The 56269-nt window shown below is 62.7% G+C and carries 52 protein-coding genes, 1 tRNA gene and 1 pseudogene (1 of these 54 cut by a window edge); 35 read left to right on the top strand and 19 right to left on the bottom strand.

Going from position 1 to position 56269, the window contains the following annotated elements:
* Positions 1 to 1726: the 5' portion of a DUF1989 domain-containing protein gene (locus tag HFC70_RS24510; RefSeq protein ID WP_246735941.1), read on the bottom strand. The gene continues 575 nt to the left of window position 1, outside the view; 1726 of the gene's 2301 nt are visible here — the first part of the coding sequence; the start codon lies at positions 1724 to 1726; its stop codon lies beyond the left edge, outside the window.
* 569 nt (positions 1727 to 2295) lie between these two features.
* On the opposite strand from HFC70_RS24510, the gene HFC70_RS24505 reads away from it, so the two are divergent.
* The 3 genes from HFC70_RS24505 (at position 2296) to HFC70_RS24495 (ending at position 6417) form a co-directional block, all read left to right on the top strand.
* On the top strand, positions 2296 to 3270 hold the full coding sequence (locus HFC70_RS24505) for an ABC transporter substrate-binding protein (protein ID WP_168475931.1): 975 nt from the start codon (positions 2296 to 2298) through the stop codon (positions 3268 to 3270).
* An 80-nt stretch (positions 3271 to 3350) separates the two neighbouring features.
* Positions 3351 to 4454 (top strand): glycine betaine/L-proline ABC transporter ATP-binding protein, encoded by a 1104-nt coding sequence (locus HFC70_RS24500; protein ID WP_168475930.1) that lies wholly within the window; start codon positions 3351 to 3353, stop codon positions 4452 to 4454.
* A complete protein-coding gene (locus HFC70_RS24495) occupies positions 4435 to 6417 on the top strand; it encodes a proline/glycine betaine ABC transporter permease (protein ID WP_246735940.1) in 1983 nt (660 codons plus the stop codon). Before HFC70_RS24500 ends, HFC70_RS24495 begins: the two co-directional genes overlap by 20 nt.
* A gap of 52 nt (positions 6418 to 6469) precedes the next feature.
* On the opposite strand, the gene HFC70_RS24490 is transcribed toward HFC70_RS24495, so the two are convergent.
* Complete coding sequence (locus tag HFC70_RS24490; protein WP_210259428.1) at positions 6470 to 7684, bottom strand: polyhydroxyalkanoate depolymerase; 1215 nt, start codon at positions 7682 to 7684, stop codon at positions 6470 to 6472.
* Between the two features lie 122 nt (positions 7685 to 7806).
* Here HFC70_RS24490 and HFC70_RS24485 point away from each other — a divergent pair, with 122 nt between their 5' ends.
* Entirely contained in the window at positions 7807 to 8460 is a 654-nt protein-coding gene (locus HFC70_RS24485) for a glutathione S-transferase (RefSeq protein WP_168475927.1), read from the top strand.
* Between the two features lie 47 nt (positions 8461 to 8507).
* On the opposite strand, the gene HFC70_RS24480 is transcribed toward HFC70_RS24485, so the two are convergent.
* From HFC70_RS24480 to dctP, 5 genes are all read right to left on the bottom strand, one after another.
* Complete coding sequence (locus tag HFC70_RS24480; RefSeq protein WP_168475926.1) at positions 8508 to 10025, bottom strand: malonyl-CoA synthase; 1518 nt, start codon at positions 10023 to 10025, stop codon at positions 8508 to 8510.
* Positions 10022 to 11458, bottom strand: a complete 1437-nt coding sequence (locus tag HFC70_RS24475) for a malonyl-CoA decarboxylase (protein ID WP_168475925.1) — start codon at positions 11456 to 11458, stop codon at positions 10022 to 10024. Before HFC70_RS24475 ends, HFC70_RS24480 begins: the two co-directional genes overlap by 4 nt.
* Positions 11455 to 12771 carry a TRAP transporter large permease gene (locus tag HFC70_RS24470; RefSeq protein ID WP_168475924.1) on the bottom strand — a complete coding sequence of 439 codons (1317 nt, stop codon included), beginning with the start codon at positions 12769 to 12771 and terminating at the stop codon, positions 11455 to 11457. Before HFC70_RS24470 ends, HFC70_RS24475 begins: the two co-directional genes overlap by 4 nt.
* The gene (locus tag HFC70_RS24465; RefSeq protein WP_168475923.1) at positions 12768 to 13364 is read right to left on the bottom strand and encodes a TRAP transporter small permease subunit; all 597 of its coding nucleotides are present in this window, start codon (positions 13362 to 13364) and stop codon (positions 12768 to 12770) included. The genes HFC70_RS24470 and HFC70_RS24465 overlap by 4 nt, the downstream gene beginning before the upstream one ends.
* Positions 13365 to 13432: 68 nt before the next feature.
* Complete coding sequence (gene dctP, locus HFC70_RS24460) at positions 13433 to 14437, bottom strand: TRAP transporter substrate-binding protein DctP (protein WP_168475922.1); 1005 nt, start codon at positions 14435 to 14437, stop codon at positions 13433 to 13435.
* A 122-nt stretch (positions 14438 to 14559) separates the two neighbouring features.
* On the opposite strand from dctP, the gene HFC70_RS24455 reads away from it, so the two are divergent.
* Positions 14560 to 15225 carry a GntR family transcriptional regulator gene (locus HFC70_RS24455; protein WP_168475921.1) on the top strand — a complete coding sequence of 222 codons (666 nt, stop codon included), beginning with the start codon at positions 14560 to 14562 and terminating at the stop codon, positions 15223 to 15225.
* 48 nt (positions 15226 to 15273) lie between these two features.
* On the opposite strand, the gene HFC70_RS24450 is transcribed toward HFC70_RS24455, so the two are convergent.
* Entirely contained in the window at positions 15274 to 15420 is a 147-nt protein-coding gene (locus tag HFC70_RS24450) for a hypothetical protein (protein WP_168475920.1), read from the bottom strand.
* A 244-nt stretch (positions 15421 to 15664) separates the two neighbouring features.
* On the opposite strand from HFC70_RS24450, the gene HFC70_RS24445 reads away from it, so the two are divergent.
* On the top strand, positions 15665 to 16630 hold the full coding sequence (locus HFC70_RS24445) for a flagellin (RefSeq protein WP_168475919.1): 966 nt from the start codon (positions 15665 to 15667) through the stop codon (positions 16628 to 16630).
* A gap of 333 nt (positions 16631 to 16963) precedes the next feature.
* Here the strand turns inward: HFC70_RS24445 and HFC70_RS24440 are convergent, their stop codons facing one another.
* Positions 16964 to 17368, bottom strand: a complete 405-nt coding sequence (locus HFC70_RS24440; RefSeq protein ID WP_168475918.1) for a hypothetical protein — start codon at positions 17366 to 17368, stop codon at positions 16964 to 16966.
* 321 nt (positions 17369 to 17689) lie between these two features.
* Here HFC70_RS24440 and HFC70_RS24435 point away from each other — a divergent pair.
* The 8 genes from HFC70_RS24435 (at position 17690) to HFC70_RS24400 (ending at position 24316) form a co-directional block, all read left to right on the top strand.
* Positions 17690 to 17766, top strand: a tRNA-Pro gene (locus HFC70_RS24435).
* Between the two features lie 168 nt (positions 17767 to 17934).
* Positions 17935 to 18255 carry a helix-turn-helix transcriptional regulator gene (locus tag HFC70_RS24430; RefSeq protein ID WP_168475917.1) on the top strand — a complete coding sequence of 107 codons (321 nt, stop codon included), beginning with the start codon at positions 17935 to 17937 and terminating at the stop codon, positions 18253 to 18255.
* 53 nt (positions 18256 to 18308) lie between these two features.
* Complete coding sequence (locus HFC70_RS24425; protein WP_168475916.1) at positions 18309 to 19736, top strand: flavoprotein; 1428 nt, start codon at positions 18309 to 18311, stop codon at positions 19734 to 19736.
* Positions 19733 to 20983 carry an arsenite efflux MFS transporter ArsK gene (gene arsK, locus HFC70_RS24420; protein WP_168475915.1) on the top strand — a complete coding sequence of 417 codons (1251 nt, stop codon included), beginning with the start codon at positions 19733 to 19735 and terminating at the stop codon, positions 20981 to 20983. Before HFC70_RS24425 ends, arsK begins: the two co-directional genes overlap by 4 nt.
* Before the next feature lie 150 nt (positions 20984 to 21133).
* Positions 21134 to 21415: a hypothetical protein gene (locus HFC70_RS24415; RefSeq protein ID WP_168475914.1), complete on the top strand. Its 282-nt coding sequence runs from the start codon at positions 21134 to 21136 to the stop codon at positions 21413 to 21415.
* Positions 21416 to 21447: 32 nt separating this feature from the next.
* Positions 21448 to 21660, top strand: a complete 213-nt coding sequence (locus HFC70_RS24410; RefSeq protein WP_168475913.1) for an efflux RND transporter permease subunit — start codon at positions 21448 to 21450, stop codon at positions 21658 to 21660.
* Positions 21657 to 22340, top strand: a complete 684-nt coding sequence (locus HFC70_RS24405) for a response regulator transcription factor (RefSeq protein WP_168475912.1) — start codon at positions 21657 to 21659, stop codon at positions 22338 to 22340. The genes HFC70_RS24410 and HFC70_RS24405 overlap by 4 nt, the downstream gene beginning before the upstream one ends.
* The gene (locus HFC70_RS24400; protein WP_168475911.1) at positions 22337 to 24316 is read left to right on the top strand and encodes a sensor histidine kinase; all 1980 of its coding nucleotides are present in this window, start codon (positions 22337 to 22339) and stop codon (positions 24314 to 24316) included. Before HFC70_RS24405 ends, HFC70_RS24400 begins: the two co-directional genes overlap by 4 nt.
* Before the next feature lie 259 nt (positions 24317 to 24575).
* Here HFC70_RS24400 and HFC70_RS24395 read toward each other — a convergent pair whose 3' ends face one another.
* Positions 24576 to 24890, bottom strand: a complete 315-nt coding sequence (locus tag HFC70_RS24395) for a hypothetical protein (protein ID WP_210259427.1) — start codon at positions 24888 to 24890, stop codon at positions 24576 to 24578.
* Between HFC70_RS24395 and HFC70_RS27180 the strand changes: the two genes are divergently transcribed.
* The 6 genes from HFC70_RS27180 to HFC70_RS24370 all read left to right on the top strand — a co-directional run bounded on the left by HFC70_RS27180 (position 24884) and on the right by HFC70_RS24370 (position 30763).
* Complete coding sequence (locus HFC70_RS27180) at positions 24884 to 25018, top strand: hypothetical protein (RefSeq protein ID WP_256368942.1); 135 nt, start codon at positions 24884 to 24886, stop codon at positions 25016 to 25018. The two genes, HFC70_RS24395 and HFC70_RS27180, sit on opposite strands and share 7 nt — an antisense overlap.
* Before the next feature lie 276 nt (positions 25019 to 25294).
* Entirely contained in the window at positions 25295 to 27052 is a 1758-nt protein-coding gene (locus tag HFC70_RS24390; RefSeq protein WP_168475910.1) for a type I secretion system permease/ATPase, read from the top strand.
* Complete coding sequence (locus HFC70_RS24385) at positions 27049 to 28374, top strand: HlyD family type I secretion periplasmic adaptor subunit (RefSeq protein ID WP_168475909.1); 1326 nt, start codon at positions 27049 to 27051, stop codon at positions 28372 to 28374. The genes HFC70_RS24390 and HFC70_RS24385 overlap by 4 nt, the downstream gene beginning before the upstream one ends.
* A 258-nt stretch (positions 28375 to 28632) precedes the next feature.
* A complete protein-coding gene (locus tag HFC70_RS24380; protein ID WP_210259426.1) occupies positions 28633 to 29670 on the top strand; it encodes a LacI family DNA-binding transcriptional regulator in 1038 nt (345 codons plus the stop codon).
* 122 nt (positions 29671 to 29792) lie between these two features.
* Positions 29793 to 30242 (top strand): hypothetical protein, encoded by a 450-nt coding sequence (locus HFC70_RS24375; protein ID WP_168475908.1) that lies wholly within the window; start codon positions 29793 to 29795, stop codon positions 30240 to 30242.
* Positions 30239 to 30763: a hypothetical protein gene (locus HFC70_RS24370; protein ID WP_168475907.1), complete on the top strand. Its 525-nt coding sequence runs from the start codon at positions 30239 to 30241 to the stop codon at positions 30761 to 30763. Before HFC70_RS24375 ends, HFC70_RS24370 begins: the two co-directional genes overlap by 4 nt.
* A gap of 63 nt (positions 30764 to 30826) precedes the next feature.
* On the opposite strand, the gene cysN is transcribed toward HFC70_RS24370, so the two are convergent.
* The 3 genes from cysN to HFC70_RS24355 form a co-directional block, all read right to left on the bottom strand.
* Positions 30827 to 32305: a sulfate adenylyltransferase subunit CysN gene (cysN, locus tag HFC70_RS24365; protein ID WP_168475906.1), complete on the bottom strand. Its 1479-nt coding sequence runs from the start codon at positions 32303 to 32305 to the stop codon at positions 30827 to 30829.
* A 1-nt stretch (position 32306) separates the two neighbouring features.
* Positions 32307 to 33257, bottom strand: a complete 951-nt coding sequence (cysD, locus tag HFC70_RS24360) for a sulfate adenylyltransferase subunit CysD (protein WP_168475905.1) — start codon at positions 33255 to 33257, stop codon at positions 32307 to 32309.
* Between the two features lie 108 nt (positions 33258 to 33365).
* Complete coding sequence (locus HFC70_RS24355; RefSeq protein ID WP_168475904.1) at positions 33366 to 34115, bottom strand: phosphoadenylyl-sulfate reductase; 750 nt, start codon at positions 34113 to 34115, stop codon at positions 33366 to 33368.
* Positions 34116 to 34442: 327 nt separating this feature from the next.
* Here HFC70_RS24355 and HFC70_RS24350 point away from each other — a divergent pair, with 327 nt between their 5' ends.
* The 3 genes from HFC70_RS24350 (at position 34443) to HFC70_RS24340 (ending at position 36158) form a co-directional block, all read left to right on the top strand.
* The gene (locus HFC70_RS24350; protein WP_168475903.1) at positions 34443 to 35426 is read left to right on the top strand and encodes a calcium-binding protein; all 984 of its coding nucleotides are present in this window, start codon (positions 34443 to 34445) and stop codon (positions 35424 to 35426) included.
* A gap of 151 nt (positions 35427 to 35577) precedes the next feature.
* On the top strand, positions 35578 to 35856 hold the full coding sequence (locus HFC70_RS24345) for a YlcI/YnfO family protein (protein ID WP_168475902.1): 279 nt from the start codon (positions 35578 to 35580) through the stop codon (positions 35854 to 35856).
* The gene (locus HFC70_RS24340) at positions 35853 to 36158 is read left to right on the top strand and encodes a type II toxin-antitoxin system RelE/ParE family toxin (protein ID WP_168475901.1); all 306 of its coding nucleotides are present in this window, start codon (positions 35853 to 35855) and stop codon (positions 36156 to 36158) included. Before HFC70_RS24345 ends, HFC70_RS24340 begins: the two co-directional genes overlap by 4 nt.
* 3 nt (positions 36159 to 36161) lie before the next feature.
* Here the strand turns inward: HFC70_RS24340 and betA are convergent, their stop codons facing one another.
* Positions 36162 to 37814 (bottom strand): choline dehydrogenase, encoded by a 1653-nt coding sequence (gene betA / locus HFC70_RS24335; RefSeq protein WP_168475900.1) that lies wholly within the window; start codon positions 37812 to 37814, stop codon positions 36162 to 36164.
* Positions 37815 to 37913: 99 nt separating this feature from the next.
* On the opposite strand from betA, the gene HFC70_RS24330 reads away from it, so the two are divergent.
* Positions 37914 to 38225 (top strand): hypothetical protein, encoded by a 312-nt coding sequence (locus HFC70_RS24330; RefSeq protein WP_168475885.1) that lies wholly within the window; start codon positions 37914 to 37916, stop codon positions 38223 to 38225.
* Positions 38226 to 38235: 10 nt separating this feature from the next.
* A pseudogene (locus HFC70_RS27330) lies at positions 38236 to 38409 on the top strand (helix-turn-helix domain-containing protein); the annotation flags it as partial.
* Positions 38410 to 38419: 10 nt separating this feature from the next.
* Here the strand turns inward: HFC70_RS27330 and betB are convergent.
* The 3 genes from betB to betI all read right to left on the bottom strand — a co-directional run bounded on the left by betB (position 38420) and on the right by betI (position 42205).
* On the bottom strand, positions 38420 to 39883 hold the full coding sequence (gene betB / locus HFC70_RS24320) for a betaine-aldehyde dehydrogenase (RefSeq protein WP_168475898.1): 1464 nt from the start codon (positions 39881 to 39883) through the stop codon (positions 38420 to 38422).
* 2 nt (positions 39884 to 39885) lie between these two features.
* Entirely contained in the window at positions 39886 to 41415 is a 1530-nt protein-coding gene (gene betC, locus HFC70_RS24315; RefSeq protein ID WP_168475897.1) for a choline-sulfatase, read from the bottom strand.
* Between the two features lie 196 nt (positions 41416 to 41611).
* On the bottom strand, positions 41612 to 42205 hold the full coding sequence (gene betI / locus HFC70_RS24310; RefSeq protein WP_168475896.1) for a transcriptional regulator BetI: 594 nt from the start codon (positions 42203 to 42205) through the stop codon (positions 41612 to 41614).
* A 199-nt stretch (positions 42206 to 42404) separates the two neighbouring features.
* Here betI and HFC70_RS24305 point away from each other — a divergent pair, with 199 nt between their 5' ends.
* The 8 genes from HFC70_RS24305 (at position 42405) to HFC70_RS24270 (ending at position 53195) form a co-directional block, all read left to right on the top strand.
* Entirely contained in the window at positions 42405 to 43385 is a 981-nt protein-coding gene (locus HFC70_RS24305; RefSeq protein WP_168475895.1) for a hypothetical protein, read from the top strand.
* A 94-nt stretch (positions 43386 to 43479) separates the two neighbouring features.
* Positions 43480 to 45285: a bifunctional diguanylate cyclase/phosphodiesterase gene (locus HFC70_RS24300; protein ID WP_168475894.1), complete on the top strand. Its 1806-nt coding sequence runs from the start codon at positions 43480 to 43482 to the stop codon at positions 45283 to 45285.
* A gap of 181 nt (positions 45286 to 45466) precedes the next feature.
* Positions 45467 to 46534 (top strand): ABC transporter substrate-binding protein, encoded by a 1068-nt coding sequence (locus tag HFC70_RS24295; RefSeq protein WP_168475893.1) that lies wholly within the window; start codon positions 45467 to 45469, stop codon positions 46532 to 46534.
* Positions 46535 to 46541: 7 nt separating this feature from the next.
* On the top strand, positions 46542 to 47597 hold the full coding sequence (locus tag HFC70_RS24290; protein WP_246735938.1) for an iron ABC transporter permease: 1056 nt from the start codon (positions 46542 to 46544) through the stop codon (positions 47595 to 47597).
* Positions 47590 to 48348 (top strand): ABC transporter ATP-binding protein, encoded by a 759-nt coding sequence (locus tag HFC70_RS24285; protein ID WP_168475892.1) that lies wholly within the window; start codon positions 47590 to 47592, stop codon positions 48346 to 48348. The genes HFC70_RS24290 and HFC70_RS24285 overlap by 8 nt, the downstream gene beginning before the upstream one ends.
* Positions 48323 to 49639: a hypothetical protein gene (locus HFC70_RS24280; protein ID WP_368669809.1), complete on the top strand. Its 1317-nt coding sequence runs from the start codon at positions 48323 to 48325 to the stop codon at positions 49637 to 49639. Before HFC70_RS24285 ends, HFC70_RS24280 begins: the two co-directional genes overlap by 26 nt.
* A gap of 197 nt (positions 49640 to 49836) precedes the next feature.
* Positions 49837 to 50838: an NAD(P)H-quinone oxidoreductase gene (locus HFC70_RS24275; RefSeq protein WP_168475891.1), complete on the top strand. Its 1002-nt coding sequence runs from the start codon at positions 49837 to 49839 to the stop codon at positions 50836 to 50838.
* Positions 50839 to 51275: 437 nt separating this feature from the next.
* Positions 51276 to 53195, top strand: coding sequence for a glycosyl transferase (locus HFC70_RS24270; RefSeq protein WP_168475890.1), 1920 nt, complete (start codon positions 51276 to 51278; stop codon positions 53193 to 53195).
* A gap of 4 nt (positions 53196 to 53199) precedes the next feature.
* Here HFC70_RS24270 and HFC70_RS24265 read toward each other — a convergent pair whose 3' ends face one another.
* Positions 53200 to 53937, bottom strand: coding sequence for a DUF3750 domain-containing protein (locus tag HFC70_RS24265; protein WP_168475889.1), 738 nt, complete (start codon positions 53935 to 53937; stop codon positions 53200 to 53202).
* Between the two features lie 72 nt (positions 53938 to 54009).
* Here HFC70_RS24265 and HFC70_RS24260 point away from each other — a divergent pair, with 72 nt between their 5' ends.
* Positions 54010 to 55017, top strand: coding sequence for an asparaginase (locus HFC70_RS24260; RefSeq protein ID WP_168475888.1), 1008 nt, complete (start codon positions 54010 to 54012; stop codon positions 55015 to 55017).
* Positions 55018 to 55277: 260 nt separating this feature from the next.
* Positions 55278 to 55499 (top strand): hypothetical protein, encoded by a 222-nt coding sequence (locus HFC70_RS24255; RefSeq protein ID WP_168475887.1) that lies wholly within the window; start codon positions 55278 to 55280, stop codon positions 55497 to 55499.
* Positions 55500 to 55642: 143 nt separating this feature from the next.
* On the opposite strand, the gene HFC70_RS24250 is transcribed toward HFC70_RS24255, so the two are convergent.
* Positions 55643 to 56014 carry a hypothetical protein gene (locus HFC70_RS24250; RefSeq protein ID WP_168475886.1) on the bottom strand — a complete coding sequence of 124 codons (372 nt, stop codon included), beginning with the start codon at positions 56012 to 56014 and terminating at the stop codon, positions 55643 to 55645.
* Between the last annotated feature and the right edge of the window lie 255 nt (positions 56015 to 56269).

Raw genomic sequence — 56269 nt, 5'->3', positions numbered from 1 at the left:
TCGGCGCGCCGTTGAAATCACCGATGCGCCCGACCGAAAACCGGAACCATTCGAGATCGGCGACCGACGCCTGCTTGGCCGGCGTCCAGATGATGTCTTTCAGAACCTCCCGGCTCTTCGGCCCCTGGATGGCGATATTGTGCATCTGATCGGTCGAGGAGCGCACCCAGGCCTGATAGCCCATCTTTTCGGCTTGCTCGCGCAGCCAGATGCCGCTCTGGTCGTCGCCGCCGATCCAGCGGTAATTGGTGTCGCCCAGCTTGAACAGCGTGCCGTCGTCGATCATGCCGCCATGCTCGTAGCACATCGCCGAATAGACGACCTGGCCGGTGGAGAGCTTGCGCACGTCGCGGGTCAGGCAATATTGCAGCAGCGCCTCGGCGTCCGGTCCGGTCACCTCGAACTTGCGCAGTGGTGACAGATCGATCAGAACCGCCGCCTCGCGACAGGCCCAGTACTCCTCGGTCGGGCCGGTATCCGCAAAACTGTTCGGCAGCCAGTAGCCGCGATATTCGACGAAATCGCGCGTCATCTGCGACAGTCGCGCATGGAAGGCCGTCTCGCGGGTCAGCTCGGCATCGGCATCTGGGGTCATTCGGTAGGCCACCGCTCTTGAGAATTTTTCTTGACCGGAATAGGTCCGGACATGGATATCCGTGGGATTCCAGGCATTTGCCGCATCGATATCGTCCGGGCACGACGAGGAAACGCAGACCAGATCGGTCATCGCCCGCATCAGCACATAGTCGCCGGGACGCGACCATGGCTCATCCAGATAGAGCTGGTTGTTGTGATCGATATGGGTGTTGTAGAAATAGTTGATCGCTTCCCAGCCCTTGCGCGGCGGGATGCCGTAGGGTTTCAGCACGGCGTTGAAATTGTCCGTGCAATTCACATGGCCGGGATAACCCATGTCGTCGTAATAGCGGGAATTGCAGGCCGTCGCGAACGCGTCGTGACGACCCACCGTGTCCTGGACGATCTCCATCAGTGGCTCGAAATCCCGGTCGAACGCCTTCGATGGTAGGCCGGGGGTCGGGTAGCTGCGGCCGAGCAATGTGCGGGTGACCGTCGAATCGAGCGCGAGATCCAGTCCCTTGTCGACCTTGCGGGCGGAAAACGCCTGGAAATCGGTACACTGCCGGCCGGACACATCGATGATCTGAATGAACTCTCCGGCGCGAACGAAATAGGCCGTGGCCGTGGCTGCCCGCACCCGGATTTCCTGCAGCGAATCCGCCATCGGCTCCGGCAGCGTCTGCTCGTAGGACCGTTGGAGGCTTACCCGCTGCACCCTGAGTTCGATCGGCGTCGCCGTATCCTGGTTGCCCGGCTCCATGGCTTCGCCGGGAGCCGCCACGATCAACAGGCCATCGCTGGTGATGGTCAGATCCGCCCGGCTGCCGGGCATCGATTGCGTGCCGAACAGCCGCAAGGCGCCGGCCTCAGCCAGATCGACGCCGCGGCGCTTCAGCGCGGCAAGCGTTCGCGCCGCACTGTCGTCTGGCGTGGACAGGATGGCCTTCAGTCCGTCCGCCTGATTGGTAAAGGCGGTCCCCAGCCCATGGGCCGCGAACCGGCCGTCTGGATCGACAAAGCTCACCTCTGCCGCTTGCCGGCCTTCGGTATCGGTAACCGTGATACGATCGCCCGCACTGACGCGGACAACCACCGAACCGCCGCCTCTCACGCGGTAACGCTCTAGTCCCGCGGGCAGGGTGGGCATTCCGGGCCGAAGGATCCGGCTCGGCGGCGGTGGCAGCAAGCCGGCAGGAAGCCCTCCGGGATCTTTTTGCAGTATCGGCATCGGAGCCTCCATGCGCCCGAAACGTCGTCCAGTCGGGTAAACCTATACCATCCGGCCGCTCCCTCGCAAACCTCAACTATCAACCGATAGGAATATTTATTTCCCGTCACTATCACGATCAGGATCGAATTGCCCAAGGACGAGGCATCTGCTGCCCTCTCAAAAGCAACCCGCCGATCATTGCGGCAAAATGGAACGGCCGTCGTCGAAGCCCGTCAAATCAGGGCGAAATCTGCCCTTTTCGCCGTTTTCGGCGTTGTGGAATGTTACTGGGAGTGTAATAGTATTCTTCTGACGAAAGAACAGGGGCGCTTTCGGGGCCTGCGGGTCCCATTGCGTCAATGATGCCTCCGCGTCTCCAGTAGCGTGTGACTATGCGTGCCCATGCGGTACCGACGAGATCGCAAGGCTATGCACAGCGATATGGACGCATCACGTCGTCCAACGAAAAATTCGGGGAATTTCAGCAGTTAACGGGAGAATTTAGCATGGTGAGAAGCAGACTGCTTTCGAAAGTGGGCTCCGGGGTCGTCGCTCTGGCGGCGGCATCCTTCCTGGCGCCCCTTGCTTTCGCGCAAGCGCCGGAATCCAACGATCCGATCAAGATCGCACTGTTCGATTGGACCAGCGTCAACCTCAATGCCAAGATCTATGGCGGCATTCTCGAAAAGCTCGGCTACACCGTGGAATATCCAACGGCCGACTATCTCTCGAGCCTCACGACGGGCCTCACCACGGGCGACCTGACGATCGGCATGGAGTTCTGGGCAACGACAGCCGGCGAGGCGATGGCGGCGTCCGACGCCACCAAGGAGACCGAAAACCTCGGCCCCCTCGGCCCCAAGGCCAAGGAAGAATGGTGGTTTCCCGAATATATGAAGGCCAAATGCCCCGGCCTGCCCAATTGGGAGGCCCTGAAGGCGCCGGCCTGCGCTGAAGCCTTCTCGACGGCCGAGACCGCGCCCAAGGGCCGTTACCTCGGCGGCCCGGTCACCTGGGAAGGTTTTGACGACGAACGTGTCGTGTCACTGGGCCTGCCGTTCACCGTCATCCATGCCGGCACCGACGCGGCGATGTTCGCCGAACTCGACTCCGCCTACCAGCGCGAGGCGCCGATCATGCTCTGGGTCTACTCGCCTCACTGGGCACCGGCCAAATACAAGGGTGAATGGGTCGAATTCCCGGAATATACCAAGGAATGCTACACCGATCCGAAATGGGGCTCGAACCCCGATGCCAAATATGACTGCGGCAAGCCGCATGGCGATATCTTCAAATATTCCTGGGCGGGCATGAAGGAAAAATGGCCCGTCGCCTACAAGATCGCTAAGGCCTACACCATCGAAACCGAGGTGCTCAACAAGATGAGCGGCGAGATCGACCTCGACGGCAAGGCGCCGGAAGATGTCGCGGCCGAATGGATCGCTGCCAATGAAGCGACCTGGAAGGCCTGGGCCGAATAGGCTTCCCGTCTGAAACGGTGCCGGCTCCGGTCCGAGAGGTCCGGGGCCGCCTTGGTGAGCAACGGTTTCGAGGAATACGCATGAACAGTATTGCTGATGCCAGCGTCGCAACGCCTCTCGGCGTGACACGTGACCAACGGCCGATCAAGCTGGCCTGCCGCAACGTCTGGAAAGTGTTCGGCAACGACGCGCAACACTTCATCGAAACCCGCGATGGACGGGCCAGCGCCGAAGATCTGGCCAAGGCCGGTCTTGTGGGGGCGGTTCGCAGTGTCGACCTGGAAATCCGCCAGGGTGAGATCTTCATCATCATGGGGCTTTCAGGCTCGGGCAAGTCGACGCTGGTGCGCTGCATGTCGCGGCTGATCGAGCCGACCTTCGGCAAGGTGGAATTCGAGGGCAAGGACCTGCTCAAGATCTCGGACGCCGAGCTGATCGAGCTCAGGCGCCACCGCATGGGCATGGTGTTCCAGAACTTCGCCCTGCTGCCGCATCTCAACGTGCTGGAAAACATCGCCTTTCCCTTGAGCATCCAGGGCATGGGCAAGGCGGAGCGCGAAAAGCGCGCCCGTGAGGTGATCGAACTGGTGGGCCTCAACGGCCGCGAGCATTTCTATCCGCGGGAACTGTCGGGCGGCCAGCAGCAGCGCGTCGGCATTGCCCGCAGCCTCGCCACCAAGCCTGAAATCTGGTTTCTCGACGAGCCCTTCTCGGCGCTCGATCCGCTGATCCGCCGGGAAATGCAGGACGAACTGATGCGCCTGCAATCGGTGCTCAACAAGACCATCGTCTTCATCACCCATGATTTCGACGAGGCAATCCGGCTGGCCGATCGCGTTGCCATCATGAAGGACGGCCAGGTCATCCAGATCGGCACGCCCGAGGAACTGGTGATCCATCCGGCCACCGACTACGTGGCCGAATTCACCCGCGATGTGCAGCGCGCCAAGGTGGTCTCGGCCCGCAGCCTGATGCAGGCGCCAACCACCGGTAATCATGGCGGCAGCGTCCTGCCCGGCGCCCGCATCTCGACATTTGCCCCTCAGATCGTGCGGTCCGGCAAGCCGTTTGCGGTCACCGATGCCGATGGATCGTTGCTGGGCGAAGTAACGCCGAAATCCGTGATCAGCCTGCTGGCGGGTCTGGAATCCGGGGAGGATGGCCATGGCGCTGCTCGCCTCTGAGACACGCGCAACCGACGGCCGTCCCATCCCGACATGGCCGGCCATCTGGGCCGCGGCACTGGCCGCAGTCCTGGTGCTTTTCCTGTTGCGCGACACGCTTTCCTTCGCGGTCCGATATCCAGCCGATGCCGTCATCCCGGCCGCCGATTGGGTCTCGGCCCTCATGAAGTGGCTGAAGACCAATATCAGCAGCTTCACCCGCCTCATCACCGCCACGCTGGGTGTGCCGCTCGAATTTGCGCTCGATCTGTTTGCCAAGAATTTCAAGTTCGGCCATGGGCCCGAGGCGATCACCCTGCCGCGCCTGTCCTGGCTCGGCATATGCGCTTCTGCCTATCTCGCAGGTCGCGCTTTCGGCGGCGACAAGCTGGCCCTGATCGTCGGCGGTTGCTTCGTCTATATCGCCCTGTTCGGCAAGTGGACGAGCGCCATGCTCACCCTCGGGCTGATCTCGATCGCGGTGCCGTTCTGCATTTTGACCGGCCTGCTGCTCGGCATTGCCGCCTGGCGCCGGCCCTGGCTGGACAGGCTGGTGATCTCGCCGGCGCTCGACCTGATGCAGACGATCCCGACCTTTGCCTATCTGATCCCGATGTTGCTGCTGTTCGGCAACAGCCCGGTTTCGGCGATGATCGCCACCGCCATCTTCGCAACGCCGCCGATGGTGCGCGCCACCATTCTCGGCCTATCGCGCGTGCCGTCCGAAATTGCTGATTTCAGCGAGATGGCCGGCTGCACCAGACAGCAGAAACTGTGGCGCGTCCTCATTCCGTCCGCCCGTCCGACGCTGATGGTCGGCGTCAACCAGGTGATCATGCTGGCCCTCAACATGGTCATCATCGCTTCGATGATCGGCGCCGGCGGTCTCGGCTACGACGTCCTCCTGGCGCTGCGGGCGCTGAAGGTCGGCGAGGCCATGGAGGCGGGTCTGGCGATCGTCGCACTCGCCATCGCGCTCGACCGACTCAGCCAGGCGATTGCCGCGCGCCAGGCGAAGACGAGTGCCGAGACGGATGAGACCGGCCCGTTCTGGCGCCGCTATCCCAACTTGACGCTGGCCATTGTCATCATGGTCGTCACCACCGTCGTCAGCGTCTGGGTGCCGGCCTTCACGCAGCTGCCGAAATCCATGACGCTCAGCACCGCGCCGCTCTGGAAGGCAGCACTCGACTGGGCGACGATCAACCTGTTCGACGTCATCGAAGTGTTTCGGGTCACCCTCATCCTCTACGTGCTCAATCCCGTGCGCGCACTCTGCGAGAACGTTCCCTGGATGGGTGCCGTCCTGCTGCTCGGCCTTGCCGGCTACCAGCTCGGGGGGCCAAGGCTCTCGGTCACGGTCGTGCTGCTGACGCTGTTCTGCGCGGTCACCGGCCTTTGGGAAAAGACCATGTCGACGGTCTATCTCTGCGGCATTTCCGCCTTCATCGCCTGCCTGATCGGCGTGCCGCTCGGCCTGCTCGCCTCCAGGAGCGAGCGGTTCAACCGCTTCATCACGCCCGTCATCGACACGTTGCAGGTCCTGCCGTCCTTCTGCTTCATCATGCCGGTGGTCATGCTGTTTCGGGTCGGGGATGTCACGGCGATGATCGCCACCGTCTCCTTCGCCATCGTGCCGGCGATCCGCTACACCAATCACGGCATAAGGCAGGTCCCGCCCTCGCTGATCGAGGCGGCGTTGGTCTCCGGTTGCACCAGGAGGCAGACATTCTGGCGCGTGCAATTGCCGCTGGCCCTGCCGGAAATCATGCTCGGCATCAACCAGACCATCCTGATGGCGCTGGCCATGATCATCATCTGCGCGATGATCGGCACCCGCGATCTCGGTCAGGAAGTCTTCATTGCGCTGTCCAAGGCCGATGCAGGTCGCGGCATTGTCGCCGGCCTTGCCATCGCCTTCATCGGCATCATCGCCGACCGCCTGTTCAACGCCCTGAGCAGCAGGAGCAAGGCCAGGGGCTGATCGGATGGTATGCCTCGCCGACGTCTGCGACAGTCGCAGACGTCCGGAAGGCCTATTCCATCGCTAGGATCATGTTGCGCACCACGGGGTAGATCTCGGCTTCCCAGCGCCGGCCGTTGAACACGCCGTAATGGCCGACATTGGCCTGCAGATGATGCCGCTTCAGATGCGGGCGCAGGGAACGGCACAGTTCGTGGGCCGACGAGGTCTGGCCAAGCGCGCAGATATCGTCGCGCCCGCCCTCGACGGTTAAAAGGGCGGTATTGCGGATATGGCCGGGATCGACCTTGCGGCCGTGATGGGTGAAATTGCCCGTCGCCAGTTCCGCCTTCTGAAACACCCGGTCGATCGTCTCGATGTAGAATTCTTCCGTCATGTCGAGCACGGCGAAATACTCGTCATAGAAGGCCTTGATCTTGTCCGCTTTCTCCGTCTCGCCCTTGGCCAGGTGCTCGAACAGCTTGCGATGCGCCTCCTGATGGCGGTCCATGTTCATCGCCATGAAGGCGACAAGCTGCAGAAAGCCCGGATAGACCCGCCGCCCGGCGCCCCCGAAGCGGGACGGGACCGTGCTGATCAGGGAATCTTCAAACCAGGCCAGCGATTTCGAAACAGCCAGTTCGTTGACCTTTGTTGGGCTTTCGCGCGGATCGATCGGCCCGGCCATCAGCGTCATGGTGCGCGGCGTGGCGGCATGCTTCTGCTCCGACATGATGGCGACGGCCGCCAGCGTCTGCACGCAGGGCTGACAGACCGCCAGGACATGGGCGCCCGGCCCGATCTCCTCGAGAAACCGGATGATATAGTCGACATAGTCGTCCATGCCGAACCGTCCGGCCGACAGCGGCACGTCGCGGGCATTGACCCAGTCGGTCACATAGACGTCGTGATCGCGCAAAAGGGTCTGCACCGTGCCGCGCAGCAGCGTCGCGAAATGGCCGGACAGCGGTGCCACCACCAGCACCTTGGGCCGCGGCGTGTCGACATCGACGGCAAAATGCAGGAGCTTGCCGAACGGCAGGTCCAGCGCCGTCTCGATGGTCACGGGCGCGTCGCGATTGCCGATCATGACGGAGGTGATCGCGAATTCCGGACCGGTATGGATGATCTCGAAGCGCGAAATCAGCTCCATCGCTGCGCCGAAATACCGCGACATCGTGTTGACCGGTTCCCAGAACGAAAAGCCTGAGAAGGCTTGCAGCCGCCTTGCCATGTCGCGCATCGGCGCCATCAGGTCGTCATGGAACTGGTAGGTTTGATAGAGCATGAGCAAGGGACCCCGTCACCGCAGAATTGCCGCACTGCAAAAAATGCTAGTGCAACAAGGTCCACTATGCGAGAAGATTGTGAGTGAAAGCATAACATTGTCCGACAGGGATGTTCACTCCGATGGCGCATGCGACACTGACCCTCTCCTCCAAGAACTACTCCTCCTGGTCGCTGCGCGGCTGGCTGTTGTGCCGCATGGCGGGTCTCGACTTCAAGGAAGTCATGGTGGACCTCGACGACGACGCCCGTCAGGAACTGCTGTTGCTGTCGCCCTCCGTGCTCGTGCCGCGGCTGACCCATAACGGCGTGACGGTCTGGGACACGCTGGCCATCGCCGAATACCTGCACGAGATCAAGCCGAAGGCCGGGCTTTGGCCGGCCGACCAGGTGACGCGTGCCCATTGCCGCTCGGTCTCCGGCGAGATGCATTCCGGCTTCTACAACCTGCGCTCCGCCCTGCCGATGAACCTCAAGACCGTCCACCCGCGTTTCAAGATCTTCTCCGGCGCCCGCCCCGATGTCGAGCGCATCAAGGCGATCTGGACCGAGTGCCTGGAGCTCAGCGGCGGGCCCTGGCTGTTCGGCAAGACGCCCACCGTCGCCGACGCCATGTATGCGCCGGTCTGCAGCCGGTTCCGCACCTATTCGGTCGAACTCGAACCGCAACTGGCCGCCTATTGCGACACCGTGTTCTCCTGGCCCCTGATGGTCGAATGGACCGAAGGCGCCAAGGCCGAACCCGACGAGATCATCGAGCTCGAGGTGGAGTTCTAGAGCCGTTCCCGGCTTGCCAAGTCCTCGTGGCGGTTGACGTCGTGACCCTATCTTTCTTTGCGGTACAGGCCGGCATAGGTGTCGCGCAGGATGTTCTTCTGCACCTTGCCCATGGTGTTTCGCGGCAGTTCGTCGATGAAGATCACCCGTTTGGGCTGCTTGAAACGCGCCAGCCGGTCCTTCAGCCCGTTGAGGACGATATTTTCATCGAGGCTCGCTCCGGGCTTGCTGACCACCACGGCCGTCAGCCCCTCGCCGAAATCGGGGTGAGGGACACCGATGACGGCGCTTTCGACGACGCCCGGAATCTGGTCGATCTCGGTTTCGACCTCCTTCGGATAGATGTTGTAGCCGCCCGAAATCACCAGGTCCTTGCCGCGGCCGACGATGTGGACATAGCCGCGTTCGTCGATCTTGCCGAGATCGCCGGTGATGAAGAAGCCGTCGGCGCGGAACTCGGCCTGGGTCTTTTCCGGCATGCGCCAATATCCCTTGAAGACGTTCGGGCCGCTGACCTCGATCATGCCGGTCTCGCCGTCAGCCAGAGGTTTGCCGGTTTCGGGATCGGTGACGCGCAGGGAAACGCCGGGCAGGGGAAAGCCGACCGTGCCGGCAATGCGGTCTCCGTCATAGGGGTTGGATGTATTCATGTTGGTTTCGGTCATTCCATAGCGCTCGAGGATGGCGTGGCCGCTCTTTTCCGCAAAGGCGCGATGGGTCTCGGCCAGCAGCGGCGCCGATCCGGAGACGAACAGGCGCATCTTGGCCGCCGCCTGACGCGTCAGCCCGTCATGCTGCGCAAGGCGCACATAAAAGGTCGGCACGCCCATCATGACGGTCGATGTCTGCATGAGCTGCAGGGCCTCGTCCGGATCGAACTTCGGCAGGAAATACATCGACGCACCGGATAGCAGCACGACGTTGGAGGCGACGAAAAGACCATGGGTGTGAAAGATCGGCAGGGCATGGATCAGCCGGTCATCTGCCGTGAATTGCCAGACGTCGCGAAGCGTCGACGCATTCGACAGCAGATTGTCGTGGGTTAGCATGGCGCCCTTGGAGCGTCCTGTCGTGCCCGATGTATAGAGGATTGCCGCGAGGCTGTCGGGGCCACAGGACGCGTCGAGAAAGTCCGGATCCTCGTCCTGTGCCAGGTCCAGCAGCGAGCCGCCGCCGTCGGCGTCAAGGGTTTCGACAAGGGCACCGTATTTCTGGGCGATCGGCTGCAGGCCATCGCGCATTTTCGGCGTGCAGACGACCAGGAACGGCTCGGAATCGCCGATGAAATAATCGAGTTCGGCCAAGGTATAGGCGATATTGAGCGGCAGATAGACGGCGCCGGCCCGCACGCAGGCGAGATAGAGCATCAGGGCTTCCGGGCTTTTGTCGACCTGGACGGCGACGCGATCGCCGGGCCGCAGGCCAAGCCTGTCAAGCGCGCCCGCAAGCCGGCCCGACTGCTCCAGCATGTCGCCATAGGTCCAGGTCCGGCCGCCGGTCGTTTCGATGAAGAGGGCATCAGGGCGCGCAGCATGACGGATTGCATCGAAAAGATGGTTGCTCATGCGGAAATCTCCTTGCTGCCTTTGGTTTTTGTGCTCTGGGTCGAAGCCGGGTTTGCGGCCGTGAGAAGTGGTAGTGTCGAAAGGCCGCGCGACCCCTGGTCTGCCGGCACCATTCGGCGGATCGCCGGCGCTGCGACGACTTCGCCGCGACCAGCGAAGGCTTCGTGATTGGTCTCGATGTCGTCGAGCTTGTAGAGATAGTTGACCATCAGCCCATGCGCCTGCCGCATCGCGCGGGCAGACCGGTCCCCGAGCACGTTGATCCGCTCCAGCCGGGCGCCATTGCCGAGGTGGAAGCGGGCGACCGGGTCGATCACCTTGCCATTCGGGTTGCGGGCCCTGAGGAAATACCAGGCCGCCGCCGTGGTCATCAGCGGCTGGATACTTGCAACCGTTTCCGGGCTCTCGGCCCAGCCGGGCTCGTCCAGAACCGCAAGCCGTGAGCGGTCGGCCGACGACAGGATTTCCGACGTCTCCGTCTGCCGTTCGCGCGACAGCCAGGCCGCAAAGCCTGGAACGGGCGAAAGGGTGACGAAGGTATTGAGCTTTGGGAGTTCGCGCCGAAGATCCTCCACGACCTGCTTGATCAGGAAATTGCCGAAGGAAATGCCGCGCAGGCCCTCCTGGCAATTCGAGATCGAATAGAACACGGCGGTAGTCGCATCGCCGGCGCTGATCGTCGCGCGATCCTCCATGAGCAGTTCGCCGATATTCGACGGGATCGTCTTCGTCAGCGCCACCTCCACGAAGATCAGCGGATCGTCGCTGAGTTGAGGATGGAAAAAGGCAAAGCAGCGCCGGTCCTCAGGGGCCAGCCGCAGGCGCAATTCGTCCCATCCGCCGATATGGTGGACCGCTTCGTAGCGGATGATCTTTTCCAGGATATCGGCCGGGGTCGACCAACTGATCGGCCGCAGGACCAGGAAGCCGCGGTTGAACCAGGAACCGAACAGATGGGCAAAATCCGCATCCACCGCTTCCAGGTCCGGATCCTCGGCCTTTAGCTTCAAAAGGACTTCGCGCATGCGCACCAGCGTCGCGATGCCGTTCGGTGCCAGGTTGAACCGGCGGATCAGCTCCTGGCGGCGGGGTTCGGCGGCCATGTGCAGTTCCAGCAGGGCCTGCGGCCCCGGTTCGGCACGGTAGGCGTCGATCGCCTTTTCAAGCCGTTCGGCGTTCGGGCCGAAGCGCGACAGCAGAAGCTGCATGAAATCCCGCTGCCGGCCGGGATCGAAGCTCTGCCATCGATCGAGGATGGTCTTGGCGAGTGCCATGCCCGAGGCTTCCCCCCGGCTCGACAGCAGCGTCTCGCACAGGGCCTCCATCCCCTGCAACGCATCGCCATTGTCTTCGCGGGGAGCAAGCGACAGAAACCTGCGTCCGCTTTCGGCGATCGTCTGCAGCATGTCGGCGAGGAAGGTCGTGGTGTTCATTCGATCGCTCCCAGCATCTGATTGGGCAGCCATGTGGCGATATCGGGGAAGATGCACAGGATCAGGATCGCCAGGAACATGACGAGCACATAGGGCAGGGCACCCCAGAGGATATCCTTCGTCCGGATCGTCGGTGCAATGGCATTGATGACGAACAGGTTGAGACCGATCGGCGGCGTGATCAACCCGACTTCCATGTTGATGGTCAGCACGATCGCGAACCAGTAGGGGTCGAAGCCGGCCTGGGTGACGATCGGGAACAGCATCGGCGCGGTCATGACGATGACGGCAACCGGCGGCAGGAACATGCCGCAGATCAGCAGAAAGATGTTGATGATCGCCATCAGCACCCAGCGGTTGACCTCCAGATCGGCAATCACGGTGGCGACCGTCTGGGTGATGAACAGCGACGACAGGGCGAAGGCGAAGAGCTCTGCGGCCGCCATGATCATCATGATCATCACGCTCTCGCGCATCGCCGAGCCAAAGATGTTGGCAATCGGCCGGAAACGAAACAGGCGATAGGCAATGACGACGACGAGCAGGGTCAGCAGCGCCCCGGCGCCGGCTGCCTCCGATGGCGTGGCGATGCCGCCGTAGAGAACATAGAGCGTGCCGGCAATGATCAGCAGGAAGGGCATGATCCGCGGCAGGCCGGCGAACCGCTCCTTCATCGTGTAGCGGACGGCGCGGGCATCGAACTCGTAGCCCTTGCGCTTGCAGTCGATAATGGCCCAGGCCATGAACATGGCGGTCAGCATGATGCCGGGAACGACACCCGCCATGAAGAGCCGGCCGATCGAGGTTTCCGTGGCGATGCCGTAGACGATCAGCGTGACGGAGGGTGGGATCAGGATGCCGAGCGTCCCGCCGGCGGCGATTGAACCGGTGGCGACGGACGCCGGATAGCCGCGCCGCAGCATTTCCGGAATACCCATCTTGCCGATCGCCGCGCAGGTGGCCGGCGACGAGCCGGTCATGCCTGAAAAGATAGCGCAGGCTCCGATATTGGACAGCACCAGCCCACCGGGGATGCGGTTCAGCCAGCGGTCGAGGGACGTGTAGAGGTCCGAGCCTGCCGGGGACGAGGCAACGGCGGCCCCCATCAGCACGAACATCGGGATAGAGACATAGGCAAGATTGGCGATGCCGGAGAACATGGTGTCGCCGAGGATGTAGAAAATGTCGAGCCCGCTTTGCAGGAAGAGAGCGGCAAAGGCGGCAAGACCCAGCGCGAAGGCAATTGGCATGCCCGTGGCAAGGAGAACGAACAGCGCTGCAATGATCAGCAGGCCGGAAGCGGTCGGGCTCATCGGATGGACTCCTTCATCGGCCGGTTGTCCTTGTCGGGAAGGCCGGCGGGGTTGAGCAGGCCGGCGGGAAGCTCAGGCGTCAAAGCAACGGGGTCACCCTTGTCCGCCACGGTTCCCGACAGCAATGCCAGGATGTGGGCGACATATTGCAGGCACAGCATGCCGAAGCCGAGGGGAAGGGCGAGAAGGGGAACCCACAAAGGCGGCGCCCAGACGCTGGAATGCTTCCAGTTGCCGACCCACGCCTCATGGAATTGGATCCAGGTAGCGACGGTCATCAGGATACAGAAGACGAGCCCGAGCATGCTGCCGACCAGCCGCAACCTGGCACGGGCGCGATCGGCCAGCAGCAGTTCAACAACATCGACGCCGACATGTCCGCCCTTGAGCAGGACATAGGGTGCGCCGAGGAACATGGCAGCCGTGGCGCTGAACACGACGAAATCGGTCTGCCAGATCGTCGGCAGGCGAAAAGCATACCGCATGAGGATCATCTGGCAGACGACGAGCATGGATGCGACGATCATCGCCGTCGACACAACAGCAAGGGCGCGCGACAGGTTGCCGACAGCCGTGATATAGGCTTTCACCATTCTGAAAATCCTTGGGTGTTGAAAGAGGGGGCGGCGCATCGGGACGCGCCGCCAGCGTCACCTGCCGCTCATTTGACAGCTAGGGCCTTCTCGATCAGCTTGTCGCCATCCGGCACATTCGCCGCGAAGTTCTTGTAGGAGGACTCCTTGGCCACTGCGAGCCAGGCGTCGTAATCCGCCTTGGACATCTCCACCACTTCGACCCCTGCCTTCTTGTAGGCATCGATCATGATCTGGTCGCCCTTGCGGACTTCCTGGTTGAAGAAGACCTCCGCCTTTTCTCCGGCGTCCAGGATTGCCTTCTGCTGTTCGGGCGTAAGGCCGTCAAAGACCTTCTTGGATACGAGCACGGGCTCGTACATAAACCACAGCGCGTTTTCACCCGGCGCCGTCAGACATTTGGCATGCTCGAAAAGGCGATAGGAAACGAAGCTCGATGACGAGGTGTTGGCTGCATCGAGCACGCCCGTCTGCATGCCGGTATAGATTTCGGATGACGGCATCGACGAGATCGACGCACCGGCCGCCACCAGCATTTCCTCGAATGCCGGCCCTGCGGCACGGATCACCTGGCCCTTGATCGTGTCGGGCGAGGTGATGCAGCTCTTCTTGGATGCGAAAGCGCCCGACAGCCAGGCGTCGGAAATCACGATCGCGCCGGCATCCTCGATGACCTTCTTGATATCGGCCATGAAGGGCGAGTCGTTGAGACGTGCCGCGCGGTCGAAATTGCCGACGAGGCCCGGCATCAGGGTCGCCGAGAAGATCGGGTACCGGCCGGACGCGTAATCCAGCGGAAATGATGTCATGTCGAGCAGGCCGCGCGTGACGGCATTCCACTGGTCGTTCGGTTTGTAGAGCGAGGAGCCGGGAAAGACCTGGATCTCCAGGCCGACATTGGCCGCCGCCACGTCGCGGGCAATCATCTGGACCATCTCGTCGCGGATATCGCCCTTGCCACCGGGAAACTGGTGTGAGGCCTTCAGCACCGTCTGCGCGCTGGCCTGGCCGCCCAGGACGCAGGCGGCGGCAATTCCGGCAGCCAGAATCAGCTGTCTCGAAAGGTATCGCATTTTTTTCTCCTCCCTTTTGTTCCAGCCCTCCAGCTGTACATTTATATGAGTTCCCGATCTTGCACACGAAGTCAAGTATATTGTATACAAGAATTACAGTTCCTGCATACGCGAGGGGTCGCATGTCCGAAAATACGTTTCTCAAGCTGCGTGACGAGATCGAGAACCTCATTGTCACCGGGGAGTTCGCTCCGGGAGCCCGGCTGGATGAAGTGCAGCTTGCAACCCGCTTCGGGGTCTCGCGGACGCCGATCCGGGAAGCTTTGATGCAACTGGACGCCATCGGCCTGGTCGAGATCCGGCCGCGGCGCGGCGCCGTCGTCACCGATCCGGCGCCCGGGCGCGTCTTCGAGATGTTCGAGGTGATGGCGGAACTGGAGGGCATGGCCGGGGCCAGCGCTGCCCGTCGCCACGTCGAGGAGGACCGGCACGCGCTGCTTGCGGCCCATGCCAATTGTGAACGGTCAGCGGCCAGCGGCGACACGGACGCCTACTATTATGACAACGAGATCTTCCATCGCGCCATCTATGCAGCCAGCCACAGCGGATTCCTTGAGGACCAGTGCGTTGCGCTTCATCGCCGGCTGAGGCCGTACAGGCGGCTTCAATTGCGGGTCCGCAACCGCATGAAGGTCTCCTTTGATGAACATGCCGGCATTGTGCAGGCGATCTTGGCAGGCGATGCCGATCTTGCCCGAAAGCTGCTACGCGATCACGTCGTCATCCAGGGCGACCGCTTCAGTGATCTCGTTGCCAACCTGGCCAGGAGATCAGCGAAAACCGCTTGATACATTGCCTGCAAAGACGTGTGCGGCCCTTTTGTCTCCTGTTTGCCTTCAGGCGCTGACAAGCTTTGGCTTGGCGGGCTCCCAGGTGCGAACGAGAGCGCGCCCGACGGTTTTGGCAAGATAAAGCGCCTCGTTGGCCCGACTGGCCAGCCGCTTGCGGGCGGCCACCATCGCCGCGAGCCTCTTGCTGTGCATCCGCTGGCCTTGCCAATCCTTGGCTCCCGACGTTACCCCTTTCTTCATTAAGATAAAATTTCAGTAAACGTCCCGTTTACGAAATATTTATCTCATTCATAAGGCATTTTTTAACCTTAACAGATGTATAAATGAGTTGTTCAGCATCAAGTCTCGCGTTCTGAACTCCAGTTTTCCGAGTGGGTGTTGCGTATTTTTCGGTCGTATTTCCTTATCTGGTTTTCGTACTGAGTGAGTTAAGTAAATGTTGAGTATAAAAACCAATGGCGCTGCAATTGGCGCGCTCGATATACTGAGGGCCACGATCGATGGCCGGGGCGAAACGCAATCGCGGGTGACCACCGGCTATCGGGTCGCCCAGGCCTCCGACGATGCGGCCTACTGGTCGATCGCCACGACCATGCGCTCCGACAACAAGGCCCTGTCGGCGGTCGAGGATGCGCTCGGCATGGCCGGCGCCATTGTCGACACGGCCTATAACGGTGTCGACAGCGCCGTCGATGTCATGCAGGAGATCAAGACGCGCATGGTGCTGGCCCGCGAGCCGGGCGTCGATCGCGACAAGATCAATACCGAGATCGTTGAGCTGAAAGAGCAGCTGAAGACCATTACCCATGCATCAAGCTTTTCCGGCCAGAACTGGCTGTGGCGCACCGATGTCGCCGACGATGCGCCCAAGCAACTGGTCGGCTCGTTCCGCCGCGATGCCGACGGCGGCGTGACGGTGACCAATGTCGACTACGACGTGGCCGGCGTCGCCGGAACCTCCGAGGTCAATTTCCTGATCGATGATGTCAGCGGCGACAGCGGCATCCTGACCGGCTCCGGCTTTGCGGCGGAATTGGGCACGGCCAAGAGCTGGGTGATGTTCAACGGCGAGAGCGGTCCGACCTATGACGAGATGGTGCTGAACGACAGCGTCACCGATACCGAGATCGAGGAGATGATCAGCGTCATCGACGCCATGGCCGAGCGCGCCACCGATGTCGGCACGACGCTGGGCGCGCTGGTCACACGGGTGGAATTGCAGAGTGGTTTCGTAATGGATCTGCAGGATTCCATCCACTACGGCGTCGGCAAGATGGTCGATGCGGACATGGACCTCGAATCCACCCGCCTCAAAGCCCTTGAGACCAAGGAACAGCTCGGCATCCAGGCGCTTGCCATCGCCAATGCCAGCACCGAACCGCTGATTTCGCTGCTCCGGTAGCGCCATTCCAAAAGCGTGAATCCGCCGGGCTTCACAGAACACGACGGACCGCTTTAATGCGCGGCTTTCCCCCCTCTGGCTTGCCAGCCATCTCCCCGACACGGGGGAGATCGGGTGAGGCGCCGTCGATTTCTCCGATTAGATAAGCGCCCACGTCGTGTTCAGCGCCAATTTTGGCGGACGAGGGGCCAGTCTCCGGTCGATCTTTCCCCGTGTGGGAGAGATGCCCGGCAGGGCAGAGGGGGGCGAACTGGCGCTGCCGCCAGTTATTTGCCCCGCATCCGACCGGAAAAGCCAGGCCCATGGCTTGACCCATGGGTCCGATCACAAGCCTCAGGCGCCGCCCAGAAACTCTTCACAGTAGCTCGGGCCGCCGGCCTGGCCGGGCTTGTCGATGACCGTGCGGATGCCGCGGATATTGTAGTCCGGCGACACGGTCAGCTGCACTTCGCAGCGCAGGTATTCGGTGCGCCCCCGGGTCAGCATCTTGCCCTTCTTGCCGTTCGGCAGTTCCTCGTAGGTTGCCGCCACGGCGCGGGTCTTGTAGCCGCCGCGCCAGGTATAGACCGTTGCGCCGCCGACATTGCTGTCGTTGATCGGTGGGCCGAACTTGGCGAAGAAGGCGCCGGCCGGCTGGCCGTTCCAGCGGGCTTCGATTGCGTTCTTGGCTGGGCCCGACGTGGTGCAGCCGGCAAGTGCCAGCCCCAGGCCGGCCAGGGTGAGCATGCGGAAATTCATCTGTCTCGTTCCTCAAGTATTGTGCCGGAAAGTTTCGCCGCGCCCCCCGCATTGACGCTTTCCACATCGACGTCATTAGCCGCAATTGTGCGATTGTTAAATCGCGACCCGCACGATTTGCGTGAATTATTGGCGCTGATGCTTTGCGGCCACGCTGCCGTGCCTGTTCCGTTGCTTGAACCGCTGGGAGAGCGAAGGTGGCGGGCGGCAACGCACGTCTTCAAAACCTTGCCCGTCACCGATTTTTCACATTGCCGCAGGTTTTTTCAAATCAGCGCTTGTGCAACAAAAAACGCTGGTCTATAGAGGCGCCGCTGGTCACGGAGTGTAGCGCAGTCTGGTAGCGCACCACGTTCGGGACGTGGGGGTCGAGTGTTCGAATCACTCCACTCCGACCAGCTGAAAAACTCCCGAATTTCCCGATTGCTTTCTCCTTTGTCAGAACGTGCCGCAACGGACCCGATCCACCGGCACCTTTGTGCCTTGGCCCTGTCTGAGTGCTTCCTATTTCGATAAACATCGAAATAGCCTTGACGGCCGCGCATTTCGTGACTATCCATATTTCCATGAAACTCGAAGTAGCAGCATCCCAGATGGAATCCCTTGGCAATCCGACACGGCTGCGGCTGTATCGGGCGCTGGTGCGGGCCGGGTTCGGCGGCCTGCCGGTCGGCGCTCTGCAGCAGAAGTTGGATATCCCCGCCTCGACCCTGTCGCACCATTGCCGCAAGCTTGTGGATGCCGGCCTGGTGACCCAGGAGCGCCAGGGCACGACACTGATCTGCCGGGCCAATTACACGGCGATGTCGGCGCTGATCGGCTATCTCGCGGATGAGTGCTGCGCCGATGGCAGTTGCGCGGAGAGCCCGTCAAAGGCCGAAGCCTGATATTTTTTTGACCTGATAATTCGAATAAACCGGAAATATGGAAGGAGACTGACATGACGGAGCTGAGGCATTTGCCGGTCGCGGTCATCGGCGCGGGGCCCGTGGGGCTTGCGGCCGGCGCCCATCTGCTGTCGCGCGGACTGACGCCCGTCATTCTCGAGGCAAGCCCTTCGGTGGCGGCCTCCCTGCGCGCCTGGGGCCATGTCCGGGTCTTCTCGCCCTGGCGTTATATCGTCGATGCGACCGCCGGCCGGCTGCTGGAGACCTCCGGCTGGCAGGCGCCGGACCCTGAAGCGCTGCCGACCGGCGCCGAGATCGTCGAGCGCTATCTGGCGCCGCTGGAATCCCATCCAGCCCTTGCGCCGCATATCCTGTTCAACGCGGGCGTTTCCGCCGTCACCCGCCAGGGTCTCGACAAGATGTCGAATGCCGGACGGGAGGAAGCGCCCTTCGTCATTCGCTATGTCGATGGGCAGGGCGAGGATCGCCGACTGCTGGCCAGCGCCGTGCTGGACGCCTCCGGCACCTGGAACCGGCCCAATCCGGCCGGTATCGATGGCCTGCCGGTCCAAGGCGAAAAGGCAGCCGCCACCCGCGTCGCCTATGGCATTCCCGATGTGCTGGGCGAGGTCCGTGCCGCCTATCAGGACAGGCATGTGCTGGTGATCGGCAGCGGCCATTCGGCCATCAATGCCGTGCTCGCCTTGCTCGACCTGCAGGGCGAGGCTCCCGCCACCCGCGTCTCCTGGGGCCTGCGCAGCAATCGGCTGCAGCGGCTTCTGGGCGGCGGTCTCAACGATCAGCTGCCGGCCCGCGGCGCGCTCGGCCTTGCCGCCGGCCGGGCGATTGCCGACGGTCGGCTCGACCTGCTGGTGCCCTTCGATCTGCAGCGTATCGAAACCCAGGGCGAGGGCCTGCTGCTCAACGCCAGCGTCGCGGGACAGGACCGCATCCTCGCGGTCGATCGCATCATCGTCGCCACCGGCTTTCGGCCCGATCTGTCGATCGCCGGCGAATTGCGGCTCGATCTCGACCCGTCGGTGGAGGCGCCGCGCCGCCTGGCGCCGATGATCGATCCGAATCTGCACTCCTGCGGCTCGGTGCCGCCCCATGGCGTCGACGAACTCGCCCATCCCGAGGCCGGCTTCTATATCGTCGGCTCGAAATCCTACGGCCGCGCCCCGACCTTTCTGATGGCGACCGGCTACGAGCAAGTCCGCTCGGTGGTGGCCGATCTGGCCGGCGATCCGGTGGCGGCCCGGCAGGTGCATCTCGTGCTGCCGGAAACCGGCGTCTGCAGTTCGGCCGAGATCGATGGCGATGACGGCTCCGGCAAGTCCAGCTGTTGTGGCGGTCCGCCACCCGCAGGCGCCGATGCCTGCTGCGCCGCCGATGCGACGGCCAAGGCCGAAGGGGCGACCGGCTGCGGTTGTGGCACGCCTGCCGCGACGCAGCACCTTGCGCCGGAGCCTGCCGAATGAGCGAGACCGCCGCGCCGGCCCGGCTGATCTGGGCGCTCGGCGTCACGCAGATCATCGGCTATGGCTCACTCTATTATTCCTTCAGCATCCTGGCGCCTGAGATGGCCCGCGACGTGTCGCTGCCGCTCGACTGGCTGTTTGCCATTCTCTCCGTCTGCCTGCTGGCCGGCGGCATGATGGCGCCCAAGGCCGGCCGCTGGGCGGATCGCTTCGGAGCAGCGCGACTGATGGCGCCGGGCTCGCTGGCCGCCGGCCTCGCCCTCCTCGCCGCCGCGCTGGCGCCCAATGCGTTTTCGCTCGGCCTGTCGCTGGCCGCCATGGAAATCGCCTCGGCCTTCGTGCTCTACGGCACGGCCTTTGCGGCGATCGTCCAGGCCGGCGGCCGCAGCGCCCAGCGCAGCATCACCCACCTGACGCTGATCGCCGGTTTCGCCTCGACGCTGTTCTGGCCGCTGACATCAGGCCTGCACGAGCACCTCTCCTGGCGCATGGTCTACATGCTGTTTGCCGCGCTCAACATTCTGGTCTGCCTGCCGATCCATGTCTGGGTCGGCCGCCTGCCGCGCCAGGACGATCCGCAGCCCGTGGCAAAGGTTGCCTTGAGCGATCCCGCAGATGTCCCGACGGTTGTTGCCAAGCCCGCCAGCCGTCTGCCATCCGGCAATCTGCTGTTCGCCCTGATGCTCGCTGCCTTTGCCGCCGAAGGCCTCGTTCTCGCGTCGATCCTCGTGCATATGGTGCCGCTGCTCACCGCCCTTGGCCTCGGCTCCGCCGGGCTCCTCGTCTCCGCTTTGTTCGGCCCGTCGCAAGTGGCAAGCCGCCTGATCAACATGCTGTTCGGCGGACGGCTGTCGCAGACCGTGCTCGCCGTCATTGCCGCCGGCCTGCTGCCGCTGGCCCTGCTGCTCTTGACCGCCACCAGCCCCTGGCTGCCCGGCGTCATGGTCTTTGCCGTGCTGTTCGGCCTCGGTTCGGGCCTCACCAGCATCGTCGGCGGCACGTTGCCGCTGGAACTGTTCGGCCGTGCCGGCTATGGCGCGCGCCTCGGCTGGGTCACCGCGGCCCGGCAGTTTTCCTCGGCACTCGCCCCCTTCGCCTTCGCCTTTGCCCTGCAACGCTTTGGCACCGAGGTGGCGCTGACGATCGGCATCGTGCTGGGGGCCGGCGGCCTGGCGCTGTTCGCGGCTATCGCCGTGTTGAGGTACCGCGCCGTGCCGCCATCTGCCGTCGCAGCACCCGGCGAATAGCGGCTACCTCGGTGCCCCGGTGGCGGAACCACCATGAACATGGCATGGTGCAACACCGGTCTTCCCGGCACACTCCTTGACAGCATGAAACGCCTCGACCCCGTCCGGCGCGGCGGTGTTTCTGCCGTGACCCCAAAAGGAGATTTCAGCATGCATTCGTTCAAGATCCGGCTTCTGGCCATTCCGTTCGCCGCAGCGCTCGCTCTGGCAACCACCGCCTCCGCCCAGGACGCCTTCGCCGCGTCCGATGCCAATGGCGATGGCGCGCTCGACAGCGCCGAATTCGTCACCTTCATCAACATCGCCGCCAAGGCCGGCCGCGGCCAGGCCAAGAAGGTCGCCGCCAACAACATGTATGGCAGGGCCTTTGCCCGCGTCGACAAGAACCAGGACGGCCGCATCGCGCCCGGCGAGGTCGCGGCGCTGCAATAGAAACCGTCGATCCGAGAGGAACCAAGCCGGCCATGCCTCAACCCTGCATCCTTGCCGCGCTGTTTCCGGTCGCGCCGCTCGCCATGAGCGGCGCGGCCTTGGCGCTGTTTGCCGCCATGCCGCCACCCGATCTTCACGCCCCGATCGGCCTCATGCTGCTGATTGCGCTTTCGGCAAAAAATGCCATCCTGATCAGGGGTGATGCCGGTCCGGCGCGGACGTTTAAGGGAAGGGGAGGCCGATGACCCAGGCACATCAGGATCGCGAGGCTGAGACGAAAATAACCATTCTGGTCGTCGAGGACGATGCGCCGATCCGCTGGCGGGTCTGCGATGCCCTTCGGCAGGCCCCCGAGTTCGTCGTCTCGGAAGCGGCCACCCTTGCCGAGGCGCGGAGCCTCCTCAACGACAATCCCAACCGCGTGCTGCTGACCGATATCCGCCTGCCGGATGGCACCGGCATCGACCTGATCCGCGAGGTCAGGCGCAAGCAGCCCGAGACCGAGATCATGGTCATTTCGATCCTGGGCGACGAGGAAAGCGTGCTGTCGGCCATCATGGTCGGCGCCAACGGCTATCTGCTGAAGGATGCCTTCCCGGCCGATATCGTCGAGACGGTGCGGGATCTGGTGCGCGGCCATTCGCCAATCTCCGCCTCGATCGCCCGGTTCATCGTCAAGCGCACCCAGGCAGCGCCGCAAAGCGCGCCGCTCTCCAATCTCAATGCCGCCCGGCTGACGCCGCGCGAGATCGATATCCTCTGGGGCATTGCCAAGGGCTTCAGTTATGCCGACATTGCCGATCATCTCGGCATTTCGCGACAGACCGTGCCCGGCCACATCAAGAACATCTATCGCAAGCTGGAGGTCAACACCCGCGGCGAGGCGGTGTTTGAGGCTCTGCAGCAGGGGCTGATCAAGGTATGATCGCGTCCTTGATGGCGCCTTTCGGCAGACCGGATGCCTATCTGCTGCGCGGCATGGTCTTCGCGCTGTCGTGCGCACTGGCGGTCGCCGCCGGCCTTGGCCTGCTCAGCATGCCCTTGCCCGAGCCGCCGCAGCACTATCGTTTCACGGCCGTCATGGCCGAACTCCAGCCCGGCGAATGGCGCAGCACCACCCTGCCGAACCTCCGTCTGGAAACCGCCCGCGAGCCGGGCGACACGTTCTATCGCCTGGCCTTCGAGATCCCGGACAAAGACGCGGCCACGCCCTGGGCGGTCTTCCTGCCGCGCTTCATGATCGATGCGGCGGTGCTGGTCAACGGCGTCGAGATTGCCGACAGCCGCAATGGGCCGGGCGCCGGCAAGCCGGACCGCAACATTCCGCTGCTCGGCGTCATTCCAAAACCGCTGCTGCGCGATGGCGCCAACGAGCTGACCGTCGCCGTGATGGCCACGGCGCCTGTCGCCGAATATCTGGAGAGCATCTATATCGGCCCGGAAGAGGCCTTGCGCCCGGCCTATGACCGGCGCCTGACGCTGTTCGGCCTGCTGCCGGTCGTGCTGTTGTCCTGGCAGGTGATCGTCGGCGCGCTGCTGCTGACCATCTGGTGCAGCCGGCCGCACGAAATCGCCTACGGCCTGCTGGCATTCGCCATGCTGTTCGGCGTCGGCCGCGTCACCCTGCTGACCCTGGAGACGCCCCTGCACCTGGCGCTGGCCGGCGCGGCGCTGGCGCTGGAAATGGGGCTGGCCGTGCTGTTTGCGCTGGCCTTTCTCGACATTCGCCTGCGCTGGTGGCATGGGCTGGTGTTCTTGCCGTCGGTTCTGGTGCTGTTGATCGGGTTTTACGGCAACCCCTCGATGATCCTGGCGGCCTATATGCTGTTCGGGCCGCCGGGCGTCGGGCTCTATCTGCTGCTCCTGGCCGGCCTGTTCGGCTGGTCGGCCATCGTCAAGGCGCGCGGCGCCAGCTTCCTGCTGGCCATTGTCGTGGCGGCGGTTTCGACCGGCTGGGCCCATGATGTGGCGATCCTCGCCGGCTACTTCGTCGATCACCGCTATTTCGTCGGGCGGCTGTTCTATCCCGCCATGCTGATTGCCATCGGCACCCTGCTGTCGCTGCGCTTCGTGCAGGCGCTCAACAAGATCGACAGCTTTGCCGCACAGATGGTGGTCAAGATCACGGAAACCGAGGACAAGCTGCGCCGCAGTTTTGCCCGCGAGGAGCTGCAGGCACGCAACCAGGCCCTGGCGCTGGAGCGCGGCCGGCTGATGCGCGACCTGCATGACGGGCTGGGCGGCCAGCTGGTGCGCATCGTGGCCCTGAGCGAGCGGGGGAGCAGCGAAAGGGGCAGCAGCGACGACAATCCGATCGGCGAGGCGGCCCGTGCCGCGCTGAAGGATCTCAGGCTGGTGATCGATGCCATGGAGGATGTCGGCGGCGACCTGCTGCTGGCGCTCGGCTCCTGGCGCGAGCGCACGGCGATCCAGCTGCGCGCCCATCACATCGAACTCGACTGGCAGGTCAGGACGACGGGCGGCTTGCCGCCCTTCGAGGACCTGCGGCCCTGGCACGTCATCCAGATCGTCCGGCTGATGGACGAGGCGATCACCAATGCCGTCAAGCATTCCGGCGCCGGCCGAATCTCGGTGATCCTGCGCACCGCGCCGGACGCCTCCGCTGGCGATGGCCCGGTCGGTGATGGCAGATCCGACAGCACGGTGCACATCGTCATCCGCGACGATGGCCGCGGCTTCCTTCCCAAGGAGCACGGCAATGAGACGGGGCACGGCCTTGCCAATATGCAGAGGCGCGCCGACCTCTGCCAGGCGCGGTTGACGATCGACAGCGGCCCGGACGGCACGTCGGTGGCGCTCGATCTGCCAAGACGCTTTCCGCCGATGCCCGAAGCCCAGGCCTTTGCCAGCCCGCCGCCGGTTTCGGCGATCCGTCCCTGACGGGAGGAAGCCTCCATTGATGGCCAAAAAATGTGGCGCCCGGCACGGGTGGGGCCTTGCCGCAGGGGAGACAGGGGACCCTGCGGCGTGTGCCGGGCGCCGAACGGCAGCGGCGAGAGACTGCCGCGCCGTTATGGGTGTTGATGGGAAGAGGTGTTGAGGGCACCGCGCACGGGCCTGCCCGGCATCGTCACATGCCGGGCGGCAGAGGGCCTGCAATAGCGCCTGTCGCGGTTCGCTTGCCGATGACCGGTCCGACCTAGCGGACGCCGACCCGGTTGACCGGGCCGCCGCGGTTGCCGGGCACGCCCCGCACTCCGACGCCCGGGGCGCCGACGCCGGGCACGGCGACGGCCGCTGCCGGTCGTGCCACGCAGCCGACCGGATAGCCGGGCCGCGTGCAATAGGCCACCACGCGGGTCGGCCGGGCGACGCAGCCCTTCGGCACGCCGACGGTCTTGCAGTAGACGACGGCCTCAGCCGGCGTGGCGGGCAGGAAGGTGCCGCCGACGAAGGTGGAAAGGGCAAGGGCGAGTGCCGTTCCGGTCTGAGTAAGAATTCCGACATATGTCATGGCTTTTGTCCTGTCTCGAAGACTTGGTGAACCCACCCGGCGACGGTGTCGCCGGTCATACTGTTATCGACGAGGACAGCATGGGCGGCTATGCCATGAACATGGGGCCTGACCTGTATCTTGGCTGACCTGTCGGCGGCCTTTGGCTGTGGCGGGGCGCAAAAAACCTGGTCTTGCCCTCTGTTTGCAGGGGGAAGATCCATATCGTTTGTGCTTGTAGAAGCGGCTGTCGAAAGTCTTGGCAAATATTACGCCCAATATTGTGCACGGACATCCACGTTATCGCCACTTTCCTATTGATGTAATTTTCGGTATGAGGCGGAATGCGGAATTCGGGGGCGATGACCGTGGCGACATGACAAACGCGGGGGCGGCCTTGCCCAGCCGGCGGGAGATGGAACGAGTTGATCAACACGGGTTCGAAAGCCGGCCTTGAAGAGTTGCGGCGGGCGCTGGCGCGCAGCCGCTTCGGTTTTTTTGCCATCGGCGTCTTCAGTTTCTTCGTCAATCTTCTGGTGCTGACCGGCCCCCTGTTCATGCTGCAGGTCTACGACCGGGTGCTGGCCGCCCGCTCGGAGCCGACGCTGGTCGTGCTCTTCCTGCTGGTGGTCATGCTCTATGCCATCATGGGCGTGCTCGACCACCTGCGGGCCCGCATCGCGGCGCGCATTGGCGCGCGCTTCCAGGCCGATTTCGACATCCGCGTCTTCCGTGCCCTGCTCGACCGCACGACGCTTGCCTCGCGCGGCATTTCCGGCGCGTCGGGCATGCGCGATCTCGATTCCGTGCAGAAGGTGCTGGCTTCGCCGGCCATCTTCGCCGTCTTCGACATTCCCTGGACGCCGGTCTTCGTCTTCGTCATCTTCGTCTTCCATCCCTGGATGGGCTGGCTGGCGGTGGCCGGCGGCGCCATCCTGATCGTCTTGACCTGGCTCAACCAGAACGGCACCAAGCGCCACCAGATCAAGGCGCTGGAGGCGACCCGCCAGAGCGAGGACATCACCGCAGCACTTGCACGCGACAGCGACACCGTGCGCGCACTCGGCATGCGCCGCAGCGCCGCCGACCGCTGGCAGAAGGCCCGGTCCGTGGCGCTCGAGGCCAATATGGAATATTCGGATGCCAACGGCTTCTATGCCACCGCATCCAAGACCTTCCGCATCTTCCTGCAATCGGCCATCCTGGCGCTCGGCGCCTGGCTGGTGCTGAAGGGCGAGATCAATGCCGGCGCGATGATCGCCGGATCCATCCTGATCGGCCGCGGCCTGGCGCCGATCGAAGGCGCCATCGGCCAGTGGTCGATGGTACAACGCGCTTTCGAGGGCTGGCGCGGCCTGGCGCATCTGCTGACGCAGGTGCCCGAGGACGACGTGCGCACGGCCCTCCCGAAACCGCGGGCCATCCTCAACGTGCAGCAGGTGACGGCGGTCCCGCCCGGCGAGAACGTCGCCACGCTGCGCATGGTCAGCTTCGACCTGCCGCCGGGCCAGGCGCTCGGCGTCATCGGCCCGAGCGGTTCCGGCAAGTCGACGCTCGCCCGCCTGCTGACCGGCGTCTGGCATCCCGCCGCCGGCAAGATCCGCCTCGACGGCGCCTCGCTCGAACAATACGGCCCGGACGACCTGGCCGATCATATCGGCTATCTGCCGCAGGACGTCGTGCTGTTCGAAGGCACCATCGCCGAAAACATCGCCCGGCTCGACAGCAATCCCGATCCGCAGCGCGTGGTCGAAGCTGCCAAGAAGGCGGCCGCCCACGAGATGATCCTGAAGCTGCCGAACGGCTACGACACGCGGCTGCCGGCCGTCGGCCAGAAACTGTCGGGCGGCCAGAAGCAGCGCATCGGTCTCGCCCGCGCGCTCTACGGCAATCCGGCGATCGTCATCCTCGACGAGCCCAATTCCAATCTCGACGCCGAAGGCTCCAATGCCCTCAACCTGGCCATCCGCGCCATGAAGGCCGATGGCCGCTCGGCGGTCATCATGGCCCATCGTCCGGCGGCGATCGAGGAATGCGACCTGATCCTCATTCTCGACGGCGGCACGCGGGTTGCCTTCGGCCCGCGCGATGAGGTGCTGCGCGCCCATCTGCGCAACGCCGCCCAGGTCGTCGGCCTGCCCGGCGGCACCAATACCACCGTCATACAGGGGCCGCAGCGATGAGCCTGGTCGAGAAAATGCCCACGGCCGGCGCTATCCGCTGGCACGGCCGCAGCCAGATCATGGCCGGCTTCCTGACGCTTGCCTTCCTGGTGCTCGGCATCGGCGCCTGGGTCGCCTTCACGACGATCCACGGCGCGGTGATCGGCAGCGGCATCGTCGAGGTCGAGACCAATCGCCAGGTCGTGCAGCACCAGATCGGCGGCGTGGTCGGCGAAATCCTGGTCCAGGACGGCGATGTCGTGACCGCAGGCCAGGTGCTGATGCGCTTCGATGAGAAGATCGATCGTTCGGAACTGGCCATCATCGAGGGACAGCTCTATTCGCTGCTCGGCACCCAGGCCCGGCTGAAGGCCGAGCAGGACGACACGCCCGACATCGAGTTCGATCCGGAAATGCTGGAGCGCGCCAAGACCGATGCCGAAGTGGCGGAAATGGTCGCCGGCCAGACGCGGCTGCTCAAAGCCAGACGCGACACCCGCGACAAGCAGATCGGCCAGCTGGTCGAGCGGCGCAAGCAGATCACCGAGCAGATCGACGGCCTGGTCGACCGCGTCACCGCGCTCGAAAGGCAGAAGAGCTTCATCGATTCCGAACTGGTCGGCCAGAACAAGCTTCTGAAGGAAGCGCTGACCCAGACCAGTCAGGTCATGGCGCTGGAACGCGAAGGCGCCGAGATCGATGGCGATACGTCAGGCGCCCGCGCCAGCGTCGCCGAAAACCGCGCCCGCATTGCCGAGATCGAGATCGCCATCCTCAACGTCTCAAGCGCCATGCGCGAGGAGGCGATCACCCAGCTGCGCACCATCGAGGCGCAGGTCGCCGAGCTGCGCCAGCGCCGCATCGCGGCGATCGAGACCTTGAGCCGCATGGAATTGCGCGCGCCGGTCGGCGGCGTGGTGTTCGGCCTGCAGGTGCATGCGCTGCGCGCCGTGGTGCGCGCCGCCGAACCGATCCTCTACATCATCCCGCAGGATGTCGGCCTGGTCGTCACCACCAATATCCCTCCGTCCTCGATCGACCAGGTGCATGTCGGGCAGAAGGCGGAGCTGCTGTTCGTCGCCTTCGACCGCCATCAGACGCCGGATATCAAGGGCACGGTGATCGAGGTGTCGGCCGACGTTTTCAACGACGAACGCTCCGGCGCCAGCTTCTACAAGGTGCGTATCCTGCCGGATGCCGGCGAAATCACCAAGCTCGGCAACGCCCATATCGTGCCGGGCATGCCGGTCGAGGCCTTCATCCAGACGACGGAGCGCTCGCCGCTCGCCTATCTCGTCAAACCGCTGGCCGACTATTTCAACAAGGCTTTCCGCGAGCGCTGACCGGCGTTCGCCAGGTCGTTGCTGCAGCGCACAATATTTTCAGGGAGAGTGGCTTTCCGAAGGTTGCAGCGATCTTGAAGCTGCGCTAGGCTCGCAATTGTGGGTTGTTTGAAACAATGCCAAGTCTCGATGCTCGGAGCAGACCGGCTTCCGTCGCCAAGACTTGACATTGTTTGATAACCGGATGGCAGGCAGGGGATGCGGCGGCGTCTTCTGCCGGTCACGAGACCAGGCAGGCACCATCGGGGCAGGTGATATTTGGCAGTTAAGCGGCGTCGGCATCGGCAGGAACGTATCACTCTCATTGATGTCGCAAGGGTCGCAGGCGTCAGCTCAATCACGGTATCACGGGCGCTTCGCAATCCGGAAAAGGTCTCGCCGAAACTGCGCGAGACCATTCTGCGGATCATCGAGGAAATGGGCTATGTGCCGGATTTTGCGGCCCGCGCGCTGGCCAGCCGCAATAGCGGCATCATCGGCGTGCTGTCGCCCGTTCTGGCCAGCTATGTGTTTCTCAGCGTCATGCGCGGCATCGAGGACCGGGTTCGCTCCACCGACCTGCGCATCCAGTATGCCAATACCCATTTCGATCCCGATGAAGAAATCAAGCAGCTGAAACTGTTCTTCGGACAGAACCCCGCCGGCATCATCATTGCCGGGGTGGAGGTGCACGAGCCGGTCATCGAACTGTTGAAAAAGGCGCCGTGCCCGGTTGTGCAGATCATGGACGTCACCGTGCCGCCGGTCGACATGGCGATCGGCATCGATCACCGCGCCGCAGCGATTGCCGCGACCCGCCATCTGCTGGCGGCCGGCTACCGGCGCATCGGCCTGCTCGGCGGCCATATGGACATCCGCGGCCGCCACCGTCTTGAAGGCTATCGCTCCGTGCTGGAGGAGGCAGGCCTCTTCGATCCGGCCCTGGTGCAATCCTCCGACATGCATACCAGTGTCGGCGCCGGCTGTACCCTGCTGGACCGGCTGCTGCGCCAGGCGCCCGGTACCGATGCCGCCTTCTGCCACAATGACGATATCGCGCTCGGCGTGCTGTTCGAATGCCAGCGCCGGGGCTTACGCGTGCCGGACGATTTCGGCATCTGCGGCTTCAACGACCTGGACTTCACCAGCGTCTCCCAGCCGACGCTCACCACCGTTCGGCTGCCGCGCTACGAGATCGGCTTTCGCGCCGTCGACATGATCGTGCGCGCCGATACCGACAACCGCACCCGCGGCACCGTCGATCTTGGCTACACGCTGATCGAACGGCAATCGACGCGGAAAGGTTGGCAGGCGTAATCGACTAAGCTTCTCGGGACCGCATGCAAAGGCCGCAATTTTTCATGGGCCACTCAATCAAAGATTGAATATATCTTGCGTCCATGGTAGTATTCTTGAGTTAAAGTCCACGAGGCGGTGCTATGTCTCAGAACAGATTTATCATTTTAATTCTGGCATTTGTAGCGTCCGGCAGTGAGGGCGTGAACGCACAGGGCGGCGCAAAAGCCGAGGCCCTCGAAAGTGTGCAAAAAATACTTCCCTTGATCTGCGGATCGTTTCCTCAGGGAGGATCGGCCCAAAAAGTTGAGATAAAAGGCGAAGCAAAGGCAACGATAAACGGCCTTTTGAAGAAGCTCGCCGATCTTGGCATTGAAGGAGCTGCTGACTTCAGTAGCGAAGAGTATGTTGGCGTCTTGCGAAGTGAAATAGGCGCCGAACTTAAAAGTGTCCGTGACTGCAACCAGAAGGTCTATGCGGATTTCTCCAAGATAATCGCCGTAGGAAGCTCGGGCGATGTCACCATCAACAACCAGTCGCCTGATAACGTCAACATTGTAAATGGATCGGGCAATACGGTGGTCAAGAAATGAAGCCATGCCTGATCGTGTTGGTTTTGATGCTGATGTCATGGCCAGTAGCAGGTCAGCAGACTGCCATCGAAAACGGCTCGCCATGCAACGTTAATATTGTCGGTGGCGATGGCAACAACGTCACCATTGATTGTCGAGGTCGGCATGATTCTGATGATGGGCCGAAAAATGTTCGCCTCGTGATCGGCTCCAACAATACGCCGATTGTCAGCGGACTGATCAACTGGGATTTTATAAATCCCTCGCTAAGCCACTTCGCACTTGAGATAGATGAGGAGGAAATCATTTATCAGACGATGGATAATGTGTTTGAAGACGAGCGGGTGACGCTTGAGAGTGGCGAGCATTTCTATCGTATGGAAGTATCGTTCCAATATATAAATGGCGTTTCTGCACGCACATCGTGTTCGGGAATTGTAGATGCCCAGATATCAGCTTCGGTTGTCCCTCGGTTGGCTATTGCGCAAAATGCGATGAATGGCAATTTGTCACCGATCAATTGCGGGTTTCAGCTGAGATGACGGGTTCTGCCCTTGGTCAAGGAAAAGGCGGCTGTCCGGAGTGCCGACAGCCGCCTTCGGTGTTCAGCCGTCCAGCCCGTCGAACAGGGCGCGGGCGGCGCCGGCGGTGACGCGGCGGGTTTCCACCTCGTCGCGGCGGCTGGCCAGCAGTTCGGTTGCCATCACCTGGTCGGCGAGATCGGCCGGCAGCGAGACGATGACCCGGGCGTCATGGGCATGCAGCCCGCCGAGATCTGAACGCTTGGCGGTGATCATGCCGCCGGCCACCGTGTTGTTGGTGTCGGGGTCGATCAGGATGAAGGCGCCGGTGGCGCGGTTCAGCTCATAAGCATCGAACACGGCCTTTTCGTCGAAATCCAGATGCACCTTGCCGATGCCGTTCATCGGCAGGGTCTCGGCCTGGCTCCAGGTACCGGTCTTCAGGTCGAGCTGCGAGATCGGCTGCACCTGCACGCGCTGGCGGCGCGAGCCGGATTTCAGCCAGTAGCGTTTGCCCGGCAGAATGCCGTCTGGCTGCAGGGCCACCATCTGCGCGTCGAAGGACAGGCCGATCTGCGGCTGGCTGTCGAGCGAGACGATCATGTCGCCGCGCGACACGTCGACCTGCCGGTCGAGCACCAGCGTCACGGCATCGCCGGCAACGGCGGCATTGCGCACCAGGTCGAAGGTGACGATCTGCTTGACATTGGCAATGGCGCCGGAAGGGAGGATGGCGACGCTGTCGCCCGGCTTCACCGCGCCGCCGGCCACCGTGCCCTGATAACCGCGGAAGCTTTCGCCCGGACGGCAGACGCGCTGCACGGGCAGGCGGAAGCCGGTGGTCTGGGCCGAGCGCAGGGTGGCCAGTTCCAGGGTTTCGACCAGCGTCTGGCCATCATACCAGGGCATCACTGATTTGCCGGAATAGACGACGTTCTCGCCCTTCAGCGCCGACATGGGGATGGTGGTGATCTGGCGCACGCCGAGCGTCAGGGCGAGCGCCTTGAACTCGGCGGAGATCGCCTCGAAACCGGCGCGGTCGTAGTTCGTCAGGTCGATCTTGTTGATCGCCAGCACGAACTGCTTGATGCCCATCAGCGAGGCAATGGTGGCATGGCGGCGGGTCTGCTCCAGAATGCCGGTGCGCGCATCGACCAAAAGCACGGCGAGATCGGCGGTCGAGGCGCCGGTTGCCATGTTGCGGGTATATTGCTCATGGCCCGGCGTGTCGGCGACGATGAACGAACGCTTGTCGGTGGCGAAATAACGATAGGCGACATCGATGGTGATGCCCTGTTCGCGTTCGGCCTGGAGCCCGTCGAGCAGCAGGGCGAAATCGGGCAGGCCGAGATCGTTCTGCTTGCCGCTGTCGCGGTGCAGCGTCGCGGCCTGGTCTTCCTTGACCGCCTTGGTGTCCCACAGCAGTCGGCCGATCAGCGTGGATTTGCCGTCGTCGACGCTGCCGCAGGTGATGAGGCGCAAGGGTCGGACATCGCGGCCGACAAAGACCGGTTCAGCCTGGGGCAGGGTGTCGGCAAGGGCGGTGGCGCTATTGGGCGTCATCTCAGAAATATCCTTCGCGTTTTTTCTTTTCCATCGATCCGGCCTGGTCCTTGTCGATGGCGCGGCCCTGGCGTTCGGAGACGGTGGCGATTTCAAGTTCGGCGATCACTTCATCAAGCGTCGTCGCCGTGGAGCGGATGGCTCCGGTCAGCGGGAAGCAGCCGAGCGTGCGGAAACGGATCATGCCCTCCTGGCGCACTTCGCCGGGCAGCAGTTCCAGCCGCGGATCTTCGGCGAGAATCATCATGCCGTCGCGCTCGACGAAGGGGCGCTTGGCGGCGAAATAGAGAGGCACCAGCGGGATCTGCTCGGCCTGGATATAGCGCCAGATGTCGACCTCGGTCCAGTTGGACAGCGGGAAGGCGCGCACGCTCTCGCCCTTGCGGATCATGCCGTTATAGACGTTCCACAGTTCCGGGCGCTGGTTGCGCGGGTCCCAGCGATGGTCGGGCGTGCGGAACGAATAGATGCGCTCCTTGGCGCGGCTCGCCTCCTCGTCGCGACGCGCGCCGCCGAAGGCCGCGTCGTATTTGCCGGCGTCGAGCGCCTGGCGCAGCGCTTCGGTCTTCATGATGTCGGTATAGAGCGACGAACCGTGGCTGAACGGGCTGATCTTTTCGGCCGCGCCGCGCGGATTGGTATGGGCCACCAGATCGAGATCGTAGCGGTCGACCATTTCGTCGCGGAAGGCGATCATTTCCTTGAACTTCCAGCCCGTGTCGACATGCAGCAGCGGGAAGGGCACGCGGCCGGGATAGAAGGCCTTGCGCGCCAAGTGCAGCAGCACGGATGAATCCTTGCCGACCGAATAGAGCATGACAGGCTTTTCGAACTCGCCGGCCACTTCACGGAAAATGTGGATCGCTTCGTTTTCCAGCGCTTTCAGATGCGGATCGAGCGGCGCCTTGGGAGGCTGGTCTTTGGAATGGGTGTCGAACTCGGAATGGTGCATATCGTTATCCTGGCGGCCTTCAGGCCCTTTTTCTTGCGGCTTCGCCCCGCTCGCCGTCGGCGGGAGAGGCCGGTGCGGACGGGGCGTTTGCCTGTCGTTCGATGCTGTTCAGAGCGAACTGGAGGTCAGTGACGTGGCGGCAGCCTCCGGCACATGCAGTCCGCATTCGCGCTTTTCGTCGTTTTCCCACCACCATCGGCCGGCCCGTTCCGGTTCGCCCGGCTTGATCGCCCGCGTGCAGGGCTCGCAGCCGATCGAGGGATAGCCGCGCGCATGCAGCGGGTTGATCGGCACGGCCTGCGCTTCCACATAGGCGTTGATATCCTCCAGCGACCAGTCGGCCAGCGGATTGATTTTCAGCAGGTTGCGCTCCGCGTCATATTCGGCAAACGGCGTGGCGGCGCGATTGCCCGACTGGCCGCGGCGCAAGCCTGTGACCCAGACGGCAGCGCCTTCCAGCGCCCGCGCCAAAGGCTTCAGCTTGCGCACATGACAGCAGGCGTGCCGGGCTTCGACGCTGTCGTAGAAACCATTGAGGCCATACTGGCTGGCATAGGCATCGATATCGGCCTGGTCCGGCACGTAGCGCTTGATCTGCATGCCGAAGCGGTCTTCGGTCTCGGCCATCAGCGCCACGGTCTGCGGAAACAGCCGGCCGGTCTCAAGCGTCGCCACCTCGATCGGCAGACAGGCGAGGCCAATGGCTGCGGTGATCACCTGGTCCTCGATCCCGAGGCTGGTGGTGAAGACGGCGCGGCCGCCAAGCTCGGCGACGAGACGCAGACGGGCCGTCAGATCGAGGCCGGCAAGCGTGGCATCGAGCGTTTCGGCGTCCTGGGCGGGATTTTGAGCGGTCATCTGACTTTCCTGCTGACTATGGACGGATTATTTCAGCTTTGTCGATCGACGGACAGAAATCGCCTTTCCCTTGCGCGGGTTGCAAGAGCAAATATCTCTCATCTCAGGCGGTGCGACAAGAAATCCACCCGATATTCCAAATGTTCGGGCCAAGGCCGTGTCGGGTCTCCGGCCGTTGCCGCGTGCCGGTCCATCCGGCCTCGGCATGCAAAAACGTGCGCAATGGCCCGCGCTCGATTTCCAGAAATCGGAAAATTTAAACTTGACTCCATAAGTCACCTTAAATAACTGGTGGTGAATACTCAAGTTTATCAGGGAGACTTCCGAATGGCTATCACCATCCGCGCCAATGACGCCAACAAGGACGGCAGGGGCATCAATTTCAGCAATTATCTCAGCACGTTTGCGTCCTCTTACACGGCCTCGGGCTATGGCGCTTTCAGCGGTGCCGATGGCATGTCGGGCAAACAATGTGCGACCACGGACGCCAACAAATATGGCGTCGTGTTCGGTGCCAGCCAGACCGATTGGGCCTATGACATGTCCACCCACCAGGTGGCCGGATCTCTGAATGCAGTCTCTTTCGGCAGCAACGTCACTTTGAATTCGACCAATCATGTCTTCTCCTACACACCGGATGTGCAGATTGCCGGTCTCAGGATCGAAGATAGCGCCACCGCCAACACCATCCGCGGCGACCTCACCGATGGCACGACCAGCAGCCTGGTGAACGCGATCAAGACCGAAAGCATCAAATTCGTCGGCAGTACCGGCAGCGATGTCTTTTCCGGCTACGGCCAAAATGATGTGATCGACGGCAATGGCGGTAACGACACGCTGCTCGGAAAATCCGGTAACGACACGATCGGTGGCGACGCCGGCAATGATGTATTGAACGGCGGACTCGGCGTCGACGTGCTCAATGGTGATGCCGGCAATGACAAGCTGTATGGCGGCAACGGCAACGATTCGCTGAATGGTGGCGAGGGCGTCGACCTGCTGAACGGCGGTTTGGGCAATGACAAGCTCTACGGTGGGGCCGGCAACGATGTCCTGATCGGCGGCGGCGGCAACGACACTTTCATTTTCGTTGGAAACGGCGGCGCCGATACCGTCTATGATTTCGACGCCGGAAGCGCCGCGACCGATGTGCTGCGGTTGAGCAAGGCGATACTCGACAGTTTCTCCGACGTCGCGGCCAATGCAGCCGACACCGCCCAGGGTGTCCTGATCGATTATGGCAACAGCACCATCCTCCTGGCCGGCATTGAGCTCTCCGAGCTGCGCGCCAACGACTTCCTGTTCGTCTAAGTAAGACACACGAACCCAAAACAGTAAGGGCAGGCATGCCTGCCCTTTTGCCGTCAATGGCACGCCCATAGCCACCTCTGTTCCCACCCTTCTTGATCCTCGCCCGGTTGAAGGGCATACTGCATCGCAATTGCAACGCAGGAGGCTTTCGATGAAATCCGCAACCCTTCCCTCGCTTCGTGTCGACCCCGAACTGCGCGCCGCTGCAGAAAGCGTGCTGAACGAAGGCGAGACCCTTTCGGCCTTTGTCGAAAGTTCGGTGAAGGCGCAGATCCACTACCGCAAGACCCAGGCCGAATTCATCGCCAGGGGGCTGGCAGCGCGGGAGCATGCCAAGACCACGGGCATCTATTACACAAAGGAAGATGTCCTCGGCATGATGCGAGAAAAGCTTGAAAAGGCGAAGGCGAAAGCCGCGAAAGCCGGATGAGCCGCAAACTTCAGTTCGCCGAAGCATTCTTCATCGACATCGAGCGGTATTACGACCATTTAACCGAAACGGACCCGCGCCTAGCGGACAGGGCCTACGATGCCATTTCCAAGGCGCTTTCGGTGTTGGAGGGTTTTCCGCTCATCGGACGAAGGGTTGCGGTCGACGACGACACGATCATGACCCGCGAGTTGCTGATTCCGTTCGGAACTTGGGGTTACGTTGTTCTCTATGAAGTCGAGGATGCCGAGACGGTCACCATCCTCGCGATCCGCCACCAGCGCGAAGACGACTACCACTGAGCCTCACCGATCGCTCGTCTCCCAGCGCGGGTTCATCCATGGTTCCTGATTGCTGCGGGGCAGGGGCTGTTTGCCGAGAATATGGTCGGCGGCCTTCTCACCGGTCATGATCGACGGGCCGTTGAGATTGCCGTAGGTGACACGCGGGAAGATCGAGCTGTCGGCCACCCGCAGGCCCTCGACGCCGATCACCCGCGTTTCGGGGTCCACCACCGCCAGCGGATCGTTCCTGTCGCCCATCCGGCAGGTGCCGCAGGGGTGATAGGCACTTTCCAGATGCTCGCGCAGGAAGCCGTCGATCTGCTCGTCGCTCTGCAGCGCTTCGCCCGGCTGGATTTCCGGTCCGCGGAATTCGTCAAAAGCCTGCTGGCCAAAGATCTCGCGGGTCAGCCGCACGCAGTGCCGAAACTTCTCCCAATCCTCCGGATGGCTCATATAGTTGAAGCGGATCACCGGATCGGCCATCGGATCGGAAGAGCGCAGTGTCACGCTGCCGCGCGATTTCGACAGGTTGTAGCCGACATGGGCCTGGAAGCCGTGGCTCTTGGCGGCCGCCTTGCCGTCGTAGGAAATCGCCACGGGCAGGAAATGATACTGGATGTCCGGCCGCTTGACGCCGGCGCTCGAGCGCAGGAAGGCGCAGGCCTCGAACTGGTTGGAGGCGCCAAGCCCGCCCTTCGACAGCAGCCATTGCGCGCCCGCCACCCCCTGCCAGAACCACGGCAGCCAGGAATAGAGGCTGACCGGCTTGGTCGAGACCTGCTGGAAGTAGAATTCCATATGATCCTGCAGATTGGCGCCGACCCCCGGCCGGTCGACCTTGACCTCGATGCCCATCTCTTTCAGGTGATCCGCCGGGCCGATGCCGGACAGCATCAGCAGTTTCGGCGAGTTGAACGACGAGGCCGAGACGATCACCTCGCGATGGGCCTTCACCACCTCAATCCGGCCGCCCCGCTCGATCTCGACGCCGACGGCCCGGCCGTTCTCGATCACCACCTTGCGGGCGAAACAATGGATGACCCGGCAATTGTCGCGCTTCAGCGCCGGCCGCAGATAGGCATTCGCCGCCGACCAGCGCCGGCCCTGATGGATGGTCTGCTCCATCAGGCCGAAGCCTTCCTGCTTGGAGCCGTTATAGTCCTCGGTCGCCTCGAACCCGGCCTGCTTGCCGGCCTTGATGAAGGCATGGAACAGCGGATTGTTGACCGGCCCGCGCTGCACATGCAGCGGCCCGTCCGTGCCGCGCCAGCCGGCCTCGCCGCCATGGCTATGCTCCATGCGCTTGAAATAGGGCAGGACATCCGCATAGGCCCAGCCGCGCGCACCAAGCTCTTCCCAGTTGTTGAAGTCCTCGGTGTGTCCCCGCACATAGACCAGGCCATTGATCGACGAGGAACCGCCCAGCACCTTGCCGCGCGGCGCGGTAATGCGGCGATTGTTGAGCTGCGGCTCCGGCTCCGATAGGTAACCCCAATTGTAGCGCTTCATGCTCATCGGCCAGGCCAGTGCCGCCGGCATCTGGATGAACGGCCCGAAATCCGTGCCGCCATATTCCAGCACGATCACCGAATGTTTGCCATCCTCCGACAGCCGGTAAGCCAGTGCCGAGCCGGCCGAACCGGAACCGATGATGATGTAATCTGCCTGGTTCATGGAGATAGCTTCCTAAACATGTGCTAGATCTGCACGGGGTGGAGTTGACGATCGGCCCCGGGAAGGCGAGAGTTCTGTTGGTCCAGTGGAGATATGATGATGGGTGATCAGAAAATGCGTGAAAGCCGATCTCCCGCGAGTGACAAGGCGGCTTCGTTGAAGCTGGATTGCCGGGACGACTACGGCGAAAACAACAAGTCCCGTCGCAAAAACATTCCGCTTTTCAAGGCGCAGTCGAATCGGCGAGCGCGCCACTCTGCAAAAGTTGCCGTTGAACAGACGATCGAAAGCAGCGGGGACGTCACCGACGCCAAGCTCGCAAATGCCGACAAGAAAGCACTTCATCCGTTCAAGACCAAACATTCCGATCGCCCCTTGGGTGAATGCCTGGAGTTGCGAAAAAAGCGCTGACAGCCGCATCCGCACCTACCGCGGCATGACCGTTTCCGAGCTCGCTGCCGCGGCCGGCATTTCGCAGCCCTACCTGTCTGAAATCGAGAGCGGCAAGAAGACCGGCAGCGTCGACGTGCTGAAGCGCATCGCGACCGTCCTCAGGGTCGATCTCGACGATCTCGTGGTTGATAAGGCCGACTGAGCCTGCCATCTCAATACGGCGCCTCGACTCGGCCCATGCCGACGTAGATCGTCTTCAACTCGCTATAATGCTCCAGGGCCGCTGCCGAATTCTCGCGGCCGAAGCCGGATTGTTTCGAGCCGCCGAACGGCATTTCCACCGGGCAGAGATTGTAGGTGTTGATCCACAGCGTGCCGGCCTCGAGCTGGTCGACCACCCGGTGGGCACGCGCCATGTCGGCGGTAAAGACGCCGCCGGCCAGGCCGAATTCGGTGTCGTTAGCGCGGTCGATCACCTCCGCCTCGTCATCAAAATCGAGCACGCACATGACAGGCCCAAAGATTTCTTCCCGCGCGATGGTCATCCCGTCGGTAACGTCGGCAAACACCGTCGGTTGCACGTAATAACCTTCGCCCGACACCGTGTTGGGAATGCCGCCGCCGGTGATGAGCGTCGCGCCTTCGGCCTTGCCCTTTTCGATATAGCCGAGCACCTTTTCGCGCTGCGCAAAGGACACCATCGGCCCCATCTGCGTCGCCTCGTCGGTCGGGTCGCCGATCAGGATGGCCTCGGTGCGGGCCTTCAGCCGCTTCAGGAACTCGGCCTTGATGGCGCTGTGTACGAAGACGCGCGTGCCGTTCGAGCAGACCTGGCCGGTCGAGTAGAAATTGCCGAGCATGGCGCCGCCGATCGCGCTGTCGAGATCGGCATCGTCGAAGACGATGATCGGCGACTTGCCGCCAAGCTCCATCGTCACATGCTTGAGGCTACCGGCCGCCGCGGCCGCCACCTTGCGGCCGGTCGGCACCGAGCCGGTCAGCGACACCTTTGCGACGTCGGGATGGTTGGTAAGCAGCGGACCGGTGTCGCGGTCGCCCTGGATGACGTTGAACACGCCCTTCGGCAGGCCGGCCTCGATCAGGATTTCGGCGATCTTCAGCGCCCCCAGCGGCGTCATTTCCGACGGCTTGAACACCATGGCATTGCCGGCGGTCAGCGCCGGAGCCGCCTTCCAGCAGGCGATCTGCTGAGGATAGTTCCATGCGCCGATGCCGACCACCACGCCGAGCGGCACGCGCTTGGTATAGGCCCAGTCACCCCCAAGCGGAATCTGGCTGCCGTTCATCGCCGAGGGCGCGATGCCGCCGAAGAATTCCAGCGCATCGGCGCCCGATGTCGGGTCGGCGACGATGGTTTCCTGGATCGGCTTGCCGGTATCGAGCGTTTCCAGCTCCGACAGTTCGCGGTTGCGGGTCCGCATGATCGCCGCGGCATTTTTGAGGATGCGGCCGCGCGCCATCGGGCTCATTGCCGCCCATTCTTTCTGGGCGCGCTTGGCCGAGGCCACGGCCTGCTCGACGATCGCAGGCGTTGCCGCATGCAGCCGGGCAATCACTTCGCCGGTCGCCGGATAAAGGCTCTCGATCACCGTGCCGGCGGTGTCCTCGACATAACAGCCGTCGATGAAGTGCGAGGCTTTCGGTTGGGCTTTCATGATCATTCTCCGCGCGGATAACGTTTGGATTCTTCGAGGATGTTGAGGTCCATGTGGTTGCGCATATAGCGCTCGGAGGCCTTCTGCAGCGGCTGGTAGTCCCAAGGGAAATAGCTGCCGTTCCGAAGCGCCTCGTAGACCACCCAGCGCCGCGCCTGGCTTTCGCGCACTGCGGCGTCAAAGGCGCCCATGTCCCAGCGGGCGCGGCGCATCACGGTGAAATAGGCCAGCAGATCAGCATGGCCGGGCAGGGTGGCGAGGTTGGTCAGTTCGTGCGGATCGGCTTCCAGGTCGAACAGCTGGTCGGGGTCGAGCGCGCAATGGATATATTTCCACTTGCCTTCACGAATGGCGACCAGCGGCGCATAGGAGCCTTCCGCGGCATATTCCATCAGCACCGGTGCCGAGCGGCTCTCGCCCTTCATCATGCCGGTCAGGCTCATGCCGTCGGTCCACGGCTCGATCTCGGCGATCGAAATGCCGGCAAGGTCGGCCATGGTCGGGGTGATGTCGAGATTGGAGGTTGGCGTGACATGCAGGCCGGGGGTGATGCCGGGGCCGGCCACCATCAGCGGCACGCGGGCCGAGCCTTCGAAGAAGTTCATCTTGAACCACAGCCCGCGCTCGCCGAGCATGTCGCCATGGTCGGAGCAGAACAGGATATAGGTGTCGTCGAGCATGCGCGTCCGCGTCAGCGTGTCGATCAACTCGCCGACCTTCTCGTCGAGATAGGAGATATTGGCGAAATAGGCTTGGCGCGAGCGGCGGATATTCTCCTCCGTCACGTCGAAATTGGCATAGTCGCAGGAATGGATGATGCGCTTGGAATGCGGATCCTGTTGGCTATCGGGCAGCGCGCCGACCTCGGGCATCAGATGCGGGCAATCCTCATAGAGATCCCAGAACTTTTTACGCGCCACGTAGGGGTCGTGCGGATGGGTGAAGGAGACGGTCAGGCACCACGGGCGGCGGTCGGCATCGTCATTGTCGCGGGAGAGATGATAGAGCTTCTGGTTGGCGAGGAACGCCACCTCGTCGTCATATTCCATCTGGTTGGTGATCTCGGCCACGCCCGCGCCGGTCACGGATCCCAGATTGTGATACCACCAGTCGATGCGCTCGCCCGGCTTGCGGTAATCCGGCGTCCAGCCGAAATCGGCCGGATAGATGTCGGTGGTCAGCCGTTCCTCGAAGCCGTGCAGCTGGTCCGGCCCGACGAAATGCATCTTGCCCGACAGCGCGGTATAATAGCCGGCGCGGCGCAGGTGATGGGCATAGGTCGGGATCGACGAAACATATTCGGCGGCATTGTCATAGACCCCCGTTCGGCTCGGCAATTGCCCGGCCATGAACGAGGCCCGCGCCGGCGCGCAGAGCGGCGAGGAGGTATAGTTGTTGCGGAACCGCGCCGACCGCGCCGCCAGGCTTTTCAGGTGCGGCGCATGCAGAAACTCCGCCGGCCCGTCGGGAAAAAACGTCCCGTTCAACTGGTCGACCATGATGATCAGGATATTGGGTTTCTTGGCGGTCATCGTCTGTTTCTTTCATCCCCATCGGGTTCATGTCGCTCGTCTGGCATCGGTCTCGGTTCAGCGGGCCGGCTGCAATTTCCACCTCCCCCTTGAGGGGGGAGGTCGCGCGGTACGCGCGGGTGGGGGTGACTATGTCGTGGGCATGGTTGCCTGTCGCTGTTCACCCCACCCCGGACCTGCGGTCCGACCCTCCCCCTCAAGGGGAGGGTCGGCACCTCGCCAACTGCCCCTGCACATAATCCTCGACCAGCGCCACCGAGGCCTCGATGCCGAGCGGCGCCGAGCGTAGACTTTGCCGGATATAGAGCCCGTCGATCATCGCAGCCGCGCCTTCGGCAATCCGCCCCGCGTCATCGCCGGGACAAAGCGTTCGCAGGTCGGCCAGCAGGTTGGAACGCAGGCGTCGCGCATAGATGACCAGCAGCCGGCGCACCAGGTCCGAGCGCTGCGCCTCGACATAAAAGGCAAGCCATGCGGCGATGGTGTCGGCCGCGAACTGGTCGGCCTGGAAACTGACCCGGATGATGGCGGAAAGCCGCTCGGCCGGCGTCGCCGCCGCCCGCAGCGCCGAGACCGTATCGGCCCGCAATTGCCGCAGCAGCGAGCGGATCGTCTCGATCAGCAATTGCTCCTTGGAGCCGAAATAGTGGTGGGCCAGCGCCGCCGACACCCCGGCCTCGCGGGCGATGTCCGACATGGTGACCGTGAGCGAGCCGTGATGACCGATGGCCCGCAAGGCGGCATCGACAAGCGCCTTACGGCGCACCGGTTCCATTCCGACCTTCGGCATAGGCGTCCTTTAAAATGGGCTATATTTTTATTGATTAATGGATCAATCAATAAAACCATGAAATGCGGTAAGACCGCAAGCCCCCGGCTTTGGCCCGTGCAGATTGCCGGTCACGTGGAATATTGCCACGGCAGGCGGCTGGTAAATCCGGGAAAAAACCGCTTTAAGACAGATCTTCTCCATCGCATCAGGGCAGGCAATGAAACTGAATATCCACATGGGCGTCCACAAGACAGGCACCAGCGCGATGCAGCACGTCCTTTTGCGCAATCGCAAAGCTCTGGAAGACCAAGGCGTTGGCTATTCCGCGGTTGGGATCTTCCGTACCAACTATTATCATCCCCTGGCCCGCATGGCCGGCAAACCGAAATTGATCGACGCATTGCAGCGCAACCAGTTGCAGGGGCTGCTTGAGGCACAGGTTGCCCCCTTTGCCGACTTGCCACTGGCCATTCTGTCGGAGGAAAATCTCGCCAGTCCCCTGCCGCAGTTGTTGACCGGACGGCTCTACACCCAGCTTGGTCGCAACATGCGGCTGGTGCACGAATCCGCCAAGGCTCATGATCGTCACTATTTCCTCTGCATCCGCGCCTATGACGAGTTTTTCGTCTCGGCCTATCTGCAGCTCCTGCGCAAATTCGACATGCCCAGTATTCCGGCCTTTGTCGGCAAGCTGCAGGACAGCGGACGCGGCTGGGCCGATGTGGTTGCCGATATGGTAGCGATCGCTGGCGCCGAAAATGTCACGGTCTGGACCTACGAGGCCTTCAAGGCCGACCCGCACCTTCCCTATTCCCTCCTGTCCGGCGGCGCACGGGTCGAGCTTGTCGAGCCAAGACTCGCCCGCGATGCCAATCCGTCGCTGAGCGTAAAGGGACTGAAGATCATCGAGGCCTCGCAGGGTTTTCTGTCGAGGGAAGAGCGCATCCGTCTCGGTCACGCATTGCGGACTTTCCAGTTCGACGAACCCGTCGCCAAGGTGCAGATCGAGGACAAGGCCACCGTCGAGGCTCTCAGCGCCAGTTACCGGGCCGACAAGGCGCGCATCGCTGCCCTCGGCTGCGCCTTCCATGACGTCGAGCAACAGCCGGACCGATCTATGCCACCTCAGGGTTGCGAGCCGCGAAAGCGTGTCTTTTCAGTTGCTTGGCCATTTTTGACGCGGCGCGGCTTGTCATGAAAAATTCATCCAGCATTCACGCCCCGGCAAGGAAATCTTGAGGAATTGCCCGGAAGCTCCTGTTGATAAAAAATAAGAGCTTTTGGAGAAGATCATGACTTTGAGTGCCGTGGTGGAGCCCGGTGTTTTGCGCCGGTTCGCCAACGACCAGCTTCTGACATTGGCCAAGCTGGTCGTTGAAAATGCCTTTCAGCCGATCGTCGAGGTCGGCACCGGCGCTGTCTTCGGTTATGAATCCCTGATGCGCGGCCAGGAGCGGATCGGCTTCGACACGCCGCTCGACATTCTCGACCAGGCCGCCGAAACCGGCCATCTGCTGGCCCTTGAGCAGATGGTCTCCAGCCGGGCGCTGGCCAAGTTCGCCACCATTCCCGATTTCGCTAGCGCCACCCTGTTCCTCAACCTCGACGTCCGGTTGATTCCCCACGGCAAGGTGCTGATCGAATCGCTGCTGGCCCATCTCGGCAAGGCGAATATTCCGCCGTCCTCGATCTGCTTTGAACTGTCGGAGCGCTTCGACAATACCCAGGTACCGGAATTCCCCGATCTGGTCGATCGCATGCGCCGCGCCGGCTTCAAGCTGGCCATCGACGATTTCGGCGTCGGCCATGCGGAAATGAAGCTGCTCTGCGATTATCCGATCGACTACATGAAGATCGACCGCCACCTGGTCGCCGATCTCGACAAGAGCCCGCGCCGCCGCCACCTGGTCAAGAACATCGTCAACATCGCCCATGTTCTGGGTGTGCGGGTGATTGCCGAGGGCATCGAGACCGAGCAGGAATTCGTCACCTGCCGCGAATTCGGCGTCGATCTGGTGCAGGGCTGGTTCGTCGCCAAGCCGACCACCTTCCTGTCGGAGCTGAAACCCTCCTTTCCCCACCTGCAGGATATCGGCAAGAGCCGCCGCAGCACCCAGTCGCTCGACGAGGTGCTGATCCGCAAGCAGATCGAGCGCCTGCCGACCGTCTACGAACACGAGAGCATCGACAGCGTCTTCGATCTGTTTCGCCGCAATCCGCGCCAGTCCTTCTTCCCCGTCCTCAACGCCAATGGCGAGCCGCGCGGCATCATCAACGAGTATCACCTGAAGGAATTCATCTACCAGCCCTTCGGCCGCGATCTCCTGAAGAACAAGGTCTACGAGCGCTCGATCTCGCATTTCGTCGACCGCGCCCCGATCGTCGGGCTCGATGCCGATGCCGATCGGCTGATGTCGATCTTCGCCAATATGGAAGGCAGCGACTGCGTGCTGCTGACCGAAAACATGCGCTATGCCGGCGTCGTTTCGGCCGCCTCGCTGATCCGCGTCATCAACGAGAAGCAGCTGAAGCTCGCCCAGGACCAGAACCCGTTGACCGGGCTGCCCGGCAACCACGCCATTCGTGGTTTCATGCAGGATTCCGGCCGCGACGGCGACGAGGACCGCTATTTCTGCTATTGCGATTTCGACAATTTCAAGCCGTTCAACGATCACTACGGCTTTCACCTCGGCGACCATGCCATCAGCCTGTTTGCAGCGCTGCTGCGCCGCTACTTCTTCTCCGAAGGCGATTTCCTCGGCCATGTCGGCGGCGACGACTTCTTCATCGGCGTCAGCGACTGGACCGAGGACGAGCTGACCGAGATCCTCGACCGGCTGCTGTCGGATTTTCACGACGATGTCGTCACGCTTTATTCCGACGACGACCGGGCCAACGGCCATATCCGCGGCCATGATCGCAGCGGCGTCGAGCGGGATTTCGCCCTGATGCGCTGCTCGATCGGCGTTCTCTCGCTGCCCCGCGGCCTGGTGCTCGACGACATCAACCGCGTCAGCGCCGAGATCGCCGAGGTCAAGAAGCGCGCCAAGGACAGCGACAGCGGCCTGGTGATGCGGGAGTTCGGGCAGACGGAGTGAAGGGGACAGGATAGGCAGCGTCCGCCGCGTCCGCGTGTCTGCAAGATGGCATCCGGAACGATGGCGGCGGGTCGCCAATTCCGGGCTGGACAGGCGGCATTAATATGAGTAAAAAACTCATATTAATGCTTTGCGATCTCCCGGCCATGCTGGGGAGGCCGTCCAGACCAAGGAATACCCGATGTTCAGCCGCCTCAAGACCTTTTCCGCGCTCGGTTTATCGCTGACCCTTCTCCTGCCGGCAGCTCTTCACGCCGAAAGCACGTTCGTCGATCGCCGCGGCAAGACCATTACCTTTGAAAAACCTCCCGAGCGCGTCGTCACCATCGTCCGCTCCGCGCCGATTATCTATCGGGCGATCGACGAGAAGGCGGACAACATCGTCAGCATGAACAAGGATTCGCTGGTGCGTTATTTCACCAAGGGAATCTACAGTGAGATGTTGCCGGAGATGGCCAAGATCAATACCAGCGCCGCGCAGGAGGGCTTCGTGCCGAATATCGAAGCGATCCTTGCGCAAAAGCCTGACGCCGTGATCCAGTGGAGCTCTGACGAAAAGCTGATCGAGCCGCTTGAGCGCGTCGGCCTCACCGTCGTCGGCTGGGATTGCTGCACCGAACAGGACCGCCTCGATTACGTCACCCTGACCGGCTACATGACCGGCCGCAACGACCGCGCTCAGACGATATTGCAGGTACAGGCCGATACGCTGAAGGCGCTCGGCGAAAAGGTCGGCAAGCTCGACAAGTCGGTATTCCCGTCAGTTCTTCACATCGACAAGGTCGGCGACCAGATCCAGGTCATCGCCAACGGCTCGCAAAACCTCTCCTTGAGCGGCGTGACCAATCCGGCAGCCGACGGTACGGGCGAATGGTGGCGCACGATCGATTTCGAACAGCTGCTGGTCTGGAATCCCGACATCATCATCATCCCGGCCTACGCGAGCGACCTCAACCCAAAGGATTTCTTCGACAATCCGGTGCTGGCCAGCCTCAAGGCGGTCAAGGAAAAGCGCGTCTACAAGCAGCCGGTCTTTGCCCGTACCCCCGACGCGCCGGAAATCTTCCTGACGTCGGAGTGGCTTGCGGCCATCGCCCACGGCATCGACTATGCGCCAGACTTTCAAAAGCAGATCCTCGATACCTACGCGTTGATTTACGGCGCCAAGCTGACGGACGCGCAGTTGAAGGCGATCCTCGAGTCCGAAAGCAACGCCCCGGCGAACAAGTATGTCGAGATATTCGGCTGAGGTGCAGATGAACCTCCGCACCATGAGCTGGGTTGGACCGAAACCGGCATCGGTTTCGGTCCTTGCCGTCCTGGTCGTCCTGCTGGTCTTTTCGGTCCTCTATTCGGTGACGATCGGCCGCTACGAACTATCGGTGCTGGACGTCGCCTATATCCTGATCGACAATATCCACCCGCTGGTCACCCCCTATTGGGAGCCGGTGCAGGAGGTCGTCGTCGAACAGGTCCGGCTGCCGCGCATCATCGCCGCCGTCATCATCGGCTTCGGCCTTTCGGTGTCGGGCGCCGCCCTGCAGGGGCTTTTCCGCAACCCGCTGGTCGATCCGGGCATTATCGGCGTGACGTCGGGCGCGGGTTTTGGCGGCACGCTGGCAATCCTGATCGGATTGCAGGGCTATCTGCTGCTGGGCATGGCTTTTTTCTTCGGCATCGGCAGCATCCTGCTCGTCAAGATGTTGTCGACGGTGCGCGGGCGCACCAGCATGCTGACCCTGGTCCTGGCCGGCGTCGTCATATCGGCCTTCTTCCAGGCGGCGATTTCCATTGCCAAGCTTCTGGCCGACCCGTTCCAAAAACTGCCGGCCATCACCTACTGGCTGATGGGCAGCATCGCCTCCAGCAATTATTCCGATGTGTTGCTGATCGCCGTGGCGGTCGCACCGTCCGCCATCGTGATTTATCTGCTGCGCTTCCAGATCAACGTCATGTCGCTCGGCGAGGAAAAGGCAAGGGCACTCGGCACCAATGTCGTTCTGGTGCAATGGATCATCCTTTTGGCATCGGCACTGATTTCTGCGGGCGTCGTCGCTTCCTCCGGCATAATTGGCTGGGTAGGCTTGGTTATCCCGCATCTGGCGCGCGCACTGGTCGGCGCTGACCACCGGCGTTTGTTGCCGGTGTCAGGCGTCATCGGCGCGATCTATCTGCTGATGGTCGACAATCTGGCGCGCACGGTGACCAGCGCCGAGATCCCGCTCGGCATCATCACCGCGCTGATCGGCGTGCCCATCTTTGCGGTCGTGCTGCGCCGCCTTCACGCCAAGGGAGGTTGGGCCAGTGATTGACGCAAACGGGCTCACTGTCGCCCGCGGCGGCAGGATCATTCTCAGCAATTACAGTTTCAAGCTGCAGCGCGGCGGCATCCTGGCGGTGCTGGGAGCCAATGGCGTCGGCAAGACGACGCTGATCAATACCGTGATCGGTGCCATCAAGCCAAAATCCGGCCATCTGTCGATCGGTGGGCAGGCGGGCTTCGTGCCGCAACTGTTCGACGTGCCGTTTTCCTATTCCGCCTTTGATATCGCACTGATGGGACGGGCCCGCCATCTCGGCCTACTCGGCGCTCCGGGGCGGCGGGATTTCGAGATCGTCCGAGGCTACTTCCAGATGCTGGGAATCGAGCATCTGGAATGTCAGGCTTTCAATTCCTTGAGCGGAGGCCAACGCCAGCTGGTGATCATCGCCCAGGCCTTGGCATCGGAATGCGAATTGCTGGTGCTGGACGAACCCTGTGCGGCGCTCGATTACCGGAATCAGGACAAGGTTCTGGTCCTCCTCGACCATCTGCGGGCAAAGCACGCCATGACGATCGTCTTTTCCACCCACATGCCGCAACACGCCGTGGAAATCGCCACCGACGTGCTGCTGATGACCAGCGGCAGCAGCTACGTCTATGGGCCGACGGCCGATACGCTGAGTGCCGGAAACCTTACCGACCTCTACCACCTGCCGATTGCCCGGGCGGATTTCGAGGGGCTGGCCAAGCATACCTACGCGCCGGTGTTCCGCCGTGACAATAGCCATCTCGATGGGTGAGCCGACCATGCGCGGCAAGGGCATCGCCTATATCCACTGGGGCAACAGTTGGCAGCTGCGCAGCTTCCAGGACTTTCGCCATTATATCGACGACCTTATCTATATCCACGACCTGCCGGGGATCGACCTGTCGTCCTATGCCGCCGTGATCATGCCGGATGCCATGGATGGAGGGTCGGCACGCCCTTACGCTGCGCAGCTGAATGCCTATCGGCACGGCGGCGGTTTCCTCATCGTGCTGTTGCAGGGCCATGCCGATTGGCTCGACATGCCAGGGCTTAAATGGACGCCCGGCAATTGCCGCGACTGGCTGTGGTGGACGAAGGGCGAAAAGCTCGAGGTCCGGCTTTCCGTCCCACACCACCCGATCACCGAAAGCCTGCCGCTGTCGCATATGAGCTGGCACTGGGGCGGCTCCTACAATGTGCCGGAAGGCGCGCGCTCGATCCTGGAGATCGACGATGGCAGCGGCAGCCTGTTCCTCGATTTTCCGTCGCTGCCGGGCGGCGGCCGGCTGCTGCTGTCGACGCTTGATCCGCATTCCCACAACGGCCAGCGCTTCATGCCGGCAACGACGCGGTTCCTGCAGTCCTTCTATCCCTGGCTCAGCCGCGAGCTCGGCATCGTCAGGCCGTCCAGAAACCGGTTCACCTATCTGCAATGCTCAGAAGTTTCATCGGAATGGCATCCGGAAGGATTGGAGGAAAGCCTTGGCAATGCCGGCTTCCAGGCCCTGTTTGCGCCGCTTTACCAACTCGGCGTCGATTTGCTGGATCAGACCAATACCCTGTACATTCCGAGCAGCCATGACGAGTTCTTCCTGAAAACCCGCGCAAAGGATCTGATCGCCTATCTGGAGCGCGGCGGGAACCTGATCATCTGCGCCGAACCCTGCCAGCCCTGGCTGCCGTTCATGGCGCCGTTCCACGCCGTTCCGTCGCGGCCCTTCACCAATATCAAGGTGCGCATCCGCGACGACCGGTTCTCGATCTTTTCCGACCTCGGCGAGGGTTTCGACGGCTGGAAAGGCGTTTACGGCCAATATGCCCGCGGCTGGACCGATCCGCCGCCAGGGGCGATCTGGCTGACCGATGTCGGCTCGAACCATGATCCGAAGCCGGCGGACTGGCTGTGGCAATATCCAACGCTGACCGGCCGCGGCGGCTATGTCTTCATGCACAACGGCGACAACATGACCCGCTATCCCGATCGCGGGGACAAAAAGCAGGCGCTGGTCGCCAACATTGCCGTCGCCCTGCGCAAGCTTTCCATGGGCGCGCTTCTGATGTAGTGGCGCGCAAGGTGGATACCGTGAGCGGCAGACGGCGTCGCGGCTTGCCGGTCTTTCCTGGCCTCTGTCAAGGCTTGTCATATTCATTGTGCCAGCCATCAGCGCCAGTCGTGGCCCCCCGCGACACCACACCGCCTTCCCAAATCTCCCCGTCTGGTCTAAGTGCGAGGGCTCCGATCTTGCACAGGAGTTTCCCGATGACCCTTCCGGACACCATGCGATTTGTCGATTTGCCTGCCTTCGGCGCACCGGAGGTCATGGCGTTTGCGACCGGCCCGGTGCCGCGCCCGAGGCCAGGCGAGATCCTGCTGAAGGTCGAGGCGGCCGGCGTCAATCGGCCTGACGTGGCGCAGCGCCAGGGCACCTATCCGGCCCCGAAAGACGCAAGCCCGATCCTTGGCCTGGAAGTGGCCGGCGAAGTGGTGGCGCTCGGCGCTGGTGTGACCGAATACGCCGTCGGTGATAAGGTCTGCGGTCTCGCCAATGGTGGCGGTTATGCGCAGTACTGCATCGTACCCGTTGGCCAGGCGCTGCCGTTTCCGAAAGGCTATGATGCCGTCAGGGCCGCCGCACTTCCGGAAACCTTCTTCACCGTCTGGGCCAATCTCTTCCAGATGGCGGGCCTGACCGAAGGCGAGACCGTGCTGATCCATGGCGGCACCTCCGGCATCGGCACCACGGCGATCCAGCTTGCAAAAGCCTTCGGCGCCACGGTCTACACCACAGCCGGGTCGGTGGAGAAATGCGAGGCCTGCATTGGGCTGGGCGCCAGCCGCGCCATCAATTACAAGACCGAGGATTTCGTCGAGGTGATCAAGGCCGAGACCGGCAAGCGCGGCGTCGACATCGTGCTCGACATGATCGGGGCTGCCTATTTCGAGAAGAATCTCGCCGTACTCGCCAAGGACGGCTGCCTGTCGATCATCGCTTTTCTGGGCGGTGCCGTGGCCGACAAGGTCGATCTGCGGCCGATCATGGTCAAGCGCCTGACGGTTACCGGCTCCACCATGCGGCCGCGCACGGGGGAGGAAAAGCGCGGCATTCGCGACGAACTTTTGGCGCAGGTCTGGCCGCTATTGGAGGCTGGAGCCGTCGCTCCGGTCATCCACACGGTGGTCGGTTTTGACGAGGTGGTTGAGGCCCATCGCCTGATGGAAAGCAGCCGGCATATCGGCAAGATCGTCATGCGGATTGGCTAAGTGCCGGGAATCTCGATGACAAGCTGGCGTATGATAAGCCAGTTTTGCTGCAATGCAACTCACATATGCCTCGCGCTTTTTACAATATGTGGCTTGCGGAATAGGGCACCAAACCCTACCTTTTGGTCATCGACAACGTAACGAAAGGAAGGTGATCCAATGTCTAATGAGATTTCGGTCTGTGTTCGTGACATGGTTAAGGTGATGGTTTTGACGGGGCAGCCCTCGGCCTGAACGCGCCTTCCTGCGGGTCGCCTGTTGGGCGGTCCGGGTCTGCAACAGGACCAAACTCATGGAAGGGCCGCCTCGCGCGGCCCTTTTTGCGTTGCGCGACCGGCGACACGCTCGATGGCCAGTTTCGTGCAACGGTGCGGCTTTACCGCTGGCCGCAACAGGGGCGCCCGGAGCGGGCGCCGGGTTTGCAAGGACAAGGCGGCATGAAGGGCTCTCTCGAAAAGGCGGTGCGCGATTATCAGGCGGGTCGCTACGATGCCGCCCTGTCGCTGGCGAAGTCCGCCATCATCCCCGGCAATCCCGCCTCCGTCGGCCCCCTGGCGCTGATCGGCAATATCCACCTGAAGACCGGCGACCAGCTGGCCGCGGCAGAGGCCTTTGCAAAGGCCGGCGCCTTTGCCGGCGACAAGGCGGCGAGCTTCATGAAGCTGGCCGTGCGGCTCTATCTGTCGCTCGGCTTGACCGAGGCGGTGCTGAAGATCGGCCCGCGCGCCGCACAGCTCAATCCGGCCGATGCCGACCTGGCCTTTACGGTGGCCAACCTGCTGTTTTCCAATGGCCGGCGCGGCGAACTGGAGCCGCTGCTGGCAAACCTCGATCGCGGCAATCCGCAGCATATGGCGCTGATGATCAACCATTTCCGCCTGTCCGGGCGTTTCGACGAACTTTACGCCTTTCTGTCGCAAGCGCTTGCCGCCACCCCCGGCGATCCCTTCCTGCTGTCGACCCGTTTCACCGTCGCCCGCGAGGTCTGCGATTTCGAAACCATGCAGGCCTATGAAACGCTGATGGCCGAGCCCGACCGGCCGGAAGCCGAGCAACTGCTGCTGCGCGAAGCGCCGCTTGCCCGCATTCTGTGGAGCGAGGACGAAGAGATCAACAGCCGTCCCAGCCAGGAGACCCGGAAATTCACCGCCGGCCGGCTCGGCCAGCCGGCACCGCGCCGGCCGTTCTCAGCCCCGGGAACTAAGATCCGCGTCGCCTATCTCTCCAATGACTTTTTCGGCCATGCCACCATGACGCTGTTTCGCGAGGCGATGGCCAGTCACGATCCGGACAAGTTCGACATCGTGCTGCTCTGCCATACCGAGCGCCATGCCGCCACCCAGCAGGCCAGCTGGCCGGAAGCGCTGCGCCGCTGCATCGTGCCCGTCGCCCACCTCAGCGATGCCCAGGTGGTGGAGACGATCCGTGATCTCGGCATCGACATTCTCGTCGATCTCAAGGGTCATACGATGGGGGCGCGGCTCGAGATCGTCCACCTCTCGGACGCCCCGGTCAAGGCCACCTATCTCGGCTTTCCCGGCAGCGTGACCGGCGTCGATCTGGACTATGTCATCGCCGACCCCGTGGTGACGCCCGACAGCAGCCAGCCCTTCTATTCGGAAAAGCTCTGCCGCCTGCCGGAGACCTACCAGGCCAATACGGCGCTGGCCCGGCCCCTGCCGCAGGCCACGACACGCGCCGACCATGACCTGCCGGAGGACGCCCTTGTCTTTGCCTCGTTCAACGCCACCTACAAGATCACGCCGCGCACGCTCAAACTCTGGGCCGACGTGCTGAACGCCGTGCCCGACAGCGTGTTCTGGATTCTCTGCCGCGCCGAAATCGCGCGGCGCAATCTGGGCGCGGCGCTTGCCGACAAGGGCGTGGCGCCCTCGCGGATCGTCTTTGCCGGCAATCTGCCCTATGCCGAGCATGTCTCGCGCCTGCCGTTGGCCGATCTCGGCCTCGATACCTTCCCCTATAACGGCCACACCACCACATCCGACATGCTGTGGGCCGGCCTGCCGGTGTTGACCAAAAAGGGAACGGCCTTTGCCTCGCGGGTCTCCGAAAGCCTGCTGAAGGCCGCCGGTGTGCCGGAGCTGGTGGCGCAGGACGATGCCGATTTCGTCGGCCGGGCGGTCCAGCTCGCCAAAGACCCCTTTGCGCTCGCAGCGCTTCGCCAGCGGCTCGACCGGAACCGCTTCCTCGCCCCGCTGTTCGACAGCGATAGGTTCACCCGCCATCTGGAGCGTGGCTACGAGATGATGGCCGAACGGGCAAGGGCAGGGCAGGCGCCCGACCATCTCGACGTGCCCGCCTTGCCGTCGCGGCTCACGCCCCTTGCCAGCCGGTGAGCGGTCAAAAGCGCCAGGTGCCGAGCCCCGGCACTTTCAGCCCGGGCTTCTGCACATCGATACCGGCCACCAGGCCTAGGAAATGGACTTCCAGCCCGCTGCGGGTGCCTGCCGCCAGGCCGATCAGCCCGTCATAGGTCAGGTGCATGTCGCGGCCGTCCGCGTCGATGGAAAACACGTGCCCATCCGCCAGGTAATCCCGGCCGACCGCATCGGACGGCAACACGGCGCCAAGCTCGGGCACTTGTCTCAGCACATGCGCCACGAAGGTATTGGAGTTCGGGCCGGGATAGATGCGGTAGCCGCCGGCCATGCCATAGGGATAGTCGGCGATCGCCTGTTCCACCTTGGGGATCAGCTTTTCAGCCGCCCCGCCATGGAGCTCGGTCACCAGCCGCGGTGCGTTGGAATACCAATAGGCATCCGGCGGACGGTGGTTGCGGCGGATCGGGCTGCCCCAGCCAACCTTGTCATAACGTTGGTACTCGGCGCCGCCCTTCTGCTTGGTGACGATCCAGGCATGGCTGGCAATGGCGCCCTTGAAGCCGCCGGTCATCGCCGAAAACACATAGATGGCGGCCTGATCATCATCACGCGCCGGCGGCAATTGCCCTGATGACGACCAGTCGGCATCGCGCCAATTGGCCGGCCGCTCCTTGATCGCCCAGAGCCCGGCCGACACCAGCGTCGGCAGCACGAAGATGACAAGGACGGCCAGCACCAGTCGTTTCAGGAATTTCATTGGCCAAGCCTCGTGTATCGGATCGTGTTTTGCTATAAGCGATGCAAATCAGGAATTTTTTGAGGCTCGCAGATGCACAATCCCGTTACCGTTGAAGTGACCCGCGGCACGCTGGTCGAAAGCCGCCATCGCGGCATGGCCGTGGTGGTCGATGGCGATGGCGCCGTGGTCTTTGCCGCCGGCGACATCGACAGCCCCGTCTTCCCGCGCTCGGCCTGCAAGGCCATGCAGGCTTTGCCGCTGGTCGAAAGCGGTGCTGCGGACGCCTATGGCTTCGGCAACAAGGAATTGGCGCTCTCCTGCTCCTCCCATTCCGGCGAGGACGCCCATGCCGAGCTTGCCGCCGCGATGCTGGCCCGCGCCGGCCGCGATGTCGACACGCTCGAATGCGGCGCCCACTGGTCGTTCGACCAGAACACCCTGATCCACCAGGCCCGCACCCTGGACAGGCCTACGGCGCTGCACAACAATTGCTCGGGAAAACATTCCGGCTTCGTCTGCGCCTGCTGCCACATGGGCCATGATCCCAAGGGTTACGTCGAATATGACCACCCGCTGCAGGCTGAAATCCGCGCCACCATGCAGAGCCTGACCGGCGCGCATCTGGGCGTCGAGAATTGCGGCACCGACGGCTGCTCGATCCCGACCTATGCCGTGCCGCTCAAGGGCCTGGCCCACGGTTTCGCCAAAATGGCCACCGGCACCGGCCTCGAACCTTCACGTGCCAAAGCCTCGAAACGCCTGATCGAGGCCTGCATGGCAGAACCCTTCTTTGTCGCCGGCACCAAGCGCGCCTGCACGCAGATCATGCAGATCGCCCCGGGAAAAATCTTCGCAAAAACCGGCGCCGAAGGCGTGTTCTGCGCCGTGCTGCCGGACCAGGGCCTGTCGATATCAGTCAAATGCGAAGACGGCACCACCCGCGCCGCCGAAGCCATGATCGCAGCCCTTCTCGCCCGCTACGTCGAAAAAGACAGCGCCGAGCAGTCCGCTTTGATGGCGATGGCCAACCACACCATGCACAACTGGAACCGCCGGGCGGTGGGCGATGTCCGGGTGACGGATGTGCTGTTTGGGTGATCGATAACCTTTCGGACATGCCGCCACGGCTCAGCCCGCTTCGGTTGCCGGTTGCCGCCGATAGACCTTTGCGCCGATAAACACCGCCCGTCATCCCGGCCTTGAGCCGGGACCCAGCGCCCCTTCCACAGAAGAAGGCGGGCTGTGACAATCCCGCTGACTTGTGGTAAGCCGATGCATCTGATTTTGCGCGCGTCGCCGGCCTCGACCTGGGCCTGCCTTGGACAGGTCGTCAACCGAACGCTTTCGTGGAGGACGTCATGCCAACAGGATCGTCTCGCCCGCCCTTGACCGAAGCGGCTGGCATGGCCGTCGCCAAGGACATCAAGGGACCGGCGGTGACCTCCCATCCGGCAGAAACGCCGCTTGCCTTCCAGACGCCCATCGCGCGCCAGAATTCTGCTCCGGCCACCCCAAAGTCCTTTGCGGGCCTGAAGGGCATCTTCCTGTGGGTTTTGCGTCTTGCCGGTTATCGCCGATAAACCCTTTCCGTCATCCCGGCTCAAGGCCGGGATCCAGAGGCTTCAACCTCTGTCGGATCGAAAAGATTGTGTAGCCGTAGGAAATGTGCCGCGCGATCCCGCAACAGAATGCGGCGGGATGCCGAATTGGGCAGTTTCTCGCGTCAATATTGGCAATAACGCGTCACCAGCTCCGCAATAATGGGATTTGTGAATTCAGCAACGGGATCATCGCTTTTATCGGGCTTGCGATGATATTCTCCGGCATCGAAAGCTTCGTAAATATCGAAAAATGGCTGAGGTACATGATTGGAACCCGCGCCGAAGCCCGCTTGAGCCGCACTCCACAGATCATTCATCAGAGCGTCACAGAAACTATAGGTCAGCTCCCCATCATTGTAGAGTCTCGCAATCTGCAGAGCGGTCGCGTTATAGAAGTTCCCACTGTCCAGCGTCCCTGCCCACTCGATCACATCACTATGGGTGGTGCGGTGTTCCGGTCCTCTGGCGAGCGCAGATTGAACGAAGTCCGACATTGCATTGGTCTCTCCAATTGGGTTTTCAACATAGGAATGGATCGTCCAGTGCTAAGGCGTCAATATTCGTAAGCCGAGTTTTTGCTGGTGATGGCGGTTCTCTCATAACTCCACTGTTTGCCGCCTTAAAACCCCCTCTGGCCTGCCGGCCATCTCCCCCACAAGGGGGGAGAAAACTAACCGGAAACCGCTCGGCTCTATCTGCAAAGAGTGCCGCTGGGTTAAGCCCTCCCCCTTGTGGGGAGGGTTTGGGAG

It is taken from the genome of Agrobacterium sp. a22-2 (genome assembly GCF_012276985.1).
Lineage (GTDB): Bacteria > Pseudomonadota > Alphaproteobacteria > Rhizobiales > Rhizobiaceae > Allorhizobium.
This window is presented reverse-complemented; position numbering and strand designations above follow the sequence as displayed.

Coding starts and splice junctions, on each gene's coding strand:
- HFC70_RS24375 (WP_168475908.1), top strand. CDS start 29,793: ATGTCTCAGAACAGATTTATCATTTTAATTCTGGCATTTGTAGCGTCC.
- betI (WP_168475896.1), bottom strand. CDS start 42,205: ATGCCGAAGGTCGGAATGGAACCGGTGCGCCGTAAGGCGCTTGTCGAT.
- HFC70_RS27180 (WP_256368942.1), top strand. CDS start 24,884: ATGTCATGGCTTTTGTCCTGTCTCGAAGACTTGGTGAACCCACCCGGC.
- dctP (WP_168475922.1), bottom strand. CDS start 14,437: ATGCGATACCTTTCGAGACAGCTGATTCTGGCTGCCGGAATTGCCGCC.
- HFC70_RS24395 (WP_210259427.1), bottom strand. CDS start 24,890: ATGACATATGTCGGAATTCTTACTCAGACCGGAACGGCACTCGCCCTT.
- HFC70_RS24445 (WP_168475919.1), top strand. CDS start 15,665: ATGTTGAGTATAAAAACCAATGGCGCTGCAATTGGCGCGCTCGATATA.
- HFC70_RS24490 (WP_210259428.1), bottom strand. CDS start 7,684: ATGCTCTATCAAACCTACCAGTTCCATGACGACCTGATGGCGCCGATG.
- HFC70_RS24385 (WP_168475909.1), top strand. CDS start 27,049: ATGAGCCTGGTCGAGAAAATGCCCACGGCCGGCGCTATCCGCTGGCAC.
- HFC70_RS24430 (WP_168475917.1), top strand. CDS start 17,935: ATGAAACTCGAAGTAGCAGCATCCCAGATGGAATCCCTTGGCAATCCG.
- HFC70_RS24355 (WP_168475904.1), bottom strand. CDS start 34,115: ATGACCGCTCAAAATCCCGCCCAGGACGCCGAAACGCTCGATGCCACG.
- HFC70_RS24260 (WP_168475888.1), top strand. CDS start 54,010: ATGCACAATCCCGTTACCGTTGAAGTGACCCGCGGCACGCTGGTCGAA.
- betC (WP_168475897.1), bottom strand. CDS start 41,415: ATGACCGCCAAGAAACCCAATATCCTGATCATCATGGTCGACCAGTTG.
- HFC70_RS24250 (WP_168475886.1), bottom strand. CDS start 56,014: ATGTCGGACTTCGTTCAATCTGCGCTCGCCAGAGGACCGGAACACCGC.
- HFC70_RS24425 (WP_168475916.1), top strand. CDS start 18,309: ATGACGGAGCTGAGGCATTTGCCGGTCGCGGTCATCGGCGCGGGGCCC.
- HFC70_RS24270 (WP_168475890.1), top strand. CDS start 51,276: ATGAAGGGCTCTCTCGAAAAGGCGGTGCGCGATTATCAGGCGGGTCGC.
- HFC70_RS24265 (WP_168475889.1), bottom strand. CDS start 53,937: ATGAAATTCCTGAAACGACTGGTGCTGGCCGTCCTTGTCATCTTCGTG.
- HFC70_RS24470 (WP_168475924.1), bottom strand. CDS start 12,771: ATGAGCCCGACCGCTTCCGGCCTGCTGATCATTGCAGCGCTGTTCGTT.
- HFC70_RS24495 (WP_246735940.1), top strand. CDS start 4,435: ATGGCGCTGCTCGCCTCTGAGACACGCGCAACCGACGGCCGTCCCATC.
- HFC70_RS24410 (WP_168475913.1), top strand. CDS start 21,448: ATGCCTCAACCCTGCATCCTTGCCGCGCTGTTTCCGGTCGCGCCGCTC.
- HFC70_RS24465 (WP_168475923.1), bottom strand. CDS start 13,364: ATGGTGAAAGCCTATATCACGGCTGTCGGCAACCTGTCGCGCGCCCTT.
- HFC70_RS24275 (WP_168475891.1), top strand. CDS start 49,837: ATGACCCTTCCGGACACCATGCGATTTGTCGATTTGCCTGCCTTCGGC.
- betB (WP_168475898.1), bottom strand. CDS start 39,883: ATGAAAGCCCAACCGAAAGCCTCGCACTTCATCGACGGCTGTTATGTC.
- HFC70_RS24440 (WP_168475918.1), bottom strand. CDS start 17,368: ATGAATTTCCGCATGCTCACCCTGGCCGGCCTGGGGCTGGCACTTGCC.
- HFC70_RS24295 (WP_168475893.1), top strand. CDS start 45,467: ATGTTCAGCCGCCTCAAGACCTTTTCCGCGCTCGGTTTATCGCTGACC.
- cysN (WP_168475906.1), bottom strand. CDS start 32,305: ATGACGCCCAATAGCGCCACCGCCCTTGCCGACACCCTGCCCCAGGCT.
- HFC70_RS24505 (WP_168475931.1), top strand. CDS start 2,296: ATGGTGAGAAGCAGACTGCTTTCGAAAGTGGGCTCCGGGGTCGTCGCT.
- HFC70_RS24290 (WP_246735938.1), top strand. CDS start 46,542: ATGAACCTCCGCACCATGAGCTGGGTTGGACCGAAACCGGCATCGGTT.
- HFC70_RS24475 (WP_168475925.1), bottom strand. CDS start 11,458: ATGAACACCACGACCTTCCTCGCCGACATGCTGCAGACGATCGCCGAA.
- HFC70_RS24485 (WP_168475927.1), top strand. CDS start 7,807: ATGGCGCATGCGACACTGACCCTCTCCTCCAAGAACTACTCCTCCTGG.
- HFC70_RS24480 (WP_168475926.1), bottom strand. CDS start 10,025: ATGAGCAACCATCTTTTCGATGCAATCCGTCATGCTGCGCGCCCTGAT.
- HFC70_RS24415 (WP_168475914.1), top strand. CDS start 21,134: ATGCATTCGTTCAAGATCCGGCTTCTGGCCATTCCGTTCGCCGCAGCG.
- HFC70_RS24300 (WP_168475894.1), top strand. CDS start 43,480: ATGACTTTGAGTGCCGTGGTGGAGCCCGGTGTTTTGCGCCGGTTCGCC.
- HFC70_RS24350 (WP_168475903.1), top strand. CDS start 34,443: ATGGCTATCACCATCCGCGCCAATGACGCCAACAAGGACGGCAGGGGC.
- HFC70_RS24255 (WP_168475887.1), top strand. CDS start 55,278: ATGCCAACAGGATCGTCTCGCCCGCCCTTGACCGAAGCGGCTGGCATG.
- arsK (WP_168475915.1), top strand. CDS start 19,733: ATGAGCGAGACCGCCGCGCCGGCCCGGCTGATCTGGGCGCTCGGCGTC.
- HFC70_RS24405 (WP_168475912.1), top strand. CDS start 21,657: ATGACCCAGGCACATCAGGATCGCGAGGCTGAGACGAAAATAACCATT.
- HFC70_RS24330 (WP_168475885.1), top strand. CDS start 37,914: ATGGGTGATCAGAAAATGCGTGAAAGCCGATCTCCCGCGAGTGACAAG.
- HFC70_RS24370 (WP_168475907.1), top strand. CDS start 30,239: ATGAAGCCATGCCTGATCGTGTTGGTTTTGATGCTGATGTCATGGCCA.
- HFC70_RS24340 (WP_168475901.1), top strand. CDS start 35,853: ATGAGCCGCAAACTTCAGTTCGCCGAAGCATTCTTCATCGACATCGAG.
- betA (WP_168475900.1), bottom strand. CDS start 37,814: ATGAACCAGGCAGATTACATCATCATCGGTTCCGGTTCGGCCGGCTCG.
- HFC70_RS24450 (WP_168475920.1), bottom strand. CDS start 15,420: ATGCACAGCAAGAGGCTCGCGGCGATGGTGGCCGCCCGCAAGCGGCTG.
- HFC70_RS24345 (WP_168475902.1), top strand. CDS start 35,578: ATGAAATCCGCAACCCTTCCCTCGCTTCGTGTCGACCCCGAACTGCGC.
- HFC70_RS24500 (WP_168475930.1), top strand. CDS start 3,351: ATGAACAGTATTGCTGATGCCAGCGTCGCAACGCCTCTCGGCGTGACA.
- cysD (WP_168475905.1), bottom strand. CDS start 33,257: ATGCACCATTCCGAGTTCGACACCCATTCCAAAGACCAGCCTCCCAAG.
- HFC70_RS24400 (WP_168475911.1), top strand. CDS start 22,337: ATGATCGCGTCCTTGATGGCGCCTTTCGGCAGACCGGATGCCTATCTG.
- HFC70_RS24305 (WP_168475895.1), top strand. CDS start 42,405: ATGAAACTGAATATCCACATGGGCGTCCACAAGACAGGCACCAGCGCG.
- HFC70_RS24455 (WP_168475921.1), top strand. CDS start 14,560: ATGTCCGAAAATACGTTTCTCAAGCTGCGTGACGAGATCGAGAACCTC.